Consider the following 57,671-nt stretch of genomic DNA (forward strand, 5'->3'; position numbering starts at 1 on the left):
GTGTGAAAGTGATGGTGCGAATGCCGTACATGCCGGTCACCTCGTCGATGTTCCTGCTGGCGGAGACCCGTGAGCAACCCATGCACGTCGGGGGACTCCAGCTGTTCGTGCCGCGCGAGGGGCAGTCGTCCAGCGAGCTCGCCGAGGAGATCATCGAGGCGTTCTGCGGCTGTACCGATGTCCATCCGCTCTTCCGGAAGCGGCCGGCCTCGCCGGTCACGTTGCTGGGCAACGTGGCCTGGTCCTACGACGACGACATCGACTTCGACTATCACGTCCGGCGTGCGGTCCTGCCCCGCCCGGGCCGCGTCCGCGAGCTGCTGCGCTACGTCTCCCTCAACCACGGGGCGCTGATGGATCGGTTCCGTCCGATGTGGGAGATCCACGTCATCGAGGGCCTCGACGACGGCCGGGTGGCGCTCTACACCAAGGTCCATCACTCGCTGGTCGACGGCGTCTCGGCGCTCCGGCTGCTTCATCGCACACTGTCCGACGACCCCGACGACCGGTCGGGCACCGCGCCCTGGGATCCGGCGCTGGCCGAGCGCCGGCCGCCGCGCCCCGCGCCGAGCCTGCGCAGCCGGGTGTCCGGGCTCGCCAACGTGGCCGGCCAGGTCGCCGGCATGGGACCGGCCGCGGCGAAGGTCGCGGTCTCCGGCCTGCGCGATCCCGAGTTCGTGGCGCCGCTGGGCCGCGCACCGCGGACCATCCTCGACGTCGCGATCGGCAGCGCCCGCCGCTTCGCCTCGCAGCAGTGGGAGCTCGAACGCCTTCGGGCGGTGGCCGATGCCCGCAGCATCACCCTCAACGACGTCATCGTCGCGATGTGCGCGGGCGCGCTGCGGTCCTATCTGATCGAGCACGATGCGCTTCCCGACGCTCCGCTCATCGCCGCGGTACCGGTGTCGATGCACACCGACGGCGACGACGAGGGGAACGCGGTGACCGCGATCCTGGTCAGCCTCGCGACCGACGAACCCGATCCCGAACGCCGGCTGGACAAGCTCGTGGACTCGGCCCGGCACAGCAAGTCGGTGGTCCGCGGCCTGCGCCCGCTGCAGGCACTCGCACTCGGGGCGGCCAACTTCGCGCCGCTGGCCTTCGCCACCGTCCCCGGCTTCGTGCAGTACGTCCCGCCGCAGTTCAACATCATCATCAGCAACGTGCCCGGGCCGTCGAAGCACCTCTACTGGAACGGGGCCCGGCTCGACGGTGTGTATCCCGTCTCCATTCCGACGCAGGGCCTGGCCCTCAACATCACGGTGACGAGCACCGCCGAGCACATCAATTTCGGCCTGATCGGCGCGCGGGCCCAGCTCCCGAGTCTGCAACGGCTGCTCACGCACCTCGACACCGCACTCGAAGAGCTCGAGAAGGTCGCGCGCACGCGGTGACACCCGCGTGCGCGCGCGTTCCCGACGTGGCTTCGGACACCCTGACTCGACAGTAAGTTACTCGCGAGTATCATCTGTCATGAGGTAGACCAGCGTAATTAGGCCAGCCTTGGCAGCGCGCCGGTGGCGCAACGAATTACGGTTACCTGTAGTACACCGCCCCGTGGTACCCAGCCTCGCGTTCCGCGACCGGGGGCGGACGACCTAGACGAAAGGCCGGTACGCGCCCGTGACTACCACGACGATTGCCATCGGCACGACAGCCGCGGTGATCAGCCTCCTCTGCTGGTACCTGTTCCTCGGCGGCGTGGTGCGGATCTACCGCACCATCAAACTCGGCCACAAGGTCGACAGCGCCCGCTTCTGGCCCATCCTCCCGCGCATGCTGACGATGCTCAAGGAGTTCATCGTCCACACCCGGATGGTGAAGTTCCGCACCGTCGGCTGGGCGCACTGGCTGGTCATGATCGGCTTCCTCGGCGGCGCCCTGCTGTGGTTCGAGGCCTACGGCCAGTCCATCAACCCGGAGTTCCACTGGCCCGTCTTCGGCGACACCTTCGCCTGGCACCTCTGGGACGAGCTCCTCGGTATCGGAACCGTGGTCGGCATCATGGTGCTGATCGTGATCCGTCAGCTCAACCACCCGCGCGTCCCGGAACGACTGTCCCGCTTCGGCGGTTCGCGCTTCGGCCCGGCCTACTTCGTCGAGGCCGTCGTGCTGCTCGAGGGCCTGGGCATGATCCTGGTGAAGGCCTCGAAGATCGCGACCTATCACCACTCCAACGTCTACTCCGACTTCTTCACCATGCAGGTCGCGAAGATCCTGCCGGCCTCGCCGACGCTGGTGTCGATCTTCGCCGTCATCAAGCTGATGAGCGGCATGGTGTGGCTGGCCATGGTCGGCATGAACATCAGCTGGGGCGTTGCCTGGCACCGCTTCTCGGCCTTCTTCAACATCTACTTCAAGCGCGAGCAGGACGGCGGCGTCGCCCTCGGTGCCGCGAAGCCGATGATGAGCCAGGGCAAGGTCCTCGACATGGAGACCGCCGACCCCGACGTCGACGCGTTCGGCGCCGGCAAGATCGAGGACTTCTCGTGGAAGGGCTGGCTCGACTTCACCACGTGTACCGAATGTGGTCGCTGCCAGTCGCAGTGTCCCGCATGGAACACCGGCAAGCCGCTGAGCCCGAAGCTGCTGATCATGTCGCTGCGCGATCACGGCAACGCCAAGGCCCCCTACCTGCTGGCGGGCGGCCGCAAGGACATGGGCGGCGACGAGGTCGGCCTGGTCGACGCGGACGGCAACGTCCTCGAGGACAAGCTCAACGCCATCCCCGAGGCGGCACGCGCCGAAGCGGCACGCAAGCTCGTCGGCGAGTCGAAGGGTGATCTCGGTGGCGGTCAGGTCGTCGAGGCCGTGGAGGGTGAGTTCGACCCCGAGGCGCTCGGTGCGGTCATCGACACCGAGACCCTGTGGAGCTGCACCACCTGCGGTGCCTGCGTCGAGCAGTGCCCCGTCGACATCGAGCACGTCGACCACATCCTCGACATGCGCCGCTACCAGGTCCTGATCGAGTCGGACTTCCCGACCGAGCTGGCCGGCATGTTCAAGAATCTCGAGAACAAGGGCAACCCGTGGGGCCAGAACGCCTCCGCGCGCACCGCCTGGATCGACGAGATGGACATCGAGATCCCGGTCTTCGGCAAGGACGTCGAGTCGTTCGAGGGCTTCGAGTACCTCTTCTGGGTCGGCTGCGCCGGCGCGTACGAGGACCGCGCGAAGAAGACCACCAAGGCCGTCGCCGAACTTCTCGACATGGCCGCGGTGAACTTCATGGTCCTCGGCGAGGGCGAGACCTGTACCGGTGACTCCGCACGACGTGCGGGCAACGAGTTCCTCTTCCAGATGCTCGCGCAGCAGAACATCGAGATGCTCGGCGAGGTCTTCGCGACCGCACCCGAACAGCGCAAGAAGGTCGTCGTCACCTGTGCACACTGCTTCAACGCGCTGGGCAACGAATACCCGCAGCTGGGCGCGAAGTACGAGGTCGTGCACCACACGCAGCTGCTGAACCGCCTCGTGCGGGAGAAGCGGCTCGTCCCGGTCGCGCCGCTCGGCGAGGGCGTCACCTACCACGACCCGTGCTACCTGGGCCGGCACAACAAGGTCTACGACGCACCGCGTGAACTGATGGGTGCCGCCGGTTCGACGCTCACCGAGATGCCGCGTCACGGCGAGCGGTCCATGTGCTGTGGTGCCGGTGGCGCACGCATGTGGATGGAAGAGCAGATCGGCAAGCGGATCAACATCGACCGGGTCGACGAGGCGCTGGATACTCTGGGCGACACGACCGGCGACCAGGTCAAGAAGGTCGCGACCGGCTGCCCGTTCTGCCGCGTCATGCTCACCGACGGTGTCACGGCCCGGACCAGCGGCACCGAGTCCGAGGGCAAGGTCGAGGTCGTCGACGTCGCGCAGTTGCTGCTCGACTCGGTCAAGCGCGGCGGTCCGACCGAGGTCAAGCTCGGCGGCCGGTTCCTCGGACCGCGTCCGAGCGCTGCCGAGCCGGAGCCGGAACCCGAGCCCGAGAAGGTCCCGGCCGCGGCCGCAGCATCGGCATCGGCATCGGCATCGGCGGCCACCGAGGCCGCTCCGAAGCCGAAGGTCGGCCTGGGCATGAAGGGCGGCAAGAAGCCGGGCGCGGCCGCCAAGACCGCGACACCGGAAGCCCCCGCCGACAAGGCGCCCGCCGAGAAGAAGCCGGCGTCCAAGGGATTCGGCATGAAGGGCGGTAAGAAGCCCGGCGCCGCAGCCACTTCGGCCACCCCCGCGACGGAATCGGCACCCGCCGAGGCATCTGCGGAGGCACCCGCCGAGAAGAAGCCCGCAGCCAAGGGATTCGGCATGAAGGGCGGCGCCAAGCGTCCGGGGGCCGCCGGCAAGCCCGCCGGCGGTTCCGCCGAACCGGTGCCGGCCGAGACCGAGTCGTCCGAAGCGGTCAAGGAGGAGGTCGCCGAGGCCGCCACCGAGACCGCGGCCGAGAAGAAGCCCGCGTCCAAGGGCTTCGGTATGGGCAAGGCCAAGCGTCCGGGCCAGAAGGCCACCAATGCGGCGGCCCCGGCTGCCGGGGTGACCGCGCCCGCCGAGAGCAAGGTCGACGAGAGCGAATCGGCCCCGGATGCCGCGCCCACCGTCGACACCGAGTCGGCAGGTGCCGCAACGGACACATCGGTCGCTGCCGCAACGGACACACCTGTCGCTGCCGCAACGGACACACCTGTCGCTGCCGCAACGGAAGAAAAGCCGGGCAAGGCCAAGGGCTTCGGGATGTCCGCCGGCAAGAAGCGGCCGGGCGGGATCGGCAAGGCCGCGGCCAAGCCGGCCGCAGCACCGGCCCAGTCCGCACCCGAGCCGGCAGCCGCGGAGCCGGAGCCTGCGCCCGCAGCGTCAGACGCTGCCGAGACGCCGGCAGCCGAGGCACCGCAGGGCGGGTCGGCCGCGGCGCTGACCGAGGAGAAGCCGGCCAAGGCCAAGGGCTTCGGCATGGCCGCGGGCAAGAAGCGCCCGGGCGGCGCGAGCAAGGCCGCTCCGGCGGCTGCTGCGCCGGCATCGGAAGCTGCTCCCGAACCGGAGACCGCTTCCGCACCCCAGGCTCCGGAGACCGAGGCCTCGCAGGCCGAGGACGCCCCGGCAACCGAGGCTCCGGCCGAGGAGTCCCCCGCGACCGAAGCCGCCGATGCGGGTGCGGTGGACACCGCGTCCGACGAGGAGGCCGACGACGCGCCCGCGGCGTCGAGCAACGGCTCGTCCGCGGCTCGTACCGTCGCCGAGACCGGGGCGTCGAAGGCCAAGGGCTTCGGCATCGCGGCCGGCAAGAAGCGGCCCGGCCACAAGTAGTCCGCAGTACCCCGGAACGGGCTCCGACCGACAGGTCGGGGCCCGTTCTGCGTCGTGCCGTCGGCATCCCTCCCCGCCGGAACCGAAGTCCTGCCGAGAGTCTGCGGCTATGGCATCGTTAGCGAGTCGAAGCTGATCGCAGCCCTTGGTCAGGAGCAGATATGTCAGTCGCGGACAACGCCGTACAGCGGACGGCAGGCATGAGCGTGCCGACCTTGACCGCGATGGTGGTCGGCTCGATGATCGGCGCCGGGGTGTTCTCCCTGCCCGCCCGATTCGGTTCGTCCGCAGGCGCTTTCGCGGCGATCATCGCGTGGACCATCGCCGGCGTCGGGATGCTGACCCTGGCACTCGTCTTCCAGCGCCTGGCCATTCGCCGGCCGGAACTCGATTCCGGCGTGTTCGCCTACGCCAAGGCCGGTTTCGGGGATTACGTCGGCTTCAACTCGGCGTTCGGATACTGGGCGAGCGCGTGCGCGGGCAACGCCTTCTACTGGGTCTTCATCATGAGCACCATCGGCAAGGCCTGGCCTGCACTCGGCGAGGGTGACACCGTGATCGCCGCGCTGCTCTCGACCGTGGGGATCTGGGTCTTCGCCGCGCTGATCGCCCGCGGCGTCAAGGATGCCGCCGCGATCAACCGGATCGTCACCGTCGCCAAGATCGTGCCGATCCTGGTGTTCATCGCGGTCGCCGCCGTCGCGATCGACGTCGGGGTCTTCACGGACAACTTCTGGGGCACCGAGGATGTCACCGCGGGCGCCGTCTTCGACCAGGTCCGCAACACGATGATCATCACCGTGTTCGTGTTCCTCGGGATCGAAGGTGCCAGCGTGTACTCCCGCTACGCCCGACGCCGCGAGGACGTGGGCCGCGCGACGATCCTGGGCTTCGTCAGCGTGCTGTGTGTGTTCGCCTCGGTCACCCTGCTCTCCTACGGCATACTCCCGCAGGCCGAGATCGCGGCCCTGCGGCAACCGTCCATGGCGCCTCTCCTGGCCGAGATCGTGGGCAGCTGGGGAACCGCGTTCATCAGCTTCGGTGTCGTCATCTCGGTCCTCGGCGCCTACCTCGCCTGGACCCTGATGGCCGCCGAGGTGCTGTTCATCCCCGCCCAGGACAAGGACATGCCTCGCTTCTTGTCCAGGCAGAACGGCGCCGGTGCCCCCATCGCGGCACTCGCGCTCACCTCGTTGATGGTTCAGACGCTGATCATCGTCGTGCTCTTCGCCGAGGACTCGCTCGATTTCCTCCTCGACCTGTGCACGAGTCTGTCGCTCATCCCCTATTTCCTCGCCGCGGCCTTCGCGGTGAAGGTCGCGCTCCCCGAACGCGGGTCCGGAACACCGGCACGCCGGGCGCTCGCGATCGCCGTGCTCGCCACCGTCTACACGGTGTTCCTCGTCTTCGCGGCCGGGCCCGAGTTCCTGATCCTGTCCTGCATCATCTACGCGCCCGGCACCATCCTGTACGTGATGGCGCGACGCGAGAACGGCGCGCGGATCTTCCGACCGGCCGAGGCCGCCCTGTGCGCCGTGCTGATCACCGGCGCGGTCCTCGGCATCGGCGCGCTGGCCACCGGGGCCATCACCCTGTGACACCTCCCGGACGAGACCACACCGAACCGTCCACGACCGAAAGGCCCTGTCCCCGATGACCTCCTCCGCCACTGCCGGAACCGCCGCACTCGGTGTCCACTCCGAGGTCGGCCGCCTGCGCAAGGTACTCGTCTGCGCCCCCGGACTCGCGCATCGGCGCCTGACCCCGTCCAACAGCGACGACCTGCTCTTCGACGACGTGATGTGGGTCGAGAACGCGCAGCGCGACCATGCGGACTTCGTCAACAAGATGACGCAGCGCGGCGTCGAGGTTCTCGAACTCCACGACGTCCTGGCAGCGACGCTCGAACTCCCCGGGGCCCGGGACTGGCTGCTCGATCGCACGATCGTCACCAACCGCGTCGGACTGGGTCTCGTCGACAGCACTCGCGGCTACCTCGAGTCGCTCACGTCGCGAGCCCTCGCCGAGGTCCTGATCGGCGGGCTCGCAACCGACGATCTGCCCGCCGACTTCCGGTCCGGCTACCTCAAACTCGCCAGCGAGCAGGTCGGCGCACGCGAGTACCTGCTCCCGCCACTGCCGAACACCCTCTACACCCGCGACACGACCTGCTGGCTGTACGGCGGAGTGACCCTCAACCCGCTGTTCTGGCCGGCGCGACGCGAGGAGACCCTGATCTACAAGGCGATCTACCTGTATCACCCGGACTTCGTCGACGCGACGGTCTGGTGGGGCGATCCCGAACAGAACTGGGGCCGGGCCACCTTCGAGGGTGGCGACATCATGCCGGTCGGCAACGGGGTCGTCCTGATGGGCATGAGCGAGCGCACCTCGCGCCAAGCCATCACCCAGGTCGCCAGGACCCTGTTCGAGAAGGGGGCCGCCGACCGGGTGGTGGTCGCGGGCATGCCGAAGCTGCGAGCGGCCATGCACCTCGACACGGTGTTCACCTTCGCCGACCGCGACATCGTCACGCTGTACCCCCGGATCATCGACGCGGTACACACCTTCTCGCTGCTGCCGTCGGACGCGGCGCCGGGGGTCGACGTGATCGACCACGGCACCGGCTCCTTCGTGGACACCGTGGCGCGCTCGCTCGACCTGGACGCGCTGCGCGTGATCGAGACCGGGGGTGATGTCTACCAGTCCGAACGCCAGCAATGGGACAGCGGCAACAACGCCGTCGCCCTCGAACCGGGAGTGGTCATCACCTACGACCGGAACACGACCACCAACACCCTGCTGCGCAAGGCGGGCGTCGAGGTCATCACCATCGTCGGCGCCGAACTCGGGCGCGGGCGGGGCGGCGGTCACTGCATGACGTGTCCGCTCATCAGGGACGCGGTCGACTACTAGTCCCACCGGTGAGCGGACCGGTTCCGCCCACGGCACCGCACTGGCAGAAACGCATTTGCCACCGGCTGCGACAATGTACCCGTGAGTAGGCCCCATGTTTCGCACCTCAACCAGAACCTCAAGCCGCTCGAGCAGTCGTTCAAGCTGCAGAACGTGTGCTACGAGATCCGTGGACCGGTCCACGCGCACGCGCAGCGGCTCGAGGCGGAGGGCCATCGAATCCTCAAGCTGAACATCGGCAACCCGGCGCTGTTCGGTTTCGAGGCCCCCGACGTGATCATGCGCGACATGATCCACGCCCTCCCCTACGCGCAGGGCTACTCCGAGTCCGCCGGCGTGCTCTCCGCGCGGCGTGCCGTGGTGACCCGCTACGAGCTCATCCCCGACTTCCCGTATTTCGACGTCGACGACGTGATCCTGGGCAACGGTGTCTCCGAGCTCATCACCATGACGATGCAGGCGCTGCTCAACGACGGCGACGAGGTCTTGATCCCGGCGCCCGACTACCCGCTGTGGACCGCGATGACCTCGCTGTCCGGCGGGCAGCCCGTGCACTACCGCTGCGACGAGGAGAACGGGTGGAACCCCGACGTCGCCGACATCGCCGCGAAGATCACCGACCGCACCAAGGCGATCGTCATCATCAACCCGAACAATCCGACCGGCGCGGTCTACTCACGCGAGGTCCTCGAGCAGCTCGTCGAACTCGCCCGTGAGCATTCGCTGCTGATCCTCGCCGACGAGATCTACGACAAGATCATCTACGACGACGCCGAGCACGTGAACGTGGCGTCGCTGGCGCCGGATCTGTTGTGCCTCACCTTCAACGGTCTGTCGAAGGCGTACCGCGTCTGCGGCTACCGCGCCGGGTGGGTCGTGATGACCGGACCGAAGGACCACGCGCGCGGGTTCATCGAGGGCATGGGCATCCTGGCGTCGACGCGCCTGTGTGCCAACGTGCCGGGCCAGCACGCGATCCAGGTGGCGCTCGGCGGCTACCAGTCCATCGAGGCCCTCGTCTCCCCCGGCGGCCGGTTGTACGAACAGCGCAACGTCACCTGGGAGAAGCTCAACGAGATCCCCGGGGTCAGCTGCGTGAAGCCCAAGGGCGCGCTGTACGCGTTCCCCCGCCTCGATCCCGAGATCTACGAGATCCACAACGACGAACTGTTCGTCCAGGACCTGCTGCTGCAGGAGAAGATCCTCGTCGTCCAGGGGACGGGGTTCAACCTCGACGACCACAACCACTTCCGCATCGTCACGCTGCCGTGGTCGCGGGATCTGACCGAGGCCGTGGAGCGTATCGGCAACTTCTTGTCGTCGTATCGACAGTGATCCCGCGCAGTTCTGCGCAAAGCCCCAGATGAGGGCCCGGTCTGCGGACCGGGCCCTCACTGCTTCCCAGGGGTCTGGACATTTATGTAACCGTTGGTAACGTGTACCTCCATCGGGTACGTCGTCGGACGCTCAGCGTTCCGCCGATGAATCCGTAGGCCATGCCGAGGAGCGGCGTCGGGGCCATTCACAGCGAGGTGACACATGTCCGAGAAGGCAGTTCAGCAACCGGACTGGCGGCGGGGAACCGTCACCAGCAACGGAATCCGGCTGGCCACCTACGAGCTGGGCGATTCGTCGAAACCCACGGTGCTGCTGGTGCACGGCTGGCCGGACACCCACCACCTGTGGACCCACATCGCACCGCGGCTGGCGGAGAGGTACCACGTGGTCGCCTATGACTGCCGCGGCTTCGGCGAGAGCGACCGCCCCCGGCAGGTCGCCGCATACAGCCTCGACGAGCTCGCCGACGACCTCTACGCGGTCGCGGAGTCGGTGAGTCCCGACGACGCCGTCCACGTCGTCGCCCATGACTGGGGATCGGTGCAGACGTGGGAGGCCGTCAGCCGACCGCGCGCGAACGCCCGCATCGCCTCGTTCGTCTCGGTATCCGGTCCGAACCTCGACCACCTCGGGCAGTTCGTTCGCGACCAGGTCGCGAGCCCCACCCCTCGTCATCTGCGAAACGTTCTCGCGCAGTCGATGTCCTCGGCCTACACCGGGCTCTTCCAGCTCCCGGTGCTCCCCAACGTGCTGTTGCGCGCGCTGGGCAATCCGACGGTCTGGAAGCAGTTCCTGCGGGCGGTCGAGGGCACCCCACCGGAGAACGTCGACGTCGCCGACTCGCTGCGCCGCGACATGGTGACCGGCCTCGCCCTGTACCGCGCGAACATCCGCGCCAAACTCCTGCGCCCCGATCCTCGGACCACCACCGTGCCGGTGCTCCAGGTGGTCAACGAACGCGACATCGCGCTGCGGCCCGCCATCTACGACAACACGCCGACCTACGCCGCGAAGCTCTGGCGGCGCGACACCCCGACCGGCCACTGGCTGCCCTACACCCACCCCGAGTATCTGACCGGACTCGTCCTGGATTTCCTTGCGCTGCAGACCAACAGCGGGGACCCGGCGCCGGCGATCGAGCGCGCGCGGTTGTTCACCGAACCGAAACCGCTGGCGGGCAAACTCGTCGTGATCACCGGTGCGGGCAGCGGGATCGGACGAGAGACGGCCCTCGCACTGGCCGAGCGCGGGTGCGAGCTCGTGCTGGCCGACCTCGACCTCGCGTCCGCCGACGAGACCGCCCGCGCCTGCAAGGTCGCGGGGTCGGCGGCACATGCGTACCTCCTCGACGTGTCGGACACCGCGGATTTCGTCGCCTTCGCCGCACGCATCCGGGACCTCCACGGGGTTCCCGACATCGTGGTCAACAATGCCGGAATCGGCTTGGCCGGTGGAGTACTCGCCGCCACCGACGAGCAGGTCGACCGGCTCCTGGACGTCAACCTGCGCGGCGTGGTGACCGGCAGCCGCGAGTTCGGCCGCCAGATGGTCGAGCGCGGCGTGGGCGGGCACATCGTCAACATCGCATCGGCCGCGGCGTTCACGCCGTCACGCAGTCTCGGCCTGTACTCGGCGTCGAAGGCGGGCGTGCTGCTGTTCTCCGAATCGCTCCGCGCCGAGCTCGCCGAACACCGCATCGGCGTCAGTGCGATCTGTCCCGGACTCGTCGACACCAACATCGTCTCCTCGACGCCGATCGCCGGCCTCGACGCCGAGGCCGAACAGGCCCGCCGCGATCGGCTCGACCGGTTCTACCAGCGCCGGGGATTCACCCCCGACCGGGTCGCCGGGGAGATCGTCGCGGCCATCGAACACAACAGGGCGGTGGTGCCCGTCACCGTGGAGGCGAAGGTGGGATACCGCATCTACCGCTTCGCGCCGTGGTTGTCGCGCATCGGCGCCCGTCAGAACGTGACGGGGTGAACGACATGACCCACACCGACGATCTCGCACACGGGAGCGACCCTTCGGCCGATCCCGGGCCGGTCGAGCTGCACGCCCGCAACGTGGCGTTCGACTGGGACGACGTGCCGCTCCACTGGATTCCCGGCCACCCGGTCGCGTCGAACTTCATCAGCGTGCTCAATCTCCTTCTCCCCGAGGGCGAGCGGTGGTTCGTGCAGACCTACAACGAGGCCCTGCCGCTGGTCGCCGACGAGGAACTCGCTTCCCGGATGCGAGGATTCATCGGCCAGGAGGCGATGCACGCCGAGGCACACGATCATGTCCTGTGGGAATTCCTCGATCACCACGGCATCGACCCGCGGCCCTACCAGTTGCAGATGGAATGGATCTTCCGCAAGGTACTCGGACCGCTGGAGGGCGGCTCGCAGGAAGCCCGTGACAAGCACCTGGTCGAACGCCTGTGGCTCATCGCGGCTTTGGAGCACTACACCGCCATCCTCGGCGACTTCGCGCTCAACAACACCTGGACCCGGCTCGGGGCACACCCCACGATGGCCGACCTGTTCATGTGGCACGGGGCCGAAGAGGTGGAGCACCGCGCGGTGGCACACGATGTCGCCGCCTATTTCGGAGACGGATATCTCCGACGCGGCCGCGCCATGTTCGTGGTGCTGCCGATCCTGCTGATCCTCATCCAGCGGGGTTACCGCTTCATCATGAGCCAGGACACGTCGTTGTCGTACAACTACTTCCAGAAGACCTGGCACTACCACCGCGGGGTACGGGCCGGCGTGCTGCCGAAGATGCGGACGATCGTGTTCGCCACCTTCAGCTACTTCCGGCCCGGGTTCCGGCCGGAGGACATCGGCAGCACCGCACAGGCCGTCGCCTACCTCGCGAGCTCCCCGGCCGCGCGCAACGCGGCGTGATCGAGGACATGTCACGATGACCACGACGGCGACCATGACGGTGACGGGGCCATGAATCAACGCGCACATCCCCATTCGACGACGCTGACCGAGCCGCCGCCACACCTGCACGGACGCTGGCGACACGATCCACTGCTCACGGTCGGGACGATGGTGTTCCGGGCGTGGTGGCCGGTCTGGCGACCCCTGTCACCACTGCACGCCGGCGTGGTGAGCGACGGGACCACGCGGGTTCGGATCGTGGGTCGCGAGGTGGTCGCGCGGGACGAGAACGTCATCGCGCTCACCCTGGCCGCCGCCGACGGCGCGATGCTGCCGGAATGGCACGCCGGTGCCCACATCGATCTGTTGTTGCCCTCGGGACGCATGCGGGAGTACTCGTTGTGCGGCGACACCGCCGACCGCGCGCACTACCGGATCGCGGTGCGCCGGATTCCCGACGGCGGTGGCGGTTCGGTCGAGGTCCACGATTCGTTGCGCATCGGCGACGTGTTCTCGATCAAGGGGCCGCGCAACGCCTTCCCGCTCGCGGTTCCCGGTCACGGGTCATCCGCCCGCCGAATCCGGTTCGTCGCAGCGGGGATCGGCATCACCCCGATCCTGCCGATGCTCGCCACAGCCGAGCGCTTCGGACTGGACTGGTCGACGCTCTACACCGGGCGTACCGCCGAGTCCATCCCGTTCCTCGACGAGGTGGCCGCCTTCGGCGACCGCGTCACCATCCGGACCGACGACGTGCACGGACTGCCGAGCATGGCCGAACTCGTCGGTCCCGTCGATGATCCCGCCGACCTCGCGGTCTACTGTTGCGGCCCGGTTCCGATGCTGGAGGGGCTTCGCCGCCATCTCGCGGCGCGGGCCGACATCGAGCTGCACTACGAGCGCTTCAGCCCGCCGCCGGTGGAGAACGGCACCGAATTCACCGTGACCCTGGCCTCGACCGGTCAGGAGATCCCGGTCGCCGCCGACGAATCCGCGCTCGCGGCGATCCGCCGGGTGGTGCCGTCGGTGCCGTACTCGTGCCAGCAGGGATTCTGCGGCACCTGCAAGGTCAGGACGCTGTCCGGCGAGATCGACCACCGCGACAACATCCTGACCGAGCCCGAACGCGAGGCCGGGACCATCCTCACCTGCGTCTCACGCAGTCCCGGCGGGAATCTCACCCTCGATCTCTGAGCCCTTCCGCTCCCCCCGAAGGGCCCCGCCGTCAACCTCGTCGGCAGCGGCCTGCGACCCGGGACCACTGCCGCGCAACAGGACTGCCGCCGCCACGCCGGCTGTTGCCGTGATCGCGACTGCCGCCCAGACGGCGTTGTGCAACCCGTCCATGAAGACCTGTTGAACCGCGACCTGCACCGCATCTCCCATCGCGCCCGGCAGCCGGTCCGCCACCTCGACACCGGCCATCACGGATTGTTTCGCCGCGTCGACCGCCTCGGCCGGCAGACCGCCATCCGACAGGCGTTCCCCGACACCGGCGACGTAGGCCGACGTCAGGATCGAACCGAGAACGGCCACCCCGAGTGTTCCGCCGATCTCCCGCGTCGTGTCGTTGACCGCGCTGCCCGCGCCGGCCTGTTCCGGACGCAGCGCGTCCATGATGAGCTGGGTGCACGGACCGGAGATGAATGCGAGACCCGCCGCCATCAGTGCCATCGACCAGACGATGAGCTCCCAGTAACCCGAAGCGCGCGAGGAGATCTCGACGAGTGCGAATCCACCGGACATCAGGAACGCGCCGATCACCGAGACGACTCTCGGCCCGAAACGATGTGACAGCGCCATCGCGACCGGCGACAGCGCCGCCATCACGATCGCGAACGGCAGAGTACGTATCCCGGCGGCCAGCGGCCCGTAACCCTTGACCGCCTGGAAGAACTGGGTGATCAGGAAGATGAAACCGAAGAGCGCGAAGAACGCCACACTGATCATCCCGGCCGCGGTCGCGAAGCGGCGATTGGCGAACAGTCGCACATCGAGGATCGGATGCGCGATCCGGAGCTGCGTCGTGACGAAGACGGACAGGATCACCAGCGCGGCAACGACTCCGAGAATTGTCCGCACCTCTGTCCAGCCGACATGCGGCGCCTCGATCAGCGTGAAGGTGAGCAGGCCCAGGCCGGCGACGGACAGCACGACACCGACGGCGTCGAACCGGGGCACCGCCAGCGGACGGGTGCCGGGGACAACGGCCAGGATGAGCACCAGGGCCAGGACACCGAACGGGATGTTCACCCAGAAGACCGACGTCCACGAGAAGTGTTCGAGCAGCCACCCACCGAGGACCGGTCCGATGGCCACCGCCACCCCGGACACGGCGGCCCAGATCCCGACCGCCATCGCACGTTCGCGGGCGTCGACGAAGATGGTGGTGATGATCGCGAGAGTAGCCGGGAAGACCAGCGCCGCAAATACTCCGAGCCCGGCGCGGCTCGCGATGAGCTGCCCGATGTCCTGCGACGACGCTGCCAGTACCGACACCCCCATGAACCCCACGATGCCGGTGAGGAGCATCCGGCGGTGTCCGAACCGGTCGCCGAGGTAGCCGCCGGTCAGCAGCAGGCCCGCGAAGACGAGGGTGTAGGCGTCGACGATCCACTGCAGGCCCGATATCCCGGCGCCGAGGTCGCGGGCGAGCGTCGGGAGGGCCACGTTGACGATCGTGTTGTCGATCATGACGAGTAGTTCGGCGAAGCTGAGGGCGCCGAGCGCCCACCAGCGGGTGTGGGTGCGTTCTGTTCGCATCGGATTCTCCTGATCACGGGCCACTCGGGCACTCATGCTGACAACCGGACAGAGACTTGATAGAACGTCGTTCCAGTGTTGTAGAACAGTGTTCTACTCAAGAAGAACACTGTTCTAGTAGGTTGTCAACATGTCCACCGCGAAGCCCCGCACCCGCACCTCGGCCGCCGAGGTCCGTTCCGCCCTGCTCCGGGCCGGTCGGACGATCCTCGAGCGGGACGGCGAGGCGGGGCTCACGGTTCGTGCCGTCGCGGCCGAGGCGCAGGTGGCACCGATGGGGGTCTACAACCATTTCGACGGCCGCGACGGCCTACTCGATGCGCTGGTCACCGACGGCTTCGTCGAGTTCGGCCGGGCCATCGCGGCGACCGACGACGACCCGGTCGTCCGCCTCACGAACTCCGGTCGCGCCTACCGGGCGTTCGCGATCGCCAATCCGGTGATCTACCGGTTGATGTTCTCCGCCCAGTGCGCGCCGGAACCGGGCGTCGCACTGGACGCGTTCGCGGTCCTCGTCGACGTCGTCCGGTACGGCCAGGTGGCCGGGGTGATCATGGCCGGAGACCCGGCCGACCTGGCGATGCAGGTCTGGTCGGCCGTGCACGGGGCGGTCGGACTCGAACTCGCGAGCACACACCCGCCCCAGATCGACGCGGCGGCGGGTTACGAGAAGGTCCTGGCCTTCGTGGCACGCGGCCTGTCCCCGCACCCGGGCTGACGTCAGGGCAGCACGATCGGTGGCAGACCGGGGATCGGGTTCGGGATCGTCACGCCGCGCTGCGGACGCGGGGTCCGCGGGCGCGGACGGGGCCGCGGGGCGGACTCGACCGACGTCGACGTCTCCGGCGGAGGAGGCGGCGTGTACCGCCGTGCGGGTTGCCGGGCCTCGGCAAGGATTGCGGGGTCGGCGAATTCGGGTTCGGTGGTGACGGCCGTGCGCTGGGGAAGCGGCGCGGCGACGGTCGGCGTCGCCTCATCGTGTGCGACCGCCAATGCGGTGGCCACCCCGACGACGGCTACCGCGCACAGCAACGCGAGCACCGCGAGCACGCGCCTGCCTGATCGCCGCTGCCGGCCGGCGCCGGCCGCCTGAGGGCCCGTCACGGGCCCGTCGGTGAATCGGGGCGACCCGACACGATCCGGACCGGCCGTCGAATAGCCCGGTGCGGGATCGGTGTTCGCGTCCCACACGCCGAAAGGTTCAACTCCCGAGGTCGGTTCGCGATGGGGCGACGGTCCCGGCGCAGGGCGGATCCGGTCGGACGGGACATCCCCGCCGGACGCCGGTCGGCCAGACCGCGGAGCATCGCGAACCGGTTGTCCGGCAACCCCATACGGGGCCAGCGCCCCGAAGGCCGTCGCCGGCGGCGGTGGCGACTGGTTGATCGCCTCGAAGATCGAGGGATCGGACGGGTGGTCGGCGCCCTCCGGGCGGAGCTGGTCGCTCGCGAGAACCCCGTCGTTCGAGGGGGTTCCGTCCCACGATGACGTGGCCGGCGCCCTGTGATCTGTCGCGGGCGCCGGGGCTTCCGGCTCCGGCTCCGGCTCGACCGCGACATCCACGGCGGCCGCGTCGGGATCGGCTGCGTGCCCGCCGGCCGCCGTGGGCCGGATCGCGTGCCCCGCGGGTTCGACGTCGACGACGGGCACGGGGACGGCCCGCGCGATCGCGTCCCGGAGACCGGGCCACGCACCCACGCGATCGGTGATGACGACGGCGGGAGCAGCCGCACCGGTGACGGCTGCACGGACGAGGTCCTCAGCACGCGCCGCGAGGGGGGCACCGGCTTCGGCGATGTCGCGCCGTGCCATCCGGAACAACCGGATGTGGTCGCGGCCCATCAGGAAGGTGCCGTCGGACTCGCGGAGCCGTTCGCGGCCGCGCCTGACGAGGTCGAGGACCTCCTCGTGCCACTCGCGCGAGGTCGGCGCGGCCACACGTCCGACGCGGACGAGGTGATCGGCGATCACGTGATCGAGGGCGTCCAGGGTGAGCCCGGAATCGGTGTACGGATCGGCGACGGTCCCGCGAGCGGGGTCCATGCGCCCCACCGTGACACCCGCGCGCGGATCGAGATCGAACAGCACGACCTCGGTTGTCTCAGGGATGCCGCGCCCGGCGAGTTGAGCGCGCACGGCGTCGGCAGCGCTGACCGTGACCTCTGCCTGCGCAGACGTCGGTGTCACGGCCGGATCGGCCACCGTGTCGGTCATCTGGTTGATTCCTGCACCTCACGTGCACCTCGCCTCGTGCCCCCACCGGCGAGAAGGTGCCCCCTGGACAATCGCGAGACTCAACCTAGCACGACTCAGCGGACCGAGGCCCCCGGCGCGAATCCGCTCACCTGCTCGGACGGGTTGTTTCGCGGTGCGGGACGGGTGGGTGCCGGACCGCCCAGCGCGCGGTAGTCCCAGCCGGCGTCACGCCACATCTGCGGGTCGAGGCAGCGCCGGCCGTCGACGATACGTCGGGCGCGGACGACGCCCTCGAGTTCCTCGGGCGTCATGTGGACGAACTCGGCCCACTCCGTGGCGATGACGACGACGTCGGCCCGGTCGCACGCGTCCCGCGCGGATGACGCGTAGTCGAGGCTGGGATACACCCTTCGCGAGTTGTCCATCGCCTTCGGATCGAAAACGGTGACCGACGCGCCCTCGAGCGCCAGCCTGCTGGCCACCGTCAGCGCGGGCGAATCGCGGACGTCGTCACTCTCCGGCTTGAACGCGGCACCCAGCACGGCGATGTTGCGGCCGAGCACCTCACCGCCGAGAGCCTCGAAGACCAGTTCCACCGCCGCACCGCGGCGGCGCATGTTGATCGCGTCGACCTCGCGCAGGAACCCGACGGCGCGGGGTGCACCCATGTCGTCGGCGCGGGCGGTCAGCGCCCGGATGTCCTTGGGCAGGCATCCCCCGCCGAAACCGAGTCCAGCGTTGAGGAATCGGCGTCCGATGCGCGGATCGTGCCCGATGGCGTCGGCGAGGGTGTTGATGTCCGCCCCGGCGATCTCGCACAGTTCGCTGATCGCATTGATGAACGAGATCTTGGTTGCGAGAAAGGCATTGGCCGACGCCTTGACGAGTTCAGCCGTGGCCCAGTCGGTTTCGATGAGGGGAACACCGGTTTCGAGGATCTCGCGGTAGATCTCGCGCACGACCTCTCCGGCCGACGACCCGGCCCCGGGATCCTGGGCGGCGGTGTTGAGTCCGTCGGGGTCGAGCGAGCCGATCCCGAGGACGAGGCGATCCGGTTCCAGGGTGTCCTCGACGGCGAACCCCTCCCGCAGGAATTCCGGACTCCACGACAGCTCGACATCGGCTCCCGAATGCGACAGCAGGGAGATCCGTTGCGCGAGTTCGGCGCACGTGCCGACCGGCACGGTCGACTTGCCGATGATCAGGTGCGCTCCCCGCAGCGTCGGGACGAGCGCGTCGACCGCGGCGTACACGTGCGAGAGGTCGGCTCGGTGGCCACGGGGTTCCTGCGGCGTCCCGACGCCGAGGAAGTGGACGGAGGCGTGGTCGGCGGCCGCGAGGTGGTCGGTGGTGAAGCGGAGCCGTCCGGCGTCGATGTTGCGACGGAGGATGTCGGAGAGGCCGGGTTCGAAGAACGGGACCTCGCCGGCCTGCAGCCGTTCGATCTTGTACGCGTCGACGTCGATGCCGACGACGTCGTGCCCGAGTTCGGCCATACAGGCCGCATGTGTGGCACCGAGGTAGCCGCATCCGATCACCGTGAGCTTCATGAACGCAACGGTTACCCAGCCGGGGCGGCCGGTAACCATCGTCGCCGTGGCGGGTGGTGATCCTCTGGGTGAACTTCCGGAGGGTCTCAGTCGTTCTTCTGGAAGTTCAGGTACGCCTTCGACGGCGTCGGGCCGCGTTGTCCCTGGTACTTCGATCCCACCGATGCGCTGCCGTACGGCTCCTCGGCCGGGCTGCTGAGGCGGATGAGGCAGAGCTGCCCGATCTTCATGCCCGGCCAGAGGGTGATCGGCAGGTTGGCCACGTTGGAGAGTTCGAGGGTGATGTGGCCGGAGAAGCCGGGGTCGATGAAGCCCGCCGTCGAATGCGTGAGGAGGCCCAATCGGCCTAGCGACGACTTGCCTTCGAGCCGGCCGGCGAGGTCGTCGGGAAGTGAGCACACCTCGAGGGTGGACCCCAACACGAATTCGCCCGGGTGCAGCACGAAGGGCTCGCCGTCGGCCGGTTCGACCAGCGAGGTGAGTTCGTCTTGACGCTGCGCGGGGTCGATGTGGGTGTAGCGGGTGTTGTTGAACACCCGGAACAGGCCGTCGAGCCGGACGTCGACGCTGGAGGGCTGGACGAGGGCCGGATCGAACGGATCGATGGCGAGGCGCCCGTCAGCGATCTCGGCGCGGATGTCGCGGTCGGAGAGCAGCACGGTGTCGAGGTTATCGAACGGTCAGGGAGGATCTGCGCCGGTGTCGGTCGGCGCCGATGATCCCCGGTCGTCGGGTTCCGTGGTTCTGCGCCGCCGGACGTCGGCGCGCATCCGGTCGAGCACGGCGTCGGTGCGGTGGGCGTGGTTGATCCGCGGCGTCGACGAGGGGTGTGAGCGGGGCGGGTGCCACACGGCGCGGCCGGCGTCGAGCCCTTCGGTCGCGATGGTGGTGGCCCACTGGTCCACCCCGGTGCCGACGGCCCGGTTGTGCGGTCCGCATGCGGTGGCGAGGGTGTCGAGGTCGGTGGGGCCGTCGTGCGCGCCCCACTCGACAACGTGGTGGATCTCGCAGTCGAACGACGGTCGGGTGCAGCCCGGGAATGTGCAGCCGCCGTCGCGGGCGACCGCCGCGATGCGCTGTGCGCGCGAGGCGAATCGCCTGGACCGTCCGAGGTAGAGGACCTCGCTGGTGTGGTCGCGGAACACCGCGAGATGATGCTGCGCGTCGGCGGCGAGGTCGATGGCGTCCTTGATGGGTAGGAGGGTTCCCGTCGCGGTCCGTGCCGGGTCGCCGGCCGCGTCGCGCAGCGCCGATTCGGTGATGGAGACGACAAGGTGTGGCGGCAGCCCGTGGTGCGAACCCCCGAGGGCGCCGGCGTCGAGAACGAAACGCAGCATGGCCCGGAACGCGTCGTGGTTGCGCTTCTCGGCCGAGCGCTCGTCGCGTCCGGCAGCGGCGGCCAGCGCGTCGGGGTCCGCGGCGGCGGGGTTCCCGGTGGGCGACTCGGGATCGGCGGGATTGTTCATCCCAGGAGCGGCCCACACCGACAAGACGACGTCGAGCATGGCACGCGTCGTCGGGTCGAGGGTGGCGGTCAGCCGGGACATGAGCTGGGCGTCTTGCGGCCCGAGTTTCAGACCGCGGTTGCGGGCGCGGTCGCGATCGTCGGTGATGGTCCCGTCGGGGTCGAGGTGCGCCAGGATGCGGGCGCCGAGATCACGGAGCGACGACGGGTCGTACTCGCGTGCGTAGTGCGCGAGCGTCGCCTCGGCGGCTTCCCGGTCGGCGGGGTCCACGTCGGCGGGGATCTTGCGCATCACCTCGATGACGACGTCGACGTGGCGTCCCGAGATCTCGCCGTCGGCAACACCTTTGGCGGTCTCAGGGAAGCGCGGTTCGAGCGGCACTCCCTGCATGTCCGGGAACCTGCCCAGTGCCCACACGCGATTCATCAGACGGCTGGCCTCGCCGCGCCGGTTCAGCGCGTGGCACAGGAAGTTGGAGACGGTCTGGCACCCCATCTTCCGGTACGCCGACCGCTCGTCGATGTCGACGATGTGATCGGTGAACAGCGACAGCATCCGTCGTTCGGCACGCTCGTGCTCGATAGCGACCTGCAGCAGTTCGGTCTCGGAGCAGTCCGTGGACGTCGTCCCGGCGATCTCGTCCAGCAGCGCATGCAGGCGCTCGTACTGGTCGAGCAGAAGTGGTTGTGGTGCAGATGGCTCGGTAGAAGCCATGATTTCATCCCCCATCATCATGGCTTTACTCGAAACTGTGTTCGAGACTACCGTGCGGCCGTCCGCCGCGCAACCCTTGTTCGTGAGTTGTCCTGCGTCGCTGCCGAATCGGGCCCGGCGGTTTGCGTCCCGTCGCCGGCCAGATGCAGCAGTTCGTAGCGCCCAGCGCCACGATCCACTACATCTGCGCGTCCCGACGACCGTCCGGGTCACCGGTTTGCTAGGCTGTCGATCGCGAGTCCAGCGCTCGCACGCCGATGTAGTTCAATGGCAGAACATCAGCTTCCCAAGCTGAATACGCGGGTTCGATTCCCGTCATCGGCTCCACCATCGCCGTACACGATCGAAAAGCGCACGGCACGTGCAATCATCAGACGAGTTGGGCCGACGCCACAGTCGGTCCTCGTCATCCCAGGACGCACACATGCATCTGCCCGCGGTGAGAATTCCGATTCTGGTGCTGAGCATCGGCCTGCTCTTGAGCTGGATGATGCCTCCGCCGGCACAGGCGGCGCCCAACCGCGTCGATGCCACGCCGGCCGGGTTGACTCTCGACGGGCGACACTGGTGGCCATCCGGGTTCGACGCGTACCAGCTGGCCACCGATTGGTCGGTGAACGCCGGGTGCGGAGCGATGGTGGATCTCGACGACTATTTCGAGGCCTTGCCCCCGCATTCGCTCACCCGCTTCAATCTCTTCGCTCGACTGGCCGTCAACAAGTACACCCAGCAGTTGGATTTCGGACCGATGGATGCCGTCTTCGACGCCGCCGCGCGGCACGATCAGATGGTCTTGCCGGTCCTCGCGGCCGCCGACGGCGCCTGCGAGAGTGGAGTGTTCAAGGAACGAGACTGGTACCGATCCGGGTGGCGAACCGCCACCGGCGCGGGTGGACTCACGTTCGAGGACTGGCTGCGGACGGCCGTGCGGCGCTGGAAGGCCAGCCCAGCGCTGGCGGGATGGGAGTTGGTGGGTGAACCCGAGCCGTCGGTCTGTGGCGATCAATCGTGTGGATGGCAGCAGCGGTCGTGCCCGGTCGACGCCGCGCGCGTACTGCGGTCGTTTTTCGGCGCGGCTGGTGCGATGGTCACCCGGTTGCACGGCGGAGCGGTGATCTGGTCCGGCTTCACCGGCGGTGGCCAGTGCGGTACCGCCGGGCCCGACTATCAGTACGTCGCCGGTTCCCCGTACGTGGATGTCCTGGATTACCACGACTACGGTGCGGATGGGGTCGCGCTCCCCGGGGATCAGTGGAACGGACTGGCCGAACGTCTACGACAGGCCCGCGCAGTCGGAAAACCCCTCGCGGTGAACGAGATCGGCCAGCATGCCGGCTCGTGCGGTTCGAGGTCCGAGCGCGCCGCCGACTTCCGGACCAAGGTCGCCGGCCAGCGGGCGGCCGGGACGGCAACCGCACTGTTCTGGGCATTCGTCCCGGACCCGCGGGACGACCAGTGCACCTACGACATCGGTCCCGGCGACCCGGTGCACGCACTGGTCACCGAACTGACCAGCCTCGATTGAGGCTCAGCACTCGGGTAACAGCGCAACACCCGGCCGAGGGGCCGACCGGCCGTTAGACTCTGCCGGTGTCCAGTCCCCTGGGGATCACCCCCGACGAATCTCTGCGCAAGGGACTTCAGAGTCGTCACATCAGCATGCTCGCGCTCGGCGGCGCCATCGGCACCGGCTTGTTCGTCGCCTCGGGCGCCACCATCTCCGACGCGGGTCCGGGTGGCGCCATCCTGGCGTATCTGCTGATGGGCTGCATGGTCTTCTTCCTCATGCAGAGCCTCGGCGAGATGTCGGCGTACATCCCGTGCAGCAACCCGTTCGAGGAGTACGGCAAGCGCTTCGTGAGCAAGTCCTTCGGTTTCGCCGCGGGGTGGAACTACTGGCTCAACTGGTCGGTCACCCTGGCCGCCGAGTTGGTGGCGGCCGGACTGATCATGAAGTACTGGGCACCCGACGTGCCGTCGTGGATCTGGTCGGTCGTGTTCCTGGCGGGCCTGCTGGCGCTGAACCTGTTCGCGGTCAAGGCGTTCGGCGAGGCCGAGTTCTGGTTCGCGGCGATCAAGGTCATCGCGGTGGTCGTCTTTCTCATCGTCGGCGTGCTGCTGATTCTCGGTGTCGTCGGCGACGGTCCGTCGCCGGGGTTCAGCAATTGGACGATCGACGACGCTCCGTTCGTGGACTTCCCCATCGGAATGCTGTCGGTCTTCCTCATCGCCGGTTTCGCATTCCAGGGCACCGAGATGATCGCGGTCGCCGCCGGCGAGGCAGTCGAACCGAAGACGGCCATTCCGCGCGCCGTGCGCACCGTCTTCGTTCGCATCCTGCTGTTCTACATCGGCACCCTGACCATCATCGCGTTCCTGATCCCGTACACCGACCCCAATCTGCTGAATGCGTCCGAGGAGAACATCGCAATCGCCCCGTTCACCCTCGTGTTCTCCGAAGCGGGGATCGCGGTGGCGGCATCGATCATGAACGCCGTGATCCTGATCGCGATCCTGTCGGCGGGCAATGCGAGCCTGTTCGCGGCAACCCGCGCGTTGTACGGCCTGTCTGTTCAGGGCAACGCCCCACGTGTGTTCGCCTGGGTCACCCGATCAGGTGTGCCACTCCTCGCCGTAGCAGCGACGACGGCCATCGGCGCCCTCTGCTTTCTGGCGAGTCGGGTGGGCGACGGTCGCGCCTACGTCTGGCTGGTCACCGCCTCCTCGGTGGCCGGCTTCATCACCTGGATGGGGATCGCCTGGGCCCACTACCGGTTCCGTCGGGCGTGGCACGCGCAGGGCCTGGACCTCGGCAGACTCCCCTACAAGGCCTGGCTCTATCCGGCCGGACCGATCATCGCGTTGCTCATGTGTGTTGCAGTCATCGCCGGGCAGAATCTCCCGGCGATCCGCGACGGATCCGCGGGAAATCTCGAGCTGTGGCTCACCGCCTACGGCGCCCTCTTCGTGTTCCTCGCTCTGTGGTGGGGCCACAAGGTGATCACGCGCAGCCCGACCGTGGACCTACTCACCGCCGATCTGTCACCCACATCGGCCGCGTCGGCACATCGCGATCCGGATCCGGACCTCGTCGGCTGACCGGCTCGTCGGGCGATCGGAGGGTGAGGTACCCGGTCTCGTTGCTGACCTCGCCGATCAGCCGACGAGCTCGGCGATGTGGTTCAACGAATTACGCAGATGGTCGTCGGCACACGGCGGGAACTCGATGTACTGGCGGATGTGCGTGGGTACGGCCCACCAGTCGTAGGTCAAGGTGAGCGGCTCGGCACGCGAGCGCATGTCATCCTCGTGATATGGACCTGCGCCTGACTCGCGAACGTTTCGCCGCCGCCCGGTCGGTCACGCTCGCCACGGTGTCGCCCTCCGACAAACCGCACCTGGTCCCCGTCGTATGCGCAATCGATGACGACGTCATCTACACGTGCGTGGATCACAAGCCGAAACGCACCACCGCACTACGTCGTCTCGCCAACATCGCGAACAATCCCGCGGTGTCGTTCTTGGCTGACCTGTACTCCGACAACTGGGATGAACTCTGGTGGGTGCGGGTAGATGGCCAAGCGCACGTCGTCGACGCCGGTGAACCCGTCGGCAGTCACGGCATCGACACGCTGGCCGCGAAGTACCCGCAGTATCGACAACGACGGCCCGAGGGACCGGTGATCGTCGTGGAGTCCCTGACGTGGCACAGCTGGTCGGCCACCTCATAGGCACGGCGGGACCGAGGAGGCGATCGTCACCCTTCGCCGCGCCCGGGAATGACCCGGCGCGAGCCCTCGTTGCGCGAATGGTCATCAACATCGTCCGACAAGAGGCAGAGGTGCAGTTGTGAAGATCGGGATCATCGGTGCGGGATTCATCGGCGGGACGCTCACGCGTCGTCTGACATCGCTCGGACACGAGGTGCGGGTGGCGAACTCGCGCGATCCGGAGACGCTGGCCGAGCTGGCCTTCGAGACCGGCGCCACTGCGGTGTGGGCGGCCGACGCCGCAGCGGACGCCGACCTGGTGATCGTCAGCATCCCGCAGAAGAACACCCCCGACCTCGCATCGGGCATCCTCGACGCCCGCAAGGCGGGTGCTCCGGTCATCGAGACCAACAACTACTACCCGCAGCAGCGCGACGGGAAGATCGAGGCGATCGAGAACGGCACACCCGAGAGCGTCTGGGTGTCGGAACTGCTCGGCGTGCCGGTGTACAAGGTGTTCAACGGCATCTACTGGAAGCACCTGCTGAACAAGGGCATACCCGCGGGCACCGAGGGCCGTATCGCGCTGCCGATCGCCGGCGACGACCCGGCCGGCAAGGAGATCGTGTTCCGCGTCGTCGACGAACTCGGGTTCGATCCGGTCGATGCCGGTCCGCTCGCCGAGTCGTGGCGTCAGCAGCCGGGGACTCCGGTGTACGGCAAGGACTTCGGTGTCGACGACACGATCAGGGCACTCGCCGAGGCATCGCCCGAACGCACCGCGGAATGGCGCGCCTGACGCACCCTCGCCAAGGGGGCGGCACGCCACGGCGTGAGATCACCGACGCTTCGGACGTCCGGACCCGCGCCGCGCACTCTTGCCGGGAATCTTCCCGGCCGCCTCGCGTGCCGCCCTCTTCGCCGCCGCCTTCTCCTTGGCCGATCGCTTGGGCGCCTCGCCGGTGCGTCCACGCGATGACGTCGGCTTGCGGCCGCGCACGATGCCGATGAACGCGTCGGCCGACTCCGTTGTCGGAGCGGGCCACAGGAGCCCCACCGCACTCGTCGGCGCGTCGATCACCGGACGGTAGACGAGGTCCTTGCGGTGGTGCAGACGCGCCAGCGACTGCGGCACGAGCAGGACACCGACGCCGGCCGCGACGAGTTCGACTGCGTCACCGGTGGTCTCGGGACGGTGCTCCACCGCCACACCCGGGCGGTCCGGCACGGTCAACGGCTCGTCCAGCGGCCACAGGAACTGTTCGTCGGCGAGATCGGCCACCGTCATCTCCTCACCCGCGGTGAGGACGTGGTCCTTCGGCACGACGACGACGGTGCTCTCCTCGTACAGTTCGATGGTGTGGTGCTGCCGCGCATCGCCGTACCGGAGCGCCTCCGGCAACCGCGTGATCGCCATGTGCACGCGCCCCTCACCGACCGCCTCGGCACAGTCGGCGACGTCGAGCGCGACGAGTTCCAGCGGCACCTCGGGACGACGTTCCGCCCAGATCCCGACCCATTTGCTCGGTGTGACCCCCGGGACGTACGCCAGCCGGAACACGGGGGCCTCGTCGGCTGCGTGAACGTCGGGTGTGGTCACGCCCAAAGGCTACCGCCCGATACCCTCGACGAATGAGCTCGCAGTCGATGAAGCCGGCCACCGCCGCCAAGAAGCTGGACGTGTACCTGCCGGCCACTCCTGCGGAGTTCCAGCAGGGCCCGATCACCCGGGCCGAACTCGCCGCCCTGCAGGCCGACCCGCCGGAGTGGCTCCGCACACTGCGCGCCGACGGCCCCCACCCGAAGAACCTGGTCGCCGCCCGGCTCGGCATCTCCAACTCGGGGCTCGTCCGCGGTGGCATCACCGAGGCCCTCACGACAGCGCAGATCGACGCCCTCCTCAGCGAGATGCCCGAGTGGCTGGCCGCCGAGCGCGCCACCCAGATCGAGGTCCGGCGCGAGGAACGGCGCGTCAAGTCCCTCCACGCCGACAAGCAACGCGCCCGCGACGAGGACGACGCGGACAGCTGACGCGCCGAACCCGCCGCGGCGGGCGACGAGTCCCTCCTACGGCGAACCCTGCTCCACCACACCATCTCTCAGCTCTCGGACCCCAGCCCTGTCAGGTACTCCCGCAGGACTCGCTGCGCGCGGGCCGGCGACTCGGTGTCGGCCAGGAGCAGGTGCATCGCCAAGCCGTCGACGAGGGCGTGCACCGCGATCGCCTGCGAGTCGAGATCACGGCCCGCGCCGACCAGCCCGTGCTCGTCGAGGATGCCCAGCACCGTCCGGCAGAGCGAACGCAGTCCGTCGTGTGCCTCGCGTGCAGCAGCAGCGAGACCAGGATGTGCCACCGACTCGGTCACCATCGCGATGTTGACGTGCATCTCGACGCGCCGGTCGTCGTCGAGCGGTAGCACCTCGGACAACACGGCCTCGGCCCAGCGCAGCGGGTTGCGAATCCGGTCGTGCCGGCGGATACGGAGCGCCACCCGCTCATAGATCAATCGCATCGAGAACTCGAGCAGCTCTTCCTTGTCCGCGAAGACGTGCCGGAGCGAGCCCACCGAGATGCTCGCCTCCGCCGCCACCTCGCGGACCGACATCCCGGAAGCCCCTTCGCGCAACACGATCCGCCAGAGGGCCTCGGCAATCTCGGCGCGTCGCTCATCCCGGTCGATCAACTTGGGCATTGACTCATGGTAGTACACCCGTGCTACGTTGACCCGAGTTTTGATAGCACGGATGTGTCAACAAAGAGCGGAGAACGATGGCGACCCGACACGCGGCACTCGACGTCCTGCGCGGCATCGCGATCCTGGGCACCCTCGCCACCAACATCTGGATCTTCACCAACCCGGACGGGCTCGTCGGGTACATCCAGGGCACCCACCACGCCACCGGTTCCTGGGCGCCGGCCGAAGATCTCCTGCAGCAGCTCGCCCAGGGCAAGTTCCTGGGCCTGCTGACGATCATGTTCGGGATCGGACTGGCCATCCAGCAGCGGTCGGCCGTTCGACGAGGCCGACCCTGGCCCGGCCGGTACTACTGGCGAGCCGCATTGCTCTTCGTCGACGGCCTGATCAACTACTTCCTCTTCACCGAGTTCGACGTCCTCATGGGATACGCGGTCACCGGGCTCATCGTCGCCTACCTGTTGTCCATGCGAGTTCGGCGCCAGTACGTCGCCATCGCGGTCGCCGCGTCGACACACGTTGCCCTGCTCGGCCTGGTGACGTGGGCCCTTCTCGCCGCGCCTGCGCCGGCGAACGGCAACAGAGGACTCTCTCCGAATCCCTACGCCGACGGCAGCTTCGTCGATCTCATCGCATTCCGCGCCGAGAACCTGCTGATGTTCCGCGCCGAGGTCGTCTTCATCCTGCCGATGTCGATCGCGCTCTTCCTCGTCGGCGCCGCCCTGCTACGCGCCGGCATTCTGGAACCACGCGGCGCCCGGCTTCGGCGGCGCCTGCTGGTCGGCGGGCTGGGGGTCGCCCTCCCCCTCGACCTCGCGGTCGGGCTGGCCGGTGGCGACGCCGGACTGGTCGTCGGACGATACGGGCTGGCGCCGATCGTCGCACTGGGGCTGCTCGCCTGGGTCGCCGGGCATTACGCCGACGGTCACGCTCCCGGTCGGTGCGGCCGCGCGTTGACACCGGTCGGACGGATGGCGTTGTCCTGCTATGTCTTCCAGAACGCCATCGCGGGAGCCGTCTGTTACGGCTGGGGGATGGGCCTCGCGCAGCACCTCGACGGCACGACGCTGGTCCCGGCCACCGTCGCCCTCTATCTCGCCATCGCCGCGGTCCTCATGATGTTCTCCCACTTCTGGCTCAGCCGATTCGAACGGGGCCCCCTCGAGTGGCTCTGGCACCGCGGCTATGACCGCATCACCGCTTCCGCCGACCGGCGGATGTCGCCCCGGCGCGTGGCGGCGCCGCGGTGACCGCCGCCCGACCGCAGGTCAGTGCGCCCGGCGGGGTGGGTTAGGCACCCACACCGCGGGGTACCCGACGCGCACCATCGTCCGATCGAGGAGTGAGTCGTGGACACCGCCATCTGGATCATCATCGCCGTCGTCGTCGTGATCGTCATCCTTGCGCTCGTGTTGTTGCTGATGCGTCAGCAGAAGGCACGCCGACGGGTACAAGCCGAGGAGATCAGGCAGAACGCCGCCCAGCAGGTCTCATCGGTTCGCCATCGAGAGGCCGTCGCCGAGGAGGCCGACGCCCGGGCCCGCCAGGCCAAGGCCGAGGCGGACGCGAAAGCAGCCGAGGCCAAGCGTCTTCAGGAGCAGGCTCGCCACCACCAGGGACACGCCGCGGAGTCGCGGCAGGAGGTTGAGAGCGAGTTCGCACGCGCGGATCGACTCGACCCCGACGTTCGACGCAACGCCGACGGACGGAACCCCGACGGACGGAACCCCGACGGACGCAACGCCGACGGACGGGACGACCCGAACACCGCGGGCCGGCACGCCGGACAGCCGTCGAACAACCCGATCGATCCGCGTCACCGCCCCGGCGCCGATCCCCGCGGAGATCAGACGCCGCCGAACGCCCGCTGAGATCGCCCGGCGCGGAGTCGACCCGACGGTGAGCGACCCGGCTCACACCGGTATCGAGGTGTGACCGAGCAGTTCGACAAAAGTGGTACTCAGTACCGAGTGTGAGTGGCTATCATTTTGTCGATCACCTGCCGCGCCCGTCGGGGGCCGGTCTCGCGAAGCACCGGAAGGTTTCCACGTCATGGCGTCGTACTTGTTCGCACTCGGGAGGTTCTCCTTCCGGCACAAATGGGCGGTGATCGCGGCCTGGCTGGTCGCGCTGATCGCGGTCGCCGGTCTCGTCGGCACATTGCAGCCGAAGTTCGCCAAGGACTTCAGCCTGCCCGGAACCGACTCCGGCATCGCCACCGAACAGGTCCAGGACTACTTCCCGCAGGTGATGCAGCAACAGGAGCGGGCGTCCACCAGCATCCTGGTCGCCGCAGAGGGTGGCCTGCAGAATCACACCGCGCAGCTCGAGGCGCTCGCCGAGGACCTCCGGACCCTGCCGGACGTCATCGATCCGCAGACCGTCGTGAGCCCGCTGGTCGTCGCGGCGGCCCAGCCCGCTCTGGCACCGACGGTCGTCGGCGACAACGGACGGGTCGGCTTGATCCAGGTCCGCCAGAACATCGAGATGCTCGACCTCACCGTCGAGAACAAGGACGAGCTGCTCACGATCCTCGAGGAGAACAGCCGAGACGGTCTGCAGGTGGAGGCCACCGGGTCGCTGATGCAGGTCATGGAACCGGGCGGAGCCGCCGAATTGATCGGCTTCGCAGTCGCTTTCGTCGTGATGATCGTTGCGTTCGGCGCATTGATCGCCGCATTCATACCGCTCGTGACCGCCATCGTCGGCGTCTCGATCACAATCATGCTGCTCAACCTGTCCGCCGAAGTCCTGTCGATCAACGAGTCGGCGACGGCCATCGTCACCATGCTCGGCATCGCGGTGTCCATCGACTACGCGCTGTTCATCGTCTCGCGCTATCGAGCCGAACTCCGGCGCGGCGGAGCACCCGAAGACGCGGCGGGACGCGCAGTCGGCACTGCCGGGTCCGCGGTCGTGTTCGCCGGTCTGACGGTCATCATCGCGGTCGTCGCGCTGGTCGTCATCGGCATCCCGATCATCACCCAGATGGGTGCCGGCGCCGGCGTCGCGGTCCTGATCGCCGTCCTGGCCGCGCTCACCCTGATCCCCGCGCTCCTCGGCGCGTTCGGTCGATTCGCCTTCGTACCGAAGATCCCGTGGATCAAGCACGCCGAGGAATCCGAGACGAGTGACACCCTCGGCACCCGCGTGGGCCGCACCGTCGTGAAGTGGCCGATCCCGTTCATCGTCCTCGGCCTGCTCGCGCTCGCCGGCGCGGCGATCCCGGCCACCAAGCTCGAGCTCGGGCTGTCGCTGACCAGCGAAGCCGAGGCGCCCGCGCAGGAACTGCTGAGCCGCGGATTCGGCGAGGGCATCAACGGACCACTGCTCGTCGTCGTGCACGACGAGGACGGTCAGATCAAGGTCGCCGCCGACGAGACCGTCCGGCACATCGCCGGACTCGGCGACGTCGCCAACGCCGCCGCGCTCACCTGGACAGGCAACGAAGGCGGCCAGAACGGCAACACCGCGCTCATCATCGTGACGCCGGAGAGCTCACCGTCGTCGCAGGCCACGCACCAACTCATGGAACAGATCCGCGCATTCGCGCCGACCGTCGAGGAGCGTGGCGCCGAACTGCACGTCGGTGGCCAGACCGCGATCATGTCGGACCTGTCGCAGAAGCTCGACGACGCGCTCATCCCCTACCTGGTGGTCGTCGTCGGCCTCGCGTTCCTGATCATGATCGGCGTGTTCCGCTCGCTGTGGGTTCCGCTCGTCGGCACCCTCGGCTTCATCTTCTCCGTCCTCGCGACCTTCGGCATCACCGTCGCGATCTTCCAGGAGGGGTGGCTCGGGCTCATCACGCAGACCCAGCCGATCATCTCCTTCCTGCCGATCTTCCTGATCGGCGTGGTGTTCGGACTCGCGATGGACTACCAGGTGTTCCTGGTGACGCGAATGCGGGAGGAGTACATCCACGGCCTGTCCGCCAAGGAGGCGATCGTGGCCGGCTACCGTCACGGCGCCCGGGTGGTGACCTCGGCGGCGATCATCATGATCAGCGTCTTCGCGGCGTTCATGCTCTCTCCGGAGACGACCGCCAAGATGATGGGATTCGCCCTGGCTGCGGCTGTGTTCTTCGACGCCTTCGTGATCCGCATGCTGGTCGTGCCCGCGGTCATCGCGCTGCTCGGCGACCGCGCCTGGGGACTGCCGCGCTGGCTCGACCGCTTCGTGATCAACTTCGACATCGAGGGCGAAGCCGTCCGCCATCGCGGACTCGAGGAGCCGGACGACACCAAGACCCCCGTTCCGGCGAACTGACCAGCTGCACAACCCTTTCCACGATGAGTGAGCACACATGGGCGACTGCCTGACGGTGCACGCCACCTCCGACGCCCCGGGACCGACCCCGGGGCGTCGGATCGGCCTGCGCGAACAGAACAAACTGCGCACCCGCACTGCGATCCGGCAGGCCGCGGTCACGCTGATCGCCGAACAGGGATACGCCAAGACCACCGTCGAGCAGATCGCCGAGGCCGCCGGCGTCTCGCACACCACCTTCTTCCGCTACTTCCCATCGAAGGAGCAGGTGGTCGTCGGTGACGAGCACCTGCACGCCGAGGCGCAGGCGATCATCGAGTCGATGCCGCCCGGGCTCAGCCACTTCGACCTCATCCGGCGCCTGATGACCGAGCTGCACCGCCTGACCGACGACGACCCCTGGGTCGGCAATCCCCTACGCATGCAGCTCATCCGCACCGAACCACTGCTGCAGAAGACCTTCCAGGTCGAATCCGAGCGCATGATCTCGGACATGACCCAGCTCATCGCCGACTACCTCCGGGTCGCACCCGACGACTTCCGGCTCAAGGTCTTCCTCGATGCGGTCGCGGGGGTCACCTTCCATCTGGCCACCGAGATCGACGAGAACCGCGAGATGCCACAGCTCGAGACCACCCTGCGCGCGATCGACCTGCTCGAGCAGGGGTTGCCGGTCGGTTCGACGGACCCGGCTGACCGTTCGCCCGGCAAACATTCCGACTAGTATTCGGGCCGTGATCTCGGACAGCGCCGCCCGACCGCGAACAACCAGCCGTCGACTCGGCTCCGCAGCAGGAGGCACAACTCTCCGCTCACGGATTGCCACGTCGCTGGTCGGCGTCGCAGCGGCAGTCGCGGCCACCCTCTCGCTCGCGGCACCGGCCCAGGCCGCTCCCGGCCGCCCGACGCCGTCACCGTTCCCCGTGTCCGACCTGGCGCGGCTCTACGCCTCGGATATCTCGTCGTACCCCGGCGGGGTCTACCTGCAGCCCGTCGAGACCTTCACCGCATTGCGACGGGATCACCCGGAGGTGATGGCCCGCAACCTCGAGACCGCGGTCGCGATCAACCAGTCCGCCGCCGACGACCCCGGCCTGCAGCGTCGTGCACTCGCCGACGCACACGACGATCCACTTCAGACGATGTCCGACGCCTTCGGTGTCCGGCTCGGAGGCCACTTCCGCGCCGCACTTGCCGCCGGCCGGCTGCCGAAGACGACGGCACTCTTCAGCGACCACCTCGCCCGCGCGGGCGGTCTCGCCAATGCCACGCTCGTCGAGAAATACGTGTTCGGTTACGAGCGCCCGTTCATCGTCGCCCCGGAGCGGATCCGCAAGTACACCCGCGCCGGCGCCGGCGAGTACGACGCGTTGGGCAGCAACCCGTCGTTCCCGTCCGGCCACACCAGCCTGTTCTTCTGGCGGGGCACCCTGTTCGCGTCGATGCTGCCCGAGCTCGCGCCGCAGTTCCTCGCCCGCGCCTCCGAGGGCGGATTCCACCGCATCGTGCTCGGGGTGCACTACCCACTGGACGTGATCGGCGGTGCGATGGTCGGCCAGGCCGCGGCCGCCGACCGCTGGAACGACCCGGACTTCCGCCGGCTCCTCACCGCGTCCGCCACCGAGATCCGCAAGGAACTCGAATGGCGTTGCGGCGCAGCCCTCTCGGTGTGTATCGCGCGGGATACGCCCTACGCCACGGATGCCGAAGCCCAGACGATCTACGAGCAGCGCATGACCTACGGCTTCGGCCGCGTCGCGTCGACGACACATCCGATGGTGGTACCGCGACAAGCCGTCGACCTGATCGCCTCCGCGTACCCGCGACTCACCGCCGAGCAGCGCCGCCAGGTCCTCATACAGACCGCGGCTCCCGCGGGATACCCGCTCGACGATCAGCGCCCCGGGCGCGCCTCCTGGCAGCGCCTCGACCTCGTCCGGGCTTACACCGCCGACGTCACCGTCGGCCCCGACGGCCGGGTGACCGTTCGCTGAGCATCCCGCTGACCCGGCGGCAACTTAATCGTTTGTCCCACTGCCCGTTGCGAACTCGTTCGCAACGGGCAGCTTTGTGTCGAATTGGTGCAGTGTGTGTCCACTTTGTCGCAACAGCTTGACACCAGCGTAAGGATATGGCTACTTTTCGAGTGGCCCACATCACATCCGACGTGGACTCACCGCCGTGACCTGGGCGGACGGTGCCGGAATCGCAGACCCGGACGCAGTGCTGGGTCGATGAACTCATTCCTTCTAAGCCCCGCCGGGGCGATGTCGCCGTGCCCTCTCGCAGGGCGGCTCCGTCGTGCCCGGAGATCATCGGGAAAGGCAGTCGAAACATGCGTTGGTCGAATTCACGCAGGAGAGCCGGACGGTTGGCGGCGGTTGCCGTCGCCGCGGCATGCATCTTCTCGGTCGTATCGTGTAGCAGCGACGACGGCGGATCGTCGGACGGCTCAGCCGCGGATGCCAGTGGCACCAAGGCGTCGGGCGAGGCGATCAAGGTGGGGTTGTTCAATCCCACCAAGGGCCCCGCCACCCAGGGTGGCGTGACCACCGGCAAGGACGCCGCCCTGGACTACATCAACAACCAGATCGGCGGCATCGGAGGCCGGCCCGTCGAGATCGTCGACTGCGGGATCGACCAGACCGCACCGGAATCGACGGTGTCGTGCGCCAACCAGTTCGTGGAGGCAGGCGTCGTCGCCGCGATCGACGGTTACAACGCCGAATCCGCCTCCGCCGTGCCCATTCTCACCTCGGCGGGCATCCCGCTGGTCGGTCAGATCCCGTTCAACACCTCGACCGGCGCCTCGGCGGAGAACCGCGTGTACTTCGGTCCGCCCCCCGCCGCCTTCCTCGTCGGCTTCATGCAGCAGCTCAAGGCCGCGAACAAGAACTCGCTGACTTTGGCGAATGCCGACCTCCCACAGGCACATCAGGTGTTCGACGGCTTGATGAAACCGCTCGGCGCCCAGCTCGGCATCGACGTCAAGTCGGTCTACTACCCGCCGACCGGCCCGAACTTCACCTCCCTGGCCACCACCCTGGCCGAGGGCAATCCCGCCGCGGCCGGTCTGATGACCTCGCAGAACGACAACGTGTGCACCAAGCTCGCGCAGTCGCTGCGGTCGGTGAACTACGAGGGCACCATGTTCATGGCGGCCTGCACCGACTTCATCGACACCCTGGGCGCGCAAGCCGTTGGTGCACAGACATACTCACCCATCTGGCAGCCCCCGGCCAAGGACTCCGCACCGGAACCGGCCAAGGCGAATCTCGAGATCGCGCAGAAGTTCATCGACGAGCAGGGCGGCACGGCGGGCTTCTACGCGTACGGCACGTTCGCGACGCTTGCCGACTTCGCGATCACGCTCAACAACGCCAAGGTGACCGACTACACCGGACCCAACGTGCTCGGCGCACTGAAGGCAGTCACGGACTACCAGTCCTTCATCGGCCCGAAGCTCAACTGCGGCAAGCCGACCACGCCGAACTGCACCACTGAGATGCTGCTGTTCGACGTCGTCGCCGAGAAGAAGACCGAACCCGCCACCGGCGGCTTCATCACCCCGCTCCCGGCTGCGCTGCAACGCATCCCGGGCGCCTACTGAGACAGGTCGCGTCGTGGCGGGGTGGACTCCCACCCCGCCACACCCGGCTCCGCGGTTCACATCCCGAACCCCTCGACCTGAATCCCGCACCCTCCTGCGCGTGAGATCCGTACGCGCCGAACGAATGAGTACGCCACATGGGCCAATTCCTCCAGTTCGTCTTCCTCGGACTATCCGCCGGTGCCATCTACTCGGTGCTCGCGTCGTCCCTCGTGGGCATCTATGCCGCCACCGGCATCATCAACTTCGCGCAGGGCGCCATCGGCCTGTACTCGGTCTATCTCGTCGCCGCGCTGCGTACCGACGGCAGTCTCGTCCTGCCGATCGGCACCCTGAAACTCGGCAGTGAATCCGATCCCACGTCGATGGAACTGGCGGTCGTCCTGGGCGTGCTCAGCGCGGTGGTATGGGCGCTGCTCGCGCACGTGCTCGTCTTCCGGCCGCTGCGCTCGGCCCCGGTGCTCGCGCAGGTGGTCGCCTCGGTGGGCCTCATGTTGTTCATCCAGGCACTGGTGCATCTGCGCTTCGAAACGGAGAACCTGTTCGCCGAGGCGATCCTGCCGGCGACGACCGTCGACATCGCCGGGGCGATCGTGAACGTCTCGGATCTGATCCTCGCCGGTGTCGCCATCGTCATCTCGCTGGTGCTCTGGGCCTACTTCCGCCTCACCACACTGGGCGTCGCGACCCGCGCCGGCTCCGAAGACGAACTGGCGGCGCGACTCTCCGGGTACTCCCCCGACCGCCTCGCGGGCATCGTGTGGGTGCTGACCGGAGCGGCCACCGGACTCATCGTCGTGCTCGCGTCATTCACCATCGGGCTCACCGAGACCAGTTACACCTTCTTCGTCATCCCGGCGCTGGCGGTCGCGCTCGTCGGGCGGCTCACCTCCTTCGGCATCGCCTGTGCCGCAGGCCTCGTCCTCGGCGCCTTCCAGTCGGTGATCACCTGGCTCACCACCAAGGACTGGTGGCCCGAATGGGCGCAGGCCGGCCTCGGCGACGCCGTCCCGTTCATCATCGTCGTCGTCGCCCTCTTCCTGCTCGGCGGTCGAATCCCGTCCCGCGGCTCACTCGGCGAGGTGCGGATGCCCGCGGTCCGGATCCCGCGCATCCGGGTGATCCCGACGGTCGTCTGCATCGCGGTCGTCGTCGCAGCCATCCTGCTCACCTCGGGCAGCTGGCGGTTCGGGGTCGTGACCTCGATCATCCTCAGCCTCATCGCGCTGTCCCTGGTGCTGCTCACCGGTTACCTCGGCCAGATCTCGCTGGCCAGCATGGCCTTTGCCGGCGCGGCCGGCTTCGCGCTGTCGAAGCTGACGACCACCTGGAATGTGCCCTTCCCGTTCAGCATGATCGTCGCGGCCCTGATCGCGACCGGTCTCGGGGTCCTGGTGGGCGTACCCGCACTCCGCATCCGCGGCGCCCAGCTCGCCGTCGTGACATTGGCTGCGGCACTGGCGATCCAGAGCTTCGTCTTCAACAACCCGGCCATCACCTCGTTCGAGGGCAACCTCATCGCAGACCCCACGATCTTCGGCCTCGACCTCGGCGTACGCGACGGCACCAACCTCGTGACTATCCGGTTCTCGCTGATGGTCCTCGTCGTCGTCGCCATCGCCACCCTCGTCGTGCTGCGGTTCATGGGCGGCTCCACCGGCCGGGCCTTCCTGGCCGTGCGGTCCAACGAGCGCGCGGCGTCGTCGGTCGGGATCAACGTGGCCGCAACCAAATTGCTCGGCTTCGCACTGTCGGCGTTCCTCGCCGGCATCGGCGGCTGTCTCATCGGTTACAGCCGCGGCCAGCTGTCGGCCGGGTCGTTCACGGTCATGATCGGGCTCACCCTGCTCGCGATGACCTACGTCGGGGGCATCACCTCGTTCGCCGGTGCGGTCCTCGCCGGCATCATCGGTCCGCTGGGCGTGGGATACGTGTTCCTCAACCAAACCCTCAGCCTCGGTGAGTACTACGAACTCTTCGCGGCCGGCAGCCTGTTGCTCATGGCCGTCCTGAACCCGGTCGGCGTCGCCGGCGCGATGGCGGAGTTCGGCGAGAAGATACGCGCCCACCGACACCAGCCGCCACCGCATCCGGAAGCGCCGGGCGCGGCCCAGAACGCACCGGAGGGCGCACATGTCTGAGTCGACACTCGCAGAACCGGCCGCGCCGACAACCCTCCTCGAGACCGGGGGACTGTCGGTCCGCTACGGCGGCGTCAGCGCCAACTCCGACATCGACATCTCGGTCGCGGCAGGTGAGATCGTCGGGCTGATCGGCCCCAACGGCGCGGGCAAGACCACCTTCGTCGACGCCGTCACCGGGTTCACGAAGTCGACCGGCACCGTCTCGTTGCGGGGGGAACGCCTCGACAAGGCGAGCCCACATCGTCGTCGCCGCGCGGGCATGGCCCGGACGTGGCAGGCCGGCGAACTGTTCACCGATCTGACCGTCGCCCAGAATCTCGCGGTGGCAGTACAATCCGTCGGCCTACGGGCCATGCTCGCCGACGTGGTCAACGGGTCCCGACCCCCCGCCGACGTCATCTCCGCGGCGCTCGAACTGGTCGGACTCGACGACGCCGCCGATCAGCTCCCCGGCGAGTTGACCCTCGGGCACCAGAAGCTCGTGGGTGTCGCCCGCGCCCTGGTCGGCGGGACGCAACTGGTCCTGCTCGACGAACCGGCCGCCGGACTCGACACCCATGAGAGCCGCGACTTCGGGATCGAACTCCGCCGGATCGCGGCGACCGGCATCGGCATCCTGCTTATCGACCACGACATGTCCCTGGTGCTCGACGTGTGCGACCGTCTGTACGTGCTCGACTTCGGTCGGGTCATCGCCAGCGGACCGCCGGCGGCCATCCAGGACGACCCCGCGGTGATCTCGGCCTACCTCGGCAGCCCCGAGGTGGACCCCGACACCGAACGACCGACAGCCGACGGCCCGACCGGGCACGCCCCGAAGGAGACGCCATGAGCACGCACGCCGAGTCGTCGTCCACGCCGGACAGACCGGGATCGGCGACACCCGACCCGACGGCACCGGTACTGGAGATCGACCAGATCACCGTCGGCTACGGCGGGGTTCCCGCGGTCCGGGGTCTCAGCGCGTCCGTCCGGCCGGGCGAGATCCTGGCTCTGCTCGGCCCGAACGGGGCAGGGAAGACGACGACCCTCCTCGCCGCGGTCGGCGCGCTCGGCCTGATGTCGGGCACGGTCACCGCGCTGGGCGACCCGATCGACCGCCGGATCGAACGCAACGCCCGACGGGGAGTCACCCTGGTTCCCGATACGCGCGGGGTGTTCCACCGGCTGTCGGTGTCGGACAATCTCCGTCTCGCCAGGCGTCGCAACGGTCCCGACCTCGACACCGTCTACCAGTACTTCCCCAAACTCAAGACGATGCGCGGGCGACGCTGCGGCAACCTGTCCGGTGGTGAGCAGCAGATGCTGGCGCTCGCCAAGGCGCTGCTCGCAAATCCCCAGGTACTGCTCATCGACGAACTGAGCCTCGGCCTCTCCCCGGTCGCGGTCCAGGACCTGTTGCCGCGGTTGCGATCGATCGCCGACGAACATCAGATGGCGGTGGTTCTCGTCGAGCAACACATCGATCTGGCCCTCGGCATCGCCGATGCCGCGATCGTGCTCCATCATGGTCGTGTCGCACTCTCGGCGCCCGCCGGCGAACTCCGCAGTCGCCGAGACATGGTCGAGGCGGCCTACTTCGGCCGCACCGTCGAGGATCTCGCCTCGTAGGCTGCGACGGACAGCACGCACGGACGAGACGAACGGGGACCGGAGACGACGTGGCCACCGGAGACAAGAACGATCCGGTGCGGACGGATGCCGGCACCGCACGCCCGGCACGCAACACGCGCAACCGACCCACCGACGACGAATTGCTCGACGCCGCGTGCGCGGTCATCGCCGAGGTCGGTGCCGAACGGACCACGATGACCGCCATCGCCGAACGCGGCGGCACCACCCGGGTCACCCTGTACGCGCACTTCGGCTCTCGCGACGAGCTGGTCAACCGCGTGATGACCCGCGAGCTCGACACCTTCACCTCGTTCATGTTCGAGGTGTACGACGCGAGCGAGGACATGCCCTACGGCGCCCGCGCCCGCTACTCGGTGCAGGCCCTGTTCGACTATGCCCGCCGCCACCCGGCCGGCCTGCGCGTCCTCATCGGTCACCGGGAGGGCGGCAGCGACCGCCGGCTCTATGCCGCGCTCGAACCCCGGATCGCCGCACGCCTGCGCGACAACTACGCCGAACGCGGGGCGCGCATCGACGCCAGTGCGGACACCCTCGCCTCGCTCCTGCTGGGCATGAGCCTCGACGTCGCGCACCGCGCGCTCATCGTCGACGGCGCGGGCGTCGACGAGGCCTGCGATCTCGCGATCACCGCGACCCTCGCTGTCCTCCGCGACGTGCGACCGGAACAGCTCCGGGCACTCGACGAGTCGCTCGGGCGGCGCTGACGACCGGATCGATCACCCCAGCCAGCGGCCCGCCCGCCGGGTGTGCGCCGCCTTCGTGCCCGCCGGGAGCCGGTCGTAGGCCCGTGCGAGGAAGTTGGAGCGGGCGTTGGCCTCGAAGACGTCCCGGTGGTCGCGCACGAAGGTCCAGTAGAGCCCGTCCCAGTCGTCGGCCCAGTCCCCGGCCGGGATGTCCGACATCTTCTTCAGATAGTTGCTACCCGAGACATAGGGCTTGGTGGTGATCGCCTCTCCGGCCGCGAACTGACTCATCGCATACACGTTCGGGACCATCACCCAGTCGTAGGCGTCGACGAACATCTCCATGAACCACTCGTAGATCTCCTCGGGGTCGATGCGGAGCAGACACATCGCGTTGCCGAGGACCATCAACCGCTCGATGTGGTGGGCGTACCCGTTGGCGAGGATCCTACGGATCACGAGATCGACCGGTTCGAGTCCGGTCTCGGCGGTCCACCACCCGTCGGACAGCTTCCGATCGTGGCCCAGATGATTCCGACTCCGGAGAGCCCGCCCGCGGGTCTCGTACGACGCCCGCATGTATTCGCGCCAGCCGATCAGCTGCCGCACGAAACCCTCGATGCTGGCCAGCGGGACACGATTGCGAGCACCGACCTCCAACGCCCTGGTCAGCACCGTGCGCGGACTCACCAACCCGATGTTGAGGCCGGGCGTCAGCAGAGAGTGGAAGACGAAGGGGTGCTCGGCGCTGATCGCATCCTCGTACGGCCCGAACTCCGCGAACCGGTCGGCGAGGAACTGCTCGAGCATCGCCCGTGCCTCGTCGTGAGCCGTCGGCCAGCCGAAGGCGTCCGCGTCGCCCGGATTGTCGGGGAACGCCTCCGACACCCAGGCGATCGCGGCGTCGACCTCGGGATGCCGCTCGGGCGGTGTCGGCTGCGGGACCTCGCGGTTCTTCGGCAGCTTCTTCCGGTTCTCGGCGTCGAAGCTCCAGCGGCCGCCCTCCGGTTTGCCGTCGTCGTCGACGAGGATGCCGAGCCGCCGGCGCTGCCAGGTGTAGAACTGCTGCATCCGCGGCCGGGTTCCACCGCCGACGAACTCCCGGAGCTGGCGACGGGTGGTGAGGAAGTTCGGGCTCTCGGCCACGTCGTCGACCGCGAGCGGACACCCGGCGTGCTCGAACGCCGCCAGCAGATCTCCGGCCAGCCAGTCGTCGACGACGTCATAGAGGTGCACGGACGCCGGTTTCCGACGGGAGAGATGGCCGACGAGTGTGTCATGACTGGACTCGTCCGCGTCGGTCTCCAGGACGTCGACCTCGAAGCCCCGGTCCCGCAACCGCTCGGCGAACCTGCGCATACTCGCCCGGTGCAGGACGAGCTTCTGTACGTGGAACCGATACTGCCGGAACATCAGGTCGTGCTCGACGAGGACGAAGCGCGTACCGGGCTCCGCGTCGAGATGCGATTCGAACAACTGATGCGGGAGCACCACGCGCACAACATCGCCGGACGGAACGGACATCGACTCTCCTCTCGCGGACGCGCCTCCCGGGGGCGCTACCGGGGTGACTTGGACGCGCCCCTCAAGGGCCGGGCAAGTCGACCCCAAGTTCGCACCAAGCGCGCGGAGACATCCTGTCGTTCATCACCCGATCGATCACCACGATGAGCCGCCGAGACCGGGCATCCGCCCACTCCAGACGTTAGGAACCACGATGTCGCGCAGCACCTCCAGCTATTCGCACGCCACCGACGATCGGATTGCCGGGTCCGGCGACGACGTGCCGCCCGTGCCGAGGCCCTTCTGGCAGCTGGGCCGGCGTGCCGCGGTGATCGTGGCCTGCGTGGGCTTCTCCGCGCTGGCGGCCTGCAGTGTCAGCGTCGGCACGCAGTCGATCGAGGAGGCCTCCGACATCGACGTGGGCGAGTGCCTGCAGATCGGCGCCGAGGCCGGTGAGGGCAAGGTCGAGGCGACCAAGGCCGACTGCGAGGGAACCGAGGGCCTGACCTTCTACGCCGCCGACAAGGTCAACGCCTCGGCGGAGTGCGGCACCCCCAACACCTCCGCGCTCACGTTCGGTGAGGGCGACCAGAAGCTCTGCCTCACACCCAACTTCGAGGTCGACGCGTGCTATCAGATCCCGGTCAACGGCGGCAAGCTCGCCGACTACCGCGAGGTCGAGTGCAACGCCTCCCCCGCGGACAGCACCATCCTCGCCAAGACCGTCAGCCGGGGCGGCGATTCCCTCACCTGCACCGAGGACGAGACGAAATGGGCTTTCACGCAGCCTGTCTCGGTCGGCTACTGCCTGACCGAGGACGTCACCGCCGCCAGTCGATTCGAGGGCTGAGCGGCGCCGCTCAGAGGCTGCGCTGTTTCGCGTACTCCGCCATCGCCGTTCGCTCCGCCTCATGCTTGGGGTAGAAGAAGAACACCACTGCCGCACCCAGCAGGACGATCCCGGCCGCTGCGCCGTAGGCGTTCTTGTCGCCCTGGACGAAGGCGTCGCGGGCCGCACCGATGATCTGATCGGCGTACTGCGGGTAACGCTCGGCCAGGACCTCGGCACTCGAGAACGACTTCGTCAGCGCGGTTTCGGTCTGTTCGGTGATCTGGTCGGCCTGCGGCGAGCCGGAAATGGTGTCCTGCAACTGATTCGCGTAACCCGCGGTCAGGATCGCGCCGAGGGTGGACTGCAGGATCGCACCGCCGAGGTCGCGCTGCAGATCGGACATGCTCGACGCCATCCCGGCGCGCTGCACCGGTACCGAGCCGGTCAGCGACTGGGAGGCCGGGGTGCCGGCGAGACCGACACCCACCCCGACGAGGACGTAGACCAGGCCGACATGCCAGAAGTGGGCATCCTCGTCCCACGTGAGCATCGCGAGCACCAGGCCGACGACGATGAAGGCATAGCCCGACAACAAGGTGAACCGCGAACCCATGCTCTGCACCAGTTTCGCCGACCGCGGTGCCACGACGATCATGGCGGCCGCCGCCGGGAGGATCGTGGCGCCGGCCGCGAGGGTGGAGTAGCCCAGCACGTTCTGCATGTACTGCTGGCCGATGAACATCGCGCCCATGAGCGTGCCGAACACGATGAGCCCGCCCACCGCCGCGACCCAGAAGGTGCGTCGGGACGCGATGCGGAGGTCGAACAGCGGAACCCGGACGCGCAGTTGCCGCCAGACGAAGCCGGCCCCGGTGAGCAGCGCGATCGCGGCCAGGATGTAGACCTGGAGCCGCTGATCGGAGTTGGGGGCGAAGTTGATCGCGAGGACCAGCGAGCCGACCATCACGATCGACACGACGCCGCCCAGATTGTCGACGACCGCGGCCTCGTCACCGGTGTCGGCGGGCACCAGCCGCCACGCGGCGAGCAGCGCGACGACGGCGAGCGGCAGGGTCACCAGGAACACCGAGTGCCACGACAAGACCTCGAGGAGGGCCCCCGACAGCACCGGACCCAGTGCCGAGATCGCACCGCCGAACGCCGACCACGCGGCGATCGCGCGGACGCGTTTCGGCCCGGACCACAGGGCGGTGATCACCGCGAGGGTGGTCGGAAAGGCCAGGCCGGCCGCGATGCCGCCCACCAGACGAGCACCGAAGAGTACCTCGACTTCGGGCGCGAACCCGGCGACAAGCGACGCCGGGATCGACAGGCACATGCCGATGACGAGCATTCGTTTGCGGCCGTGCCGGTCTCCCAGGGCACCGAAGTAGAGCACCGACGCCGCGAGGCCGAGAGAGTAGCCGACCGCCACCAGGTTCAGCTGCGTCGAACTCGCGTCGAGCGCCTTGCCGATGTCGGGCAGCGCGACATTCGCCACCGCCAGATTGATGTTGGCCACCCCGGCCACCAGGATCAGCGCGACCAGGATCGCCTTCGCCCGCTTCGGAGCCGTCCCCGCCTCGACCTCGGCCGTTGTCGACGTCATCGGGGAATCGTACGTGCGCGACGGCTATTGGGCCGGTGATCTCACCGGTCCGGGCACAAACCGGTCACCCGATCACGTTGCTGTCCGTCCCGGAAGGCGGGACACGACGCAACGCCGATCTCGCCGAGTCCGATCAGAGACAGACGCTGATGGTGACCGGCCCGATCGGGATGCCGAAGCAGATAGACACCGACCCGGTGGCCTGCAGGGGCTGGACCGGTTGCACGGCCGGCGCGGCAGAGGCGGCCGGTGCGGTGGCCAGCCCGATCGCGCAGGCGGCACCGACAGCAGCCACCCCGACAGACGTACGACGCATGATCCTGGACATGCTCATGAGCAGCTCCCCTCGAGCTCGAGTCCCCCCGGACAACCCTGCGGATGGGGTCAACACGCAGGTGATGGTGACTGAAGATTGTACGCCTCGACGACGGCGTCGTCCCCATCCCGACCGCAGGATCCGCCGCAGCGCGTCACAGGCTGATGCGGAGACCGTCCCACTCGTGATCGTGCATGAAACCCTCGGCCAGGCCGACGCGGTACTTGAGGCAGCTGCGCAGGATCCCGGCATAGGCGAACGGCAGCATCAGCGCAGGCTTCTGGTCGCCGGGCGACTTGACCACGTCGGATGCGCCGCGGAAATCACGGACGAAGTCGCGCAGCGTCCGGTCCTTCCGCGACGAGGAGCGCCACCCGTAGAGCAGCATGCCCAGCCCGATCATCTTGTCGACGCCCGACCCGGGCGTGATCGGCCCGTCGTCGGGGTTCCAGGTCCCGAGGAACGCGCGGTCGACCCCGTCCTCGGGCGTGAACATCATGATCCCGCTCGTGGCACGCGGGTTGCACTCGATGCAGAACAGATCAGCCGCGTCGCCCGAACCGTTCCGGTCCTCGATGAAGTCGAAGCCGATCTGGCCGGTGAAGTTCACCCGGCGGACGAAGTCACGGACCCAATCGGCGATCTGCGGATGGTCCACGGACCGGAAGTTGAGGCACGAGCTGCCATCGATGGCGTAGTCGACGGGATAGGTGGCGTGGGCGTAGACGCGGCCCTCGTGGCAGACCGAATAGGTGCAGTAGTTGTTGCCCGACGCCCATTCCTGCGCGATCCACGGGTTCTGCTCGTCGTGCTCGAGCCACGTGAGTGGATCGCCGGGGGTCACCTTGTGGACCTTCTGCGACCCGCGCGAGTAGCAGCGCTTGAGCGCGAACGGCTGCGTGAAGTCGAGCGATCCGACGTCCTCGGGCCCGGTGACCCGCGCGAACTTGCGCGTGGGAATTCCGAGTTCGACGAGCAGTTCCTGGAAATCGTATTTGTTGTGCAGCCGGTTCTCGGTGGTGAAATCGGAGAGGAACAGCCGGCATTCGGGTGGGAACACCTCGGCGAGCATCGCGATGATGTCGGTTTCCTCGTGCACCGGGATGACCATGTCGACGTCGTTCTCGCTCACGATCCGCGCGAGCGCGTGGCAGTACGCGAGCGGCTCGAACTTCGGCGGCGGCACCCGATGAAAGTCACTCACCGCGTTGGAGAATCGGCCGATCCCGACCGGGATCGAATCGACGATGCTGACGCGGTGACCGGCCGCGGCCATGAGCCGCGCGAGTTCCAGGGTCAGAAACGACCTGCCGAATGTGATCAGTACATGGGCTTTTCCGGCGCTGTTCACCCGAGCGAGTCTAGTGCGCACCGCGCGCGGCGTTCGGGCGGCCGATGGCCGAGGGATCCCGGCCACGATTCGGACGGGGCGGGAATATTCGATACCGTCCTGTCGGTTCGTCCTGTTAGTTTCTCCACGATCGGCCGGCCACGTCGGTTCTGCAGCACTGCGACCAGCGATGGAGCGGAGCCGGTGCGCCTCGGCCGATCGCGCGTGTACGCAGTCGGGGTGGTCGGCGGTCCGAGCCTCACGGGGCTCATCCGGACCGAGTTGGAGGAGGCATGCAGCTGTTCGTCATCGGCGTGATCGCCGCCTGTCTCGCCGCAGTCGCCTACGGGATGTCGACGGTGCTGCGTGCGCTCGGGGCACGCCGCGTTGCCGAGGCCGCCGCCGACGAGGGCGAGGGCATCACCAACGAGAACGGCGCACCGACCCTCTCGTCCACCATGTCGACACTGGTCGACCCCGCATTCATCCTCGGCACGACGCTGGTCGTCCTCGGGTTCGCCGGCGGCGCCCTCGCCGCCCGGTTCCTGCCGCTGTTCCTCTCCCAGACCATCGTGTCGGCCAACCTCGTGATCACCGCGCTGCTCGGCACGATCATCCTCAACATCGCGCTGCACACCCGCGAATGGGTCGCCATCTGGCTGGTCGTGATGTCGCTCTGCCTGCTCGGCGTGGCGTCGTCCCATCACACCGGGGGCGGTGAAGAGGTCGGGTTCCACTGGGGTCTCTTCGTCGCGACACTCGCCCTGTGCGCCCTGGCCCTGGTGGGCGTCTACAACCTCGGCCCGGCCGGCGCGATCGTCGGCGGGGCGTCAGCCGGGTTGCTGTTCGGCATCATCGCCATCGCGGTCCGCATCCTCGACGGCGTGCAACCGTTCGATCCCGTCGCCCTGCTCAGCGATCCGGCCGCGTGGACCATCGCGGCCGCGGGCGCGGTCGGCTTCTACGTCCAGACGGTCGCCCTGCAGCTCGGGGCGGTGAACGGGGTGACCGCCGTGCTCGTGGTCGGCGAGACGGCCGGTCCGAGCCTCGTGGGGGTCGTGTTCCTCGAGGACACCGCCAAGCCCGGTCTCGGCTGGCTGGCGATCCTGGGCTTCGTCGGCGCGGTGATCGGTGCTGTGCTGGTCGCCTGGTACGGCTCGGTCGATCCGGATCACCTGGGCGAGGCGCCGCCGATGAAAGGCGGCTGGCGCCGTGGCCGCGAGGAGCCCGAGTCCGACGAGCCCGCGGAGTCGGCCGCGGAGACCGACCGGTCACGCGCCGAGGCCGACGCCGGCCCGCCGCCGGTCGATCCGGCACCCGATCCCGGCGTCTGGTCGGTCGACGACGACTCCGTTTTCGGCGGTCGCGACTCCCGCCGCAACTGACCGCTGCGCCCGCTCCGCAGGTGGTTGACACCCGCGCCGTGGATGGAGAGGGTGGGTTGATGACATCGACCAGCACGGGCTCCGCGGCCCGGCTCGCCTACGAGACCCTCGAACCCTTCCACATCCTGGCCTACTTCAATCCCGGACTGAAAGGCGCACAGGAGGACACCGGGCTCGATCCGTACGCCTTCTACGTCGGTGCGCGCGGTGCGCCGTTCGGCCCGTGCGCGGCCTCGGTCATCGCCTCGGCCTTCTACAACTTCAATCCCGAACTCATCGCCAAGAGCTGGGCGGCCGCTGTCGATGCCGGACTCGAGCGCGTTCATGAGCGGCGCAACCAGATGCTCGACGACTCGCTCCGGGACATCCTCGGAAGCTCCATCGCCGATCCGGAACTCGACGAACTCGCCTCTGCCTACTACGATCTCGCGGCCGGACTGCCACTCGGCGGCCGCCCGCTGGCCGCCGCGTGGTCGACGGCCCCGCGGCCGGACACCGCGCGACTACGCCTGTGGCACGCCATCGCCGTCCTCCGAGAATGGCGCGGCGACAACCACATCGCCGCCCTGGCCCTCCACGGCCTGAACGGATTCGACGCGGCCGTCTTCCACGAGGCGCAGCTACCCGACCCCACCGTCCGCCGACGCACACTCGGCAAGCGGATCGTACTGCTGACCCGAGGGTGGTCCGAACAGGACTGGCAGGACAGCGTCGATCGTCTCGCCGACGCCGGTCTCGCCGAACGCGTCGACGACGGCCACCGACTCACCGCCTCCGGTGCGGCGACCTACGACGACATCGAGGCCACCACCGACGCTGCGGGAGAGTCCATCTGGTCCGGCACCGATGATCTGCTGACGCGGACCAGACCCATCGTCAAAGCCGTCATCGACGCGGGCATCCTGCCGGGAACGAGGACCAAGTGAGCGCATCCGACGGGCAGCTCGAGGACCTCCGGTCGATCGAGAACCTCAAGTACCGTTACCTGAGATCCCTCGACACCAAGGACTGGGCGACGTTCGCGTCGACCCTCACCGACGACGTCACCGGCAACTACGGTGAGGGACTCGCCTTCTCCGACCGGGACGAGTTGGTCGGATACATGCAGAAGAACGTCGGCCCCGCGGTGATCACCGAACACCGCGTCGCGCATCCCGAGATCGAGATCGACGGCGACACGGCACGCGGTCGCTGGTATCTGCAGGACCGCGTCATCGTCGCCGAGTTCTCGTTCATGCTCATCGGCGCCGCGTTCTACGACGACACCTATCGCCGCACCGCGGACGGCTGGCGCATCAGCAGCACTGGTTACGACCGCACATACGAAGCGACCGTCGGTCTCGCCGACCTGCCGAGCTTCGCACTGAAGGTCGGTCCCGCAGTGCGGGTCTGAGGCCTGACGATGGGCCCGCGCACCTTCGCCGACCGCCGCGAGGCGGGCCGCCTGCTGGGTGCGCGGGTCGCCGCGGTCCTGAACACCGCCGCACCACCAGTATCGACACCGACCGCACCGAGACCGTCGGCGCCGGTCGTCCTCGGTCTCGCCCGCGGCGGGGTCCCCGTCGCCCGGGAGGTGGCCGATGCGATCGCGGACTCGCGCGCCTGCGACCTGGATGTCCTGGTGGTCCGCAAGATCGGGGCACCGGGGCACGAGGAGTTCGCCATGGGTGCCCTCACTGCTCACCACCTCGTCGTCAACGACGACATCCCTCGCCGACTCGGGGTGTCCCGCACCGGGTTCGAGGAGGCGGCCGACCGGGAGCGCCGCATCCTGCACGATCGCGAGCGCCGCTATCGCGCCGACCGCCCGGGAGCCGAACTCTCCGGCCGCACGGTCGTTCTCGTCGACGACGGACTCGCCACCGGTTCCAGCATGGCCGTCGCGGTCGACTCCGTCCGGGCCGTCGGCGCCGCCCACGTGGTGGTGGCCGTACCGACGGCACCGTCGGATTCGGTGCGGCGGCTGCGGGATCGCGGTGTCGACGAGGTGATCGTCCTGGTGACACCGGAACCGTTCCGCGCCGTCGGCCTGTCCTACGAGGACTTCACCCAGGTCGACGACGACGAGGTGATCTCCGCCCTGGACCGGCCCCGCGGCTGAGCCGACGCGGCACCCCGACAACGACCCGTCAGGGCGGCACCGCCGACAAGTCGTCGACGGTTCGCTTCGTCCGCGCGGCGCTCAGCGAGCCTGCGGCCGTGCGTCTTTGAGCAGAAGTGCGGCCAGCTCCGCGCGGTCACCCACATCCAGCTTGGTGTAGGCACGGAACAGATGCCCCTCGACGGTGCGGACCGACACGGTGAGGCGTTCGGCGATGTCCTTGTTGGACAGGCCCGCCGCCGCGAGGTTCGCGATCTCGCGCTCGCGGGAGGTCAGCGGCAACGGCTGCGCGGCCGAGATCAGTGCAGGTGTCCGCAGGCCTCCGCACGCCGACGCCAGTCGATTCGCCACCGCGGCCGACGCCACGGTCGCCGAGCGCTTCTCCGCCGCGTCGTGGAGAACGCTGGCCTGGGCCGCCGCGTCCGCGGCGGACAGCCAGACCCCGGAGTCCTCGAACGCCGCGGAACACAGATCGAGTTCGACCGCATCACCGTCGCGGAGGGCTCCGGCGTGACGCGCGTACAGATCCGAGAGCGGACCGTCGACGCGCTCCGCCAGTTCGACGAGCCGATCGGCGACGCTGCCGTCACCGAAGCGCGCGGCGGTGTGCAGCGCCTCGGCCTCCACCGCGAACTGGCCTGCGTCCCGCGCGGAGGCCGCCGCGGAATGGGCGAGTTCGACAGCGGGCGTGACGGTTCCGGCCGCGGCCGCCTGCCAGGCCGCCGCGATGGCGAGCATCGGCCCGAACACCGCCACGTGCGTGCCGGACTTCTCCCGCGCCTTGGCCAGCGCGGCACCGGCACGCTCTGCCTGCCCCAGTGCGCTGAGCGCCTGCACCAGGAAGATGTGCGCCGGGAAGTTCCAGGACTCGGAGAACCGGCCGCTGTCGAGGATCGCGAGTGTCTGCTCCATCCGACGGGTCACCGAAGCACACGAACCGCGCGCGAGTTCGACTGCGGCGACCAGGATTCCGGACATCGCCCAACCCAGGTACTGCGCGGTCTGCGCCGCCGAGACGAAGCGTCCGGCGGCCAGGTCAGCGTCGTCGAGCCGACCGGTGAGGGTCAATGCGAGTGTCTCGCCGAAGCCGGTGGGGAACCGGAGCAATCCGTCCACCTCGACCTCCCGCGAGTGTTCGGCCAGCGCCCGGACCTCCGCTCCCCGGCCGGCCACCGCGCGGGCGAGGCTGCCGCCGAACACCGCCCACTCCACCGCCCACGGAAGGACTCGGGACTCTCCCAGGACGGTGTCGGACAGCGTGATCGCCTCGTCGATCCGATTCTCGAACAGCGCACACGCCGAGGCGATGCCGGTGACGATCGGCTTGAGTGCCGGCTGGGTGACTCGCTCGGTCAGCAGCTGCAGGATCTCGTCGGCCCGGTCGGCGTCGCCGAGCGCCCAGAACGTGTTGCCGATGATCGAGTTGCCCCACAGCACGAGCCGGCCCTCGTCGAGGTCGTCCGGCGAGAAGCGCGCCAGGATGTCTCGCGCCTCATCCGGATGCCCCTGCCACATGACCGCCCGCGCGAGCAGCTCGGCCTCCTCCAGTCCCCCGCCCTCGTCGAGTGCCGCTCGCGCGAACCGTTCGCCGAGCGGTGTCTGCGCGAGATTCAGCGCGTCGCGGGCCGCTGTCCGCACCAGCGCCAGATCGATCTCCACGTCGCTCTCGATCGCGAGGTCGGCGAGCCGGATCCGCTCGGCCGGCGTGTTCGTGGGCCGCGACCGCAGTGCCTCGACGAGCCGGCCGCGCAGCCGCCGCGACGACACCAGGCCCAGCCGGCGTCGGATGACCTCGCCGAACAGCGGGTGGTGGAAGGCGACATCGAGGCGTCGTCCGTCGCGGGTGATGCGCACGAGCCCGGCGATCTCGGCCTCCTCGACCGCCTCTTCCCCGGCGAGCTCGGCGAGGACGTCGATGTCGAGCGGCTCGCACAGACTCAGATACTTGAGCGCGGTCAGGACCGGGCCGGCGAGTTGCTCGATCCGTCCCTCCAGCAGCGACGCGAGCTCCGAGGTGATGGCGGCGCGCCCGCGGAGTTGCCACACCCCGTTGACCTGGCGCAATGTGTCGGCCTGCCGCGCGCCGTCGACCAGATGTCGCAGGAACAGCGCGTTGCCACCGGAGGCCTCCCACATGAGATTCGCGGAGTGCTCCTCGAGTTGTCCGCCGAGTACCGATTCGATCAGCTCGACGCTCTGCTCTTTGGTGAACGGCGACAACGTGATCCGCGTGAGATGGTTGTCCTTCCACAGCGAGGTCACCGCATCCGGGACGGTCTCGCCGCTGCGCACGGTCGCCACGATGTGCACCGCACGGTCGATCGCGAGTTGATGCAGGAGCGTCGCCGACAGTTCGTCGAGGAGGTGGGCGTCGTCGACGCCGATGACGACATCGCCGTCGGCGAGCAGCGATTCACGCGCTGCGGCAAGGTAGGTGACGGGATCGCTCGACGTCGCCGGACCGACGAGGTGCGCGAAGACGCCCAGCGGGATCGACCGCGCGGACTCCGTACCCGCCACCCATCGCACGCCGGTGGGCAGCTCAGCGGTGACGTGCCGTGCGAGGGTCGTCTTGCCGACGCCGGAGTCGCCGGTCAGCACCACGCCACAACCGGTCGTCTCACCCCTGAGTGCCGCCTGGATCGTGCGGAACTCCCGATCGCGCTCGACAAGCGGCCAATTCGTGGACATAACCGCGAATTTTAGTCTGCCGGACCCTACGATGGGCCGCGCCGAAGCACCAATGTGGTCCGACCGGATGGCAGCGGCCGGCACTCAGTGAATCCCGGATTCGACATCAGCGGAAGCAACTCCGCGAACTACGCATCCCGGGCATTGGTGACCGCGATGGCCGCCGCCAGCAGCACGAGGGTGAACACCGCGAAGTAGAGCAACGAACCATAGGCGTTCCAGTGGAAGGTGTCGCTACCGCCGGCGAGGAAATTCCAGCCGTTGAGGAACGGCAGGAACGACACGATGTGCTCGCCCACACGCGGGAGCACCGAGACGATGCGCTCGAGCGCCAGCATCCAGACGAGCATGATCGCCACCGCGCCCGCCGAATGTCGCACGAGCGCACCCACCGCGAGACCGATCAGCGCACACAGCATCGCGAAAACCGGCGTGCCCCACAGATGCCGGACGGTCTCGGACCCGGTGAGCGAGACCCCGACGCCGGACAGCATCTGCGCGACCACCACCGCGACGACGCACAAGATCGCGACCACCGCGAAGGACAGTCCGCCGAACACGACCGCCTTCGCGATGAGGACCCGTGGGCGGCGCGGGATCGCGGCGAAGGTCGGGCGGATCGTGCCGAAGCGATACTCCGTCGTGACACCCAGGATCGCCATGATCGCGAGAACAGCGACCCCGAACTGGTCGACGCCGATCAGGAAGTCGCCGGTGAGGGTGTCGGCCTCCCCCGGGCTCCCGTACGAGGTCCCGGCGACGGCACCGAGCAGCACCGCGATGCCCAGTCCCAGCACGACGACGACACCGAGGCACCAGTACGGCGATCGCGTGCTGGCGAGCTTGATCCGTTCGGCGTTGATCGCGGCGATCACCGGTTCACTCCCCCGTGGTAATCGACAGCGTGGGCTGTCATCGACATGAACACCTCTTCGAGCGACGCCGACTCGGCGGAGAGCTCGTGCAGGGTGATGCCCGCGGCGGCGGCGAGGTCGCCGACGCGATCGGTCGTGGTGTCCGGCACGCGCATCACCGGACGCCCGTGGTCATCCGGGTCACCCGGCGCGGGATTCAACCCCGCGGCGGCGAGCGCGGCATGGAGCTGTTCCAGCTGCGGGCCGCGCACCCGCACCGACTGCCGAGCCCGCCCGGTGAACTCCGCCACCGAGCAGTCGGCGATCAGCCGGCCTCGCCCGATGACGACGAGATGATCAGCGGTGAGCGACATCTCGGTGAGCAGATGACTCGACACCAGCACCGTTCGACCCTCGGCGGCGAGCTTGCGCATGAACCCGCGGATCCACACGATGCCCTCCGGGTCGAGGCCGTTGACCGGCTCGTCGAACAGCAGCGTGTGCGGATCGCCGATCAGGGCACCCGCCAGCCCGAGCCGCTGCGACATGCCGAGCGAGAAGCCGCCCGCGCGCTTCTTGGCCACCGAGGTGAGCCCGACCGTCTCGAGCACCTCGTCCACCCGGGCGAGCGGGATCTGGCTGCTCGCCGCCAGCCATCGCAGATGTGAACGCGCACTGCGGTTCGGGTGCACCCACCGGGCGTCGAGCAACGCGCCGACCTGACGCAGCGGATGGTCGAGGTCGCGGTAGCGCTGACCGTTGATCGTGGCCGTACCCGAGGTCGGGCGATCGAGACCGAGCATCATGCGCATCGTCGTCGACTTGCCCGCACCGTTGGGTCCCAGGAAACCGGTCACCCGCCCCGGCCCGACTTCGAAGGTGAGGTCGTCGACCGCGCGTTGACCGCCGAAGTCCTTCGTCAGATTCGCTACCCGCAACACGCCTCGACCATAGCCGCCGAAGACGGAGCGGCCCGCTCTGTCATTCGTACGGCCTGTCGCGGGCGACCGTCAGCTCTGCTCCCGGCCGGGCGAGGACGCGTGCGCCCAGAAGCGCTTGGGGATCCGGCCCGCCCGCGCGGCGAGCCGCCCCGCGACCACGGCATGCCGCATCGCCGTCGCCATCTGTTCGGGGTTCTCCGCGCGGGTCACCGCGGTGGCCAGAAGCACTCCGTCGCAACCGAGTTCCATCGCCCGGGCTGCGTCGCTCGCGGTACCGATGCCGGCGTCGAGGATGACCGGCAGTGGGTTGTCGAAGCGGGTGCGGCAGTCGTCGACGATCATCTCGATGTTGTGCGGGTTGAGGATTCCGAGGCCGGTCCCGATGGGCGAGCCGAGTGGCATCACCGCGGCCACGCCGAGATCGGCGAGTCGCGCGGCCAGGACCGGGTCGTCATTCGTGTAGGCCAGGACGACGAAGCCGTCCGCGACCAGCGCCGCCGCGGCGTCGACGAGTTCGATGGCGTCGGGCATCAGGGTGCGTTCGTCGGCGACCACCTCGAGCTTCACCCAGTCGGTCTCGAACGCCTCGCGCGCCAGCTGTGCGGTCAGGACGGCCTCGGCGGTGGTGTGACAACCCGCGGTGTTCGGCAGGACGGCGATGTCGAGCCGGCGCAGCAGATCGAAGACCCCGGTGCCCGAGGCGGCGTCGACACGACGGACCGCGACCGTGGTGAGCTCGGTGCCCGAGGCGACCAGTGCGCGTTCCAGGGTCGCCAGATTCGCTGCACCACCGGTGCCGGTGATGAGCCGCGACGAGAACTCGCGGCCGGCGATCCGCAACGGGTCCGGTGTCGACCGGTCAGCCACCCTGCACCGCCGTGACGATCTCGACGACGGCGCCGTCGGTCATGGTGTGCCGGTCCCAGCGGCCGCGCGGCACGACCGCGCCGTCGACCGCGACCGCGATCCCGCGGTCCGGCAACCCGAGCCCGGCGACCACATCGCGCACCGAGGCGTCGGCATCGACGTCCACGCTCTCACCGTTCACCGTGATACTCATTCTTCGACTCCTTCCAGGATCGACAGCACCCGCTCGGCGGTCCCGGGCGCGAGCACTATCCCGTTGCGTCCGTGCCCGGTCGCCACGACCGTGCGGGCGTCCACACGGGCAACGAGCGGTAGCCCGTCGGCGGTACACGGCCGCAGACCCGCGGCCGCTTCGGTCAGCTCGTACGTCCGCAGCCCGGGCAACACCTCGATCGCGTCGGCCAGCAGGTCGGCGACCCCGCCTGCCTGCGGCACCCGGTCGGCCACCCCCTCGGCCTCGTAGTGGGTGGCTCCGACGACGACCCCGTCCGCGCGCGGGACCAGGTACACGGCCCGGCCGTGCAGGCGCGCCCGGACGACATGGCCGGGCGGGGGCACCGACCAGCGCGTACGCCGAAGTCGCAGGATCTCACCCTTGGCCGGGTGCAGGTCGGCTCCGGGCCACAGGGCCGCGGTGCCGAGCCCGGCGGCGAGCAGGATCTGGGCGTCGGGGCCCAGGTCGTCGAGCTCGGCCAGGGACGCGACCCGGGCCGACACCAGCTCCACGCCGGCCGTCGTGGCCGTGGCACGCAGCGCCTCGAGCAGTCGCCGGTTGTCCACCGACCACTCCCCGACCGCGCGGTAGCCACCGACGAGTCGAGAACTCAGTGACGGTTCCAGTGTCCGGATGTCGCGGCCGGTCACCGGCTGCAGCGCGGCACCGGTACCGGGCTGGTCGGCCCAGACGAAGTCGGCGAGATGCCTCAGATACTCGATGTCGGTCGCCGAGGCCGCGACGAAGAGCGAGTCGGTGGCGGTGACGACGCCGGGGTCGTCGAGTCGGGTGACGAGCGCGGGCCAGCGGCGGACCGAGTCGACCGACAGGGCGAGCGACGCCTCCTCGCCGGGGATTCCCTCGCCGAGCGAACCGAGCATGCCGCCCGCGACCCACGAGGCGCGCTCGCCGGCGCCGGCGTCGAGTACCCGAACCCGCCACCCGGCGTCGGCCGCGGCGAGTGCGCACGTCAGCCCGATGACGCCGCCGCCCACCACCGTCAGGGTGCGGTGAGCAGGGTCCTGCTGAGGGAAATCCACGCTGGAATCACCTTCCTTCGCCGGAATGACCCGGATCAGGTTCGACGGTCAGCGGAGCGGTCCGCACTCTCAGCCCGGCCGATCCGGGCTCCCGTGTGTTCGTGCCATCCACCCTACGCCGGGGCCCCGGGCGTCCGGTTAGCCTGGTCGGCGTGACGACCCCGAACCCCACCAGGTCGACGTCCGCGGATACCGGCCTCGCGACGGACCGTCGACGTCGGCTCGCGGCGGCCCGCCTCTACCTGTGCACCGATGCCCGGCGCGAGCGCGGCGACCTCCTCGATTTCGTCGATGCCGCCCTCGCGGGCGGCGTCGACATCGTGCAGCTGCGCGACAAGAACTCGCCGGGCGAACGCGAGTTCGGAACCCTGGAGGCGCGTGCGGAACTCGAGATCCTCGCCGGCCTGCGGACCGTCGCCGACGCGCACGGCGCCTTGCTGGCGGTCAACGACCGTGCCGACATCGCGGCCCTCTCCGGTGCCGATGTCCTGCATGTGGGACAGGGCGACCTGTCGCCGTCGGCAGCGCGTCGGATCGTCGGCCGCGACGTCGTCATCGGCGCCTCGACCCATGACCCCGAGCAGGCCGCCGCCGCGATCTCCGACGAGGACGTCGACTACTTCTGCGTCGGCCCGTGCTGGACGACGCCCACCAAACCGGGCCGCGCCGCGGCCGGCCTCGACCTCGTGTCCTCGACCGCTGAAATGCTCTCGGGGCCAACCCAATCGACGAAGCCGTGGTTCGCCATCGGCGGAATCGACGCCGGCCGCGTCGGCGAGGTGACCGCGCTCGGGGCCCAGCGGATCGTCGTCGTCCGAGCCATCACCGCCGCCGCGGACCCCGCCGCCGCGGCCCGCGACCTCGCCGCGATGCTGTAGCGGCTCGTCCGCACGACTCGGTCACAACATGTTTGCCCGGTCGGTACCACGGGTCTATGGTGGACCGATCATGTTGTGCATCACGAGCATTCTCGTAACCCGCCGCAGCGGGGTCTGAATCTGACCGACCCCCCGCTGCGGGTCGGTTGCGCTCTCCAGTCGGTCATCCGTTCTTCGACCGAAATCGGCTATCGAGATGCACCCTCTTCATCTGTCCCACCCATCCTGTTCGTGGCATGAGCGCGACGACCGTCGCGGTGACGATCTGTTCACCGAGCGCTACGGGCGTCCGCTTCCCGCTGGAATGCACGAGGAGGCGACCGGGATGACCTGGCAGGAATTCACCGACGAGTACTCCCGCGGCGGCGCGATCCGGCTGGGATCATGGTCGGTCGCGTCGTGTCCGGGCGACCTGGTCGAGTGCCGGGCGACACTCGCGATCGCCGACCGCATCAGGTCGTGCAGCGCGGTGGCCGCCGGTCCGATCGGCGCGATGACGTCGATCCTCTACGACGTCGGCGCCCCGGTTCAGATCGTCCGCCTGCATCAGCGGGTCGTCGACGGTGTCGTCACGACGTTCCTGCTGTGCGAGAACGACGGCCGCCAGGCCTGGGCGGCCGGCGAGGGCGCCAGCGCCGACGAGGCCAACGTCCACGCCCTGGTCGCCGGGGCGAACCGTCTCCTGGACGCCGATCGCGTCGGGGTCTGACTGGTTGGGAGCGGGACTCAGCTCTGGGGGTCGAGCATCGCGATGCGCTCGCGAAGGGTGGGCCAGGCGAGCCCGAACGCCGGGTGCAGCGGCAGCTGGTCCACGCGCTTCTCGTCGACCCACCGCAGCTCGGTGGATTCGAAGTTGGCGACCGTGCGGACCGGCGAATCGGTCTCGGCGATCACGGTCGTGTAGGTCCATCCGCCGGGTGACTCGTGGGTGACGACGGCCGCGACGACGCGGAGGTCGTCGCCGGTGATCCCGGCTTCTTCCTCGGCTTCGCGGATGGCCGTGTCGATGGCGCCCTCGTGCGAGTCGCGCGCGCCGCCGGGCAGCGCCCACGTCCCGCCCTGATGTGACCAGGCGGCGCGATGCTGCAGGAGTACACCGGTCGATCCCTCCGGCAGCGGCGCCCGCAGCAGCAGACCTGCCGCGCCGTGGATACCCCAATACCGTGAACCGTCGGGATCGATCACCCAGCCGTCGCCGTCGCCGCGCACCACGCCTCCTCGCATCCCGATCGCGTCGACCGGGGTGCCTCCA

General features: G+C 68.7%; 50 protein-coding genes, 1 tRNA gene and 1 riboswitch. Of the genes, 32 read left to right on the forward strand and 19 right to left on the reverse strand.

The genetic code is table 11. The annotated features are described in order from the left end of the window. Positions 1-20 precede the first annotated feature (20 nt). The 8 genes from CA982_RS04740 (at position 21) to CA982_RS04775 (ending at position 13,616) form a co-directional block, all read left to right on the forward strand. Complete coding sequence (locus CA982_RS04740) at positions 21-1,394, forward strand: WS/DGAT/MGAT family O-acyltransferase (protein WP_086534205.1); 1,374 nt, start codon at positions 21-23, stop codon at positions 1,392-1,394. A 229-nt stretch (positions 1,395-1,623) separates the two neighbouring features. Continuing rightward, complete coding sequence (locus CA982_RS04745) at positions 1,624-5,292, forward strand: (Fe-S)-binding protein (RefSeq protein ID WP_086534206.1); 3,669 nt, start codon at positions 1,624-1,626, stop codon at positions 5,290-5,292. 200 nt (positions 5,293-5,492) lie between these two features. After that, on the forward strand, positions 5,493-6,890 hold the full coding sequence (locus tag CA982_RS04750; RefSeq protein ID WP_244176131.1) for a basic amino acid/polyamine antiporter: 1,398 nt from the start codon (positions 5,493-5,495) through the stop codon (positions 6,888-6,890). Positions 6,891-6,945: 55 nt separating this feature from the next. After that, positions 6,946-8,208, forward strand: coding sequence for an arginine deiminase (locus CA982_RS04755; RefSeq protein ID WP_086534208.1), 1,263 nt, complete (start codon positions 6,946-6,948; stop codon positions 8,206-8,208). A gap of 81 nt (positions 8,209-8,289) precedes the next feature. Further along, positions 8,290-9,543, forward strand: a complete 1,254-nt coding sequence (locus tag CA982_RS04760) for a pyridoxal phosphate-dependent aminotransferase (RefSeq protein ID WP_086534209.1) — start codon at positions 8,290-8,292, stop codon at positions 9,541-9,543. Between the two features lie 204 nt (positions 9,544-9,747). Continuing rightward, a complete protein-coding gene (locus CA982_RS04765) occupies positions 9,748-11,529 on the forward strand; it encodes an SDR family oxidoreductase (protein ID WP_086534210.1) in 1,782 nt (593 codons plus the stop codon). Positions 11,530-11,534: 5 nt separating this feature from the next. Beyond that, positions 11,535-12,440: a metal-dependent hydrolase gene (locus CA982_RS04770; protein ID WP_086534345.1), complete on the forward strand. Its 906-nt coding sequence runs from the start codon at positions 11,535-11,537 to the stop codon at positions 12,438-12,440. Positions 12,441-12,491: 51 nt separating this feature from the next. Beyond that, the gene (locus tag CA982_RS04775) at positions 12,492-13,616 is read left to right on the forward strand and encodes a PDR/VanB family oxidoreductase (protein ID WP_086534211.1); all 1,125 of its coding nucleotides are present in this window, start codon (positions 12,492-12,494) and stop codon (positions 13,614-13,616) included. Here the strand turns inward: CA982_RS04775 and CA982_RS04780 are convergent. Continuing rightward, positions 13,578-15,185 carry a DHA2 family efflux MFS transporter permease subunit gene (locus tag CA982_RS04780; protein WP_086534346.1) on the reverse strand — a complete coding sequence of 536 codons (1,608 nt, stop codon included), beginning with the start codon at positions 15,183-15,185 and terminating at the stop codon, positions 13,578-13,580. The genes CA982_RS04775 and CA982_RS04780 overlap by 39 nt on opposite strands. A 130-nt stretch (positions 15,186-15,315) precedes the next feature. Here CA982_RS04780 and CA982_RS04785 point away from each other — a divergent pair, with 130 nt between their 5' ends. Further along, on the forward strand, positions 15,316-15,903 hold the full coding sequence (locus CA982_RS04785) for a TetR/AcrR family transcriptional regulator (RefSeq protein ID WP_086534212.1): 588 nt from the start codon (positions 15,316-15,318) through the stop codon (positions 15,901-15,903). Between the two features lie 2 nt (positions 15,904-15,905). Here the strand turns inward: CA982_RS04785 and CA982_RS04790 are convergent, their stop codons facing one another. The 4 genes from CA982_RS04790 to CA982_RS04805 all read right to left on the reverse strand — a co-directional run bounded on the left by CA982_RS04790 (position 15,906) and on the right by CA982_RS04805 (position 21,111). Next, entirely contained in the window at positions 15,906-17,399 is a 1,494-nt protein-coding gene (locus tag CA982_RS04790) for a hypothetical protein (protein ID WP_086534213.1), read from the reverse strand. Between the two features lie 95 nt (positions 17,400-17,494). Continuing rightward, a complete protein-coding gene (locus tag CA982_RS04795; RefSeq protein WP_086534214.1) occupies positions 17,495-18,931 on the reverse strand; it encodes a UDP-glucose dehydrogenase family protein in 1,437 nt (478 codons plus the stop codon). A gap of 86 nt (positions 18,932-19,017) precedes the next feature. Continuing rightward, on the reverse strand, positions 19,018-19,590 hold the full coding sequence (dcd, locus tag CA982_RS04800) for a dCTP deaminase (protein ID WP_004022432.1): 573 nt from the start codon (positions 19,588-19,590) through the stop codon (positions 19,018-19,020). A 21-nt stretch (positions 19,591-19,611) separates the two neighbouring features. Continuing rightward, positions 19,612-21,111: an HNH endonuclease signature motif containing protein gene (locus CA982_RS04805; protein WP_086534347.1), complete on the reverse strand. Its 1,500-nt coding sequence runs from the start codon at positions 21,109-21,111 to the stop codon at positions 19,612-19,614. A 253-nt stretch (positions 21,112-21,364) separates the two neighbouring features. Here CA982_RS04805 and CA982_RS04810 point away from each other — a divergent pair. From CA982_RS04810 to CA982_RS04820, 3 genes are all read left to right on the forward strand, one after another. After that, a tRNA-Gly gene (locus tag CA982_RS04810) sits at positions 21,365-21,438 on the forward strand. A 97-nt stretch (positions 21,439-21,535) separates the two neighbouring features. After that, positions 21,536-22,636 (forward strand): beta-mannosidase, encoded by a 1,101-nt coding sequence (locus tag CA982_RS04815; RefSeq protein ID WP_086534215.1) that lies wholly within the window; start codon positions 21,536-21,538, stop codon positions 22,634-22,636. A 65-nt stretch (positions 22,637-22,701) separates the two neighbouring features. After that, positions 22,702-24,210 carry an amino acid permease gene (locus CA982_RS04820; RefSeq protein WP_086534216.1) on the forward strand — a complete coding sequence of 503 codons (1,509 nt, stop codon included), beginning with the start codon at positions 22,702-22,704 and terminating at the stop codon, positions 24,208-24,210. Between the two features lie 57 nt (positions 24,211-24,267). On the opposite strand, the gene CA982_RS04825 is transcribed toward CA982_RS04820, so the two are convergent. Beyond that, on the reverse strand, positions 24,268-24,411 hold the full coding sequence (locus tag CA982_RS04825) for an SRPBCC family protein (protein ID WP_244176132.1): 144 nt from the start codon (positions 24,409-24,411) through the stop codon (positions 24,268-24,270). 14 nt (positions 24,412-24,425) lie between these two features. Here CA982_RS04825 and CA982_RS04830 point away from each other — a divergent pair, with 14 nt between their 5' ends. Then, the gene (locus CA982_RS04830; RefSeq protein WP_086534217.1) at positions 24,426-24,842 is read left to right on the forward strand and encodes a TIGR03668 family PPOX class F420-dependent oxidoreductase; all 417 of its coding nucleotides are present in this window, start codon (positions 24,426-24,428) and stop codon (positions 24,840-24,842) included. Positions 24,843-24,960: 118 nt separating this feature from the next. Further along, positions 24,961-25,620 (forward strand): NADPH-dependent F420 reductase, encoded by a 660-nt coding sequence (locus tag CA982_RS04835; RefSeq protein WP_086534218.1) that lies wholly within the window; start codon positions 24,961-24,963, stop codon positions 25,618-25,620. Positions 25,621-25,659: 39 nt separating this feature from the next. Here the strand turns inward: CA982_RS04835 and CA982_RS04840 are convergent, their stop codons facing one another. Next, positions 25,660-26,427: a LysR family transcriptional regulator substrate-binding protein gene (locus CA982_RS04840; protein WP_425269031.1), complete on the reverse strand. Its 768-nt coding sequence runs from the start codon at positions 26,425-26,427 to the stop codon at positions 25,660-25,662. A gap of 41 nt (positions 26,428-26,468) precedes the next feature. Between CA982_RS04840 and CA982_RS04845 the strand changes: the two genes are divergently transcribed. Then, on the forward strand, positions 26,469-26,852 hold the full coding sequence (locus tag CA982_RS04845) for a DUF5997 family protein (RefSeq protein WP_086534348.1): 384 nt from the start codon (positions 26,469-26,471) through the stop codon (positions 26,850-26,852). Between the two features lie 68 nt (positions 26,853-26,920). Here CA982_RS04845 and CA982_RS04850 read toward each other — a convergent pair whose 3' ends face one another. After that, a complete protein-coding gene (locus tag CA982_RS04850) occupies positions 26,921-27,514 on the reverse strand; it encodes a TetR/AcrR family transcriptional regulator (RefSeq protein ID WP_086534220.1) in 594 nt (197 codons plus the stop codon). 77 nt (positions 27,515-27,591) lie between these two features. Between CA982_RS04850 and CA982_RS04855 the strand changes: the two genes are divergently transcribed. The 10 genes from CA982_RS04855 (at position 27,592) to CA982_RS04905 (ending at position 39,879) form a co-directional block, all read left to right on the forward strand. Next, a complete protein-coding gene (locus tag CA982_RS04855; protein ID WP_086534221.1) occupies positions 27,592-28,767 on the forward strand; it encodes a DUF418 domain-containing protein in 1,176 nt (391 codons plus the stop codon). A 99-nt stretch (positions 28,768-28,866) separates the two neighbouring features. Beyond that, positions 28,867-29,388 carry a hypothetical protein gene (locus tag CA982_RS04860; protein WP_086534222.1) on the forward strand — a complete coding sequence of 174 codons (522 nt, stop codon included), beginning with the start codon at positions 28,867-28,869 and terminating at the stop codon, positions 29,386-29,388. A 181-nt stretch (positions 29,389-29,569) separates the two neighbouring features. After that, complete coding sequence (locus CA982_RS04865; protein ID WP_086534223.1) at positions 29,570-31,786, forward strand: MMPL family transporter; 2,217 nt, start codon at positions 29,570-29,572, stop codon at positions 31,784-31,786. Positions 31,787-31,823: 37 nt separating this feature from the next. After that, complete coding sequence (locus tag CA982_RS04870) at positions 31,824-32,510, forward strand: TetR family transcriptional regulator (protein WP_086534224.1); 687 nt, start codon at positions 31,824-31,826, stop codon at positions 32,508-32,510. A 106-nt stretch (positions 32,511-32,616) separates the two neighbouring features. Then, on the forward strand, positions 32,617-33,780 hold the full coding sequence (locus CA982_RS04875) for a phosphatase PAP2 family protein (protein ID WP_086534349.1): 1,164 nt from the start codon (positions 32,617-32,619) through the stop codon (positions 33,778-33,780). A gap of 341 nt (positions 33,781-34,121) precedes the next feature. Further along, the gene (locus CA982_RS04885) at positions 34,122-35,396 is read left to right on the forward strand and encodes an ABC transporter substrate-binding protein (protein WP_208617882.1); all 1,275 of its coding nucleotides are present in this window, start codon (positions 34,122-34,124) and stop codon (positions 35,394-35,396) included. A 137-nt stretch (positions 35,397-35,533) separates the two neighbouring features. Next, positions 35,534-37,537: an ABC transporter permease gene (locus CA982_RS04890; protein WP_086534225.1), complete on the forward strand. Its 2,004-nt coding sequence runs from the start codon at positions 35,534-35,536 to the stop codon at positions 37,535-37,537. After that, positions 37,530-38,372 (forward strand): ABC transporter ATP-binding protein, encoded by an 843-nt coding sequence (locus CA982_RS04895; protein WP_086534226.1) that lies wholly within the window; start codon positions 37,530-37,532, stop codon positions 38,370-38,372. The genes CA982_RS04890 and CA982_RS04895 overlap by 8 nt, the downstream gene beginning before the upstream one ends. Continuing rightward, positions 38,369-39,151 (forward strand): ABC transporter ATP-binding protein, encoded by a 783-nt coding sequence (locus CA982_RS04900; RefSeq protein WP_086534227.1) that lies wholly within the window; start codon positions 38,369-38,371, stop codon positions 39,149-39,151. Before CA982_RS04895 ends, CA982_RS04900 begins: the two co-directional genes overlap by 4 nt. A 50-nt stretch (positions 39,152-39,201) precedes the next feature. Then, positions 39,202-39,879: a TetR/AcrR family transcriptional regulator gene (locus CA982_RS04905; protein ID WP_086534228.1), complete on the forward strand. Its 678-nt coding sequence runs from the start codon at positions 39,202-39,204 to the stop codon at positions 39,877-39,879. A 12-nt stretch (positions 39,880-39,891) separates the two neighbouring features. On the opposite strand, the gene CA982_RS04910 is transcribed toward CA982_RS04905, so the two are convergent. Then, positions 39,892-41,382, reverse strand: coding sequence for a cryptochrome/photolyase family protein (locus CA982_RS04910; protein ID WP_086534229.1), 1,491 nt, complete (start codon positions 41,380-41,382; stop codon positions 39,892-39,894). A gap of 193 nt (positions 41,383-41,575) precedes the next feature. Here CA982_RS04910 and CA982_RS04915 point away from each other — a divergent pair, with 193 nt between their 5' ends. After that, positions 41,576-42,211 carry a pyridine nucleotide-disulfide oxidoreductase gene (locus CA982_RS04915; RefSeq protein ID WP_086534230.1) on the forward strand — a complete coding sequence of 212 codons (636 nt, stop codon included), beginning with the start codon at positions 41,576-41,578 and terminating at the stop codon, positions 42,209-42,211. Between the two features lie 10 nt (positions 42,212-42,221). On the opposite strand, the gene CA982_RS04920 is transcribed toward CA982_RS04915, so the two are convergent. From CA982_RS04920 to CA982_RS04930, 3 genes are all read right to left on the reverse strand, one after another. Further along, the gene (locus tag CA982_RS04920; protein WP_086534231.1) at positions 42,222-43,802 is read right to left on the reverse strand and encodes an MFS transporter; all 1,581 of its coding nucleotides are present in this window, start codon (positions 43,800-43,802) and stop codon (positions 42,222-42,224) included. A gap of 133 nt (positions 43,803-43,935) precedes the next feature. Next, on the reverse strand, positions 43,936-44,136 hold the full coding sequence (locus CA982_RS04925; protein WP_086534232.1) for a hypothetical protein: 201 nt from the start codon (positions 44,134-44,136) through the stop codon (positions 43,936-43,938). 136 nt (positions 44,137-44,272) lie between these two features. Continuing rightward, the gene (locus CA982_RS04930) at positions 44,273-45,469 is read right to left on the reverse strand and encodes an ATP-grasp domain-containing protein (RefSeq protein WP_086534233.1); all 1,197 of its coding nucleotides are present in this window, start codon (positions 45,467-45,469) and stop codon (positions 44,273-44,275) included. A gap of 272 nt (positions 45,470-45,741) precedes the next feature. Here CA982_RS04930 and CA982_RS04935 point away from each other — a divergent pair, with 272 nt between their 5' ends. The 4 genes from CA982_RS04935 to CA982_RS04950 are packed head-to-tail and all read left to right on the forward strand — an operon-like array spanning position 45,742 to position 48,934. Next, on the forward strand, positions 45,742-46,833 hold the full coding sequence (locus CA982_RS04935) for a hypothetical protein (protein ID WP_086534234.1): 1,092 nt from the start codon (positions 45,742-45,744) through the stop codon (positions 46,831-46,833). 59 nt (positions 46,834-46,892) lie between these two features. Then, on the forward strand, positions 46,893-47,759 hold the full coding sequence (locus tag CA982_RS04940) for an SCO6745 family protein (RefSeq protein ID WP_086534235.1): 867 nt from the start codon (positions 46,893-46,895) through the stop codon (positions 47,757-47,759). Next, complete coding sequence (locus CA982_RS04945) at positions 47,756-48,226, forward strand: nuclear transport factor 2 family protein (RefSeq protein ID WP_086534236.1); 471 nt, start codon at positions 47,756-47,758, stop codon at positions 48,224-48,226. The genes CA982_RS04940 and CA982_RS04945 overlap by 4 nt, the downstream gene beginning before the upstream one ends. A gap of 9 nt (positions 48,227-48,235) precedes the next feature. Further along, positions 48,236-48,934 carry a phosphoribosyltransferase gene (locus CA982_RS04950; RefSeq protein ID WP_086534237.1) on the forward strand — a complete coding sequence of 233 codons (699 nt, stop codon included), beginning with the start codon at positions 48,236-48,238 and terminating at the stop codon, positions 48,932-48,934. 81 nt (positions 48,935-49,015) lie between these two features. Here CA982_RS04950 and CA982_RS04955 read toward each other — a convergent pair whose 3' ends face one another. From CA982_RS04955 to thiO, 6 genes are all read right to left on the reverse strand, one after another. Continuing rightward, complete coding sequence (locus CA982_RS04955) at positions 49,016-51,625, reverse strand: helix-turn-helix transcriptional regulator (protein WP_143412524.1); 2,610 nt, start codon at positions 51,623-51,625, stop codon at positions 49,016-49,018. Positions 51,626-51,753: 128 nt separating this feature from the next. After that, a complete protein-coding gene (locus CA982_RS04960; protein ID WP_086534238.1) occupies positions 51,754-52,500 on the reverse strand; it encodes an ABC transporter permease in 747 nt (248 codons plus the stop codon). Further along, complete coding sequence (locus CA982_RS04965; RefSeq protein WP_086534239.1) at positions 52,497-53,420, reverse strand: ABC transporter ATP-binding protein; 924 nt, start codon at positions 53,418-53,420, stop codon at positions 52,497-52,499. Before CA982_RS04965 ends, CA982_RS04960 begins: the two co-directional genes overlap by 4 nt. Before the next feature lie 69 nt (positions 53,421-53,489). After that, positions 53,490-54,287, reverse strand: coding sequence for a thiazole synthase (gene thiG, locus CA982_RS04970; RefSeq protein ID WP_086534240.1), 798 nt, complete (start codon positions 54,285-54,287; stop codon positions 53,490-53,492). Then, the gene (thiS, locus tag CA982_RS04975) at positions 54,280-54,480 is read right to left on the reverse strand and encodes a sulfur carrier protein ThiS (RefSeq protein ID WP_086534241.1); all 201 of its coding nucleotides are present in this window, start codon (positions 54,478-54,480) and stop codon (positions 54,280-54,282) included. The genes thiG and thiS overlap by 8 nt, the downstream gene beginning before the upstream one ends. Further along, positions 54,477-55,541 carry a glycine oxidase ThiO gene (gene thiO, locus CA982_RS04980; protein WP_086534352.1) on the reverse strand — a complete coding sequence of 355 codons (1,065 nt, stop codon included), beginning with the start codon at positions 55,539-55,541 and terminating at the stop codon, positions 54,477-54,479. Before thiO ends, thiS begins: the two co-directional genes overlap by 4 nt. Beyond that, positions 55,536-55,646, reverse strand: a riboswitch (TPP riboswitch). It overlaps the preceding gene by 6 nt. A gap of 47 nt (positions 55,647-55,693) precedes the next feature. Between thiO and thiE the strand changes: the two genes are divergently transcribed. Together thiE and CA982_RS04990 are read left to right on the forward strand one after the other, a co-directional pair. Further along, positions 55,694-56,419 carry a thiamine phosphate synthase gene (thiE, locus tag CA982_RS04985; protein WP_086534242.1) on the forward strand — a complete coding sequence of 242 codons (726 nt, stop codon included), beginning with the start codon at positions 55,694-55,696 and terminating at the stop codon, positions 56,417-56,419. A 325-nt stretch (positions 56,420-56,744) separates the two neighbouring features. Then, the gene (locus tag CA982_RS04990; protein WP_086534353.1) at positions 56,745-57,128 is read left to right on the forward strand and encodes a 2-isopropylmalate synthase; all 384 of its coding nucleotides are present in this window, start codon (positions 56,745-56,747) and stop codon (positions 57,126-57,128) included. A gap of 17 nt (positions 57,129-57,145) precedes the next feature. Here the strand turns inward: CA982_RS04990 and CA982_RS04995 are convergent, their stop codons facing one another. Continuing rightward, entirely contained in the window at positions 57,146-57,628 is a 483-nt protein-coding gene (locus CA982_RS04995; RefSeq protein WP_086534354.1) for an NUDIX hydrolase, read from the reverse strand. Between the last annotated feature and the right edge of the window lie 43 nt (positions 57,629-57,671).

The organism is Gordonia lacunae, from assembly GCF_002149015.1.
Classification (GTDB): Bacteria; Actinomycetota; Actinomycetes; order Mycobacteriales; family Mycobacteriaceae; genus Gordonia; species Gordonia lacunae.

Coding starts and splice junctions, on each gene's coding strand:
- CA982_RS04770 (WP_086534345.1), top strand. CDS start 11,535: ATGACCCACACCGACGATCTCGCACACGGGAGCGACCCTTCGGCCGAT.
- CA982_RS04990 (WP_086534353.1), top strand. CDS start 56,745: ATGACCTGGCAGGAATTCACCGACGAGTACTCCCGCGGCGGCGCGATC.
- CA982_RS04870 (WP_086534224.1), top strand. CDS start 31,824: ATGGGCGACTGCCTGACGGTGCACGCCACCTCCGACGCCCCGGGACCG.
- CA982_RS04900 (WP_086534227.1), top strand. CDS start 38,369: ATGAGCACGCACGCCGAGTCGTCGTCCACGCCGGACAGACCGGGATCG.
- CA982_RS04915 (WP_086534230.1), top strand. CDS start 41,576: ATGTCGCGCAGCACCTCCAGCTATTCGCACGCCACCGACGATCGGATT.
- CA982_RS04740 (WP_086534205.1), top strand. CDS start 21: ATGCCGTACATGCCGGTCACCTCGTCGATGTTCCTGCTGGCGGAGACC.
- CA982_RS04795 (WP_086534214.1), bottom strand. CDS start 18,931: ATGAAGCTCACGGTGATCGGATGCGGCTACCTCGGTGCCACACATGCG.
- CA982_RS04830 (WP_086534217.1), top strand. CDS start 24,426: ATGGACCTGCGCCTGACTCGCGAACGTTTCGCCGCCGCCCGGTCGGTC.
- CA982_RS04775 (WP_086534211.1), top strand. CDS start 12,492: ATGAATCAACGCGCACATCCCCATTCGACGACGCTGACCGAGCCGCCG.
- CA982_RS04890 (WP_086534225.1), top strand. CDS start 35,534: ATGGGCCAATTCCTCCAGTTCGTCTTCCTCGGACTATCCGCCGGTGCC.
- thiS (WP_086534241.1), bottom strand. CDS start 54,480: ATGAGTATCACGGTGAACGGTGAGAGCGTGGACGTCGATGCCGACGCC.
- CA982_RS04855 (WP_086534221.1), top strand. CDS start 27,592: ATGGCGACCCGACACGCGGCACTCGACGTCCTGCGCGGCATCGCGATC.
- CA982_RS04845 (WP_086534348.1), top strand. CDS start 26,469: ATGAAGCCGGCCACCGCCGCCAAGAAGCTGGACGTGTACCTGCCGGCC.
- CA982_RS04805 (WP_086534347.1), bottom strand. CDS start 21,111: ATGGCTTCTACCGAGCCATCTGCACCACAACCACTTCTGCTCGACCAG.
- CA982_RS04780 (WP_086534346.1), bottom strand. CDS start 15,185: ATGCGAACAGAACGCACCCACACCCGCTGGTGGGCGCTCGGCGCCCTC.
- CA982_RS04750 (WP_244176131.1), top strand. CDS start 5,493: ATGAGCGTGCCGACCTTGACCGCGATGGTGGTCGGCTCGATGATCGGC.
- CA982_RS04815 (WP_086534215.1), top strand. CDS start 21,536: ATGCATCTGCCCGCGGTGAGAATTCCGATTCTGGTGCTGAGCATCGGC.
- CA982_RS04865 (WP_086534223.1), top strand. CDS start 29,570: ATGGCGTCGTACTTGTTCGCACTCGGGAGGTTCTCCTTCCGGCACAAA.
- CA982_RS04825 (WP_244176132.1), bottom strand. CDS start 24,411: ATGCGCTCGCGTGCCGAGCCGCTCACCTTGACCTACGACTGGTGGGCC.
- CA982_RS04935 (WP_086534234.1), top strand. CDS start 45,742: ATGCAGCTGTTCGTCATCGGCGTGATCGCCGCCTGTCTCGCCGCAGTC.
- CA982_RS04850 (WP_086534220.1), bottom strand. CDS start 27,514: ATGCCCAAGTTGATCGACCGGGATGAGCGACGCGCCGAGATTGCCGAG.
- CA982_RS04910 (WP_086534229.1), bottom strand. CDS start 41,382: ATGTCCGTTCCGTCCGGCGATGTTGTGCGCGTGGTGCTCCCGCATCAG.
- CA982_RS04790 (WP_086534213.1), bottom strand. CDS start 17,399: ATGACCGACACGGTGGCCGATCCGGCCGTGACACCGACGTCTGCGCAG.
- CA982_RS04885 (WP_208617882.1), top strand. CDS start 34,122: ATGCGTTGGTCGAATTCACGCAGGAGAGCCGGACGGTTGGCGGCGGTT.
- CA982_RS04755 (WP_086534208.1), top strand. CDS start 6,946: ATGACCTCCTCCGCCACTGCCGGAACCGCCGCACTCGGTGTCCACTCC.
- CA982_RS04925 (WP_086534232.1), bottom strand. CDS start 44,136: ATGAGCATGTCCAGGATCATGCGTCGTACGTCTGTCGGGGTGGCTGCT.
- CA982_RS04785 (WP_086534212.1), top strand. CDS start 15,316: ATGTCCACCGCGAAGCCCCGCACCCGCACCTCGGCCGCCGAGGTCCGT.
- CA982_RS04950 (WP_086534237.1), top strand. CDS start 48,236: ATGGGCCCGCGCACCTTCGCCGACCGCCGCGAGGCGGGCCGCCTGCTG.
- CA982_RS04895 (WP_086534226.1), top strand. CDS start 37,530: ATGTCTGAGTCGACACTCGCAGAACCGGCCGCGCCGACAACCCTCCTC.
- CA982_RS04920 (WP_086534231.1), bottom strand. CDS start 43,802: ATGACGTCGACAACGGCCGAGGTCGAGGCGGGGACGGCTCCGAAGCGG.
- CA982_RS04955 (WP_143412524.1), bottom strand. CDS start 51,625: ATGTCCACGAATTGGCCGCTTGTCGAGCGCGATCGGGAGTTCCGCACG.
- CA982_RS04940 (WP_086534235.1), top strand. CDS start 46,893: ATGACATCGACCAGCACGGGCTCCGCGGCCCGGCTCGCCTACGAGACC.
- CA982_RS04765 (WP_086534210.1), top strand. CDS start 9,748: ATGTCCGAGAAGGCAGTTCAGCAACCGGACTGGCGGCGGGGAACCGTC.